At 48.0% G+C, this 57671-nt stretch carries 52 protein-coding genes and 1 pseudogene (2 of these 53 running past the window's edge); 28 read left to right on the top strand and 25 right to left on the bottom strand.

Features of this window, described 5'->3' with window-relative positions; translation table 11 throughout:
- A protein-coding gene (locus tag DYB02_RS19730; protein ID WP_029804137.1) for a M16 family metallopeptidase crosses the window boundary here: on the bottom strand, window positions 1–17 show its 5' end (the start). It extends 2731 nt beyond the left edge of the window; only the first 17 of its 2748 coding nucleotides appear in the window; it begins with the start codon at window positions 15–17; the stop codon falls past the left edge of the window.
- Window positions 18–433: 416 nt separating this feature from the next.
- Between DYB02_RS19730 and DYB02_RS19735 the strand changes: the two genes are divergently transcribed.
- The gene (locus DYB02_RS19735) at window positions 434–2320 is read left to right on the top strand and encodes a methyl-accepting chemotaxis protein (protein WP_015313668.1); all 1887 of its coding nucleotides are present in this window, start codon (window positions 434–436) and stop codon (window positions 2318–2320) included.
- 117 nt (window positions 2321–2437) lie between these two features.
- On the opposite strand, the gene fecE is transcribed toward DYB02_RS19735, so the two are convergent.
- The 6 genes from fecE to DYB02_RS19765 form a co-directional block, all read right to left on the bottom strand.
- The gene (fecE, locus tag DYB02_RS19740; protein WP_015313669.1) at window positions 2438–3202 is read right to left on the bottom strand and encodes a Fe(3+) dicitrate ABC transporter ATP-binding protein FecE; all 765 of its coding nucleotides are present in this window, start codon (window positions 3200–3202) and stop codon (window positions 2438–2440) included.
- Between the two features lie 2 nt (window positions 3203–3204).
- Entirely contained in the window at window positions 3205–4176 is a 972-nt protein-coding gene (locus DYB02_RS19745; protein WP_025535997.1) for a FecCD family ABC transporter permease, read from the bottom strand.
- The gene (locus DYB02_RS19750; protein ID WP_370446095.1) at window positions 4173–5132 is read right to left on the bottom strand and encodes a FecCD family ABC transporter permease; all 960 of its coding nucleotides are present in this window, start codon (window positions 5130–5132) and stop codon (window positions 4173–4175) included. The genes DYB02_RS19745 and DYB02_RS19750 overlap by 4 nt, the downstream gene beginning before the upstream one ends.
- 74 nt (window positions 5133–5206) lie before the next feature.
- On the bottom strand, window positions 5207–6130 hold the full coding sequence (locus DYB02_RS19755) for a Fe(3+) dicitrate ABC transporter substrate-binding protein FecB (RefSeq protein WP_029804134.1): 924 nt from the start codon (window positions 6128–6130) through the stop codon (window positions 5207–5209).
- 100 nt (window positions 6131–6230) lie between these two features.
- Window positions 6231–8369: a TonB-dependent siderophore vibrioferrin receptor PvuA gene (pvuA, locus tag DYB02_RS19760; RefSeq protein ID WP_029804132.1), complete on the bottom strand. Its 2139-nt coding sequence runs from the start codon at window positions 8367–8369 to the stop codon at window positions 6231–6233.
- Between the two features lie 121 nt (window positions 8370–8490).
- Window positions 8491–10527, bottom strand: a complete 2037-nt coding sequence (locus DYB02_RS19765) for a TonB-dependent receptor (RefSeq protein ID WP_029804130.1) — start codon at window positions 10525–10527, stop codon at window positions 8491–8493.
- A gap of 247 nt (window positions 10528–10774) precedes the next feature.
- On the opposite strand from DYB02_RS19765, the gene DYB02_RS19770 reads away from it, so the two are divergent.
- Genes DYB02_RS19770 through DYB02_RS19790 form a run of 5 tightly spaced genes read left to right on the top strand, consistent with a single transcriptional unit; the run spans window position 10775 to window position 18023 of the window.
- A complete protein-coding gene (locus DYB02_RS19770) occupies window positions 10775–11986 on the top strand; it encodes an ATP-grasp domain-containing protein (RefSeq protein WP_029852986.1) in 1212 nt (403 codons plus the stop codon).
- On the top strand, window positions 11983–13815 hold the full coding sequence (locus DYB02_RS19775) for an IucA/IucC family protein (protein ID WP_029804127.1): 1833 nt from the start codon (window positions 11983–11985) through the stop codon (window positions 13813–13815). The genes DYB02_RS19770 and DYB02_RS19775 overlap by 4 nt, the downstream gene beginning before the upstream one ends.
- A 6-nt stretch (window positions 13816–13821) precedes the next feature.
- On the top strand, window positions 13822–15027 hold the full coding sequence (locus DYB02_RS19780; protein ID WP_029804126.1) for an MFS transporter: 1206 nt from the start codon (window positions 13822–13824) through the stop codon (window positions 15025–15027).
- A complete protein-coding gene (locus tag DYB02_RS19785) occupies window positions 14999–16828 on the top strand; it encodes an IucA/IucC family protein (protein WP_024702216.1) in 1830 nt (609 codons plus the stop codon). Before DYB02_RS19780 ends, DYB02_RS19785 begins: the two co-directional genes overlap by 29 nt.
- On the top strand, window positions 16821–18023 hold the full coding sequence (locus tag DYB02_RS19790) for a type III PLP-dependent enzyme (RefSeq protein WP_029804125.1): 1203 nt from the start codon (window positions 16821–16823) through the stop codon (window positions 18021–18023). The genes DYB02_RS19785 and DYB02_RS19790 overlap by 8 nt, the downstream gene beginning before the upstream one ends.
- A gap of 73 nt (window positions 18024–18096) precedes the next feature.
- On the opposite strand, the gene DYB02_RS19795 is transcribed toward DYB02_RS19790, so the two are convergent.
- Genes DYB02_RS19795 through DYB02_RS19805 form a run of 3 tightly spaced genes read right to left on the bottom strand, consistent with a single transcriptional unit; the run spans window position 18097 to window position 21471 of the window.
- Entirely contained in the window at window positions 18097–19341 is a 1245-nt protein-coding gene (locus tag DYB02_RS19795) for an ABC transporter substrate-binding protein (RefSeq protein WP_029852988.1), read from the bottom strand.
- A 2-nt stretch (window positions 19342–19343) separates the two neighbouring features.
- On the bottom strand, window positions 19344–20774 hold the full coding sequence (locus tag DYB02_RS19800) for an ATP-binding protein (RefSeq protein WP_029804121.1): 1431 nt from the start codon (window positions 20772–20774) through the stop codon (window positions 19344–19346).
- Window positions 20764–21471, bottom strand: coding sequence for a response regulator (locus DYB02_RS19805; protein ID WP_029804119.1), 708 nt, complete (start codon window positions 21469–21471; stop codon window positions 20764–20766). The genes DYB02_RS19800 and DYB02_RS19805 overlap by 11 nt, the downstream gene beginning before the upstream one ends.
- 253 nt (window positions 21472–21724) lie before the next feature.
- Here DYB02_RS19805 and ptsG point away from each other — a divergent pair, with 253 nt between their 5' ends.
- Window positions 21725–23167 carry a glucose-specific PTS transporter subunit IIBC gene (gene ptsG / locus DYB02_RS19815; protein WP_025500127.1) on the top strand — a complete coding sequence of 481 codons (1443 nt, stop codon included), beginning with the start codon at window positions 21725–21727 and terminating at the stop codon, window positions 23165–23167.
- Between the two features lie 95 nt (window positions 23168–23262).
- On the opposite strand, the gene DYB02_RS19820 is transcribed toward ptsG, so the two are convergent.
- On the bottom strand, window positions 23263–23709 hold the full coding sequence (locus DYB02_RS19820) for a DUF302 domain-containing protein (RefSeq protein WP_005383492.1): 447 nt from the start codon (window positions 23707–23709) through the stop codon (window positions 23263–23265).
- A 231-nt stretch (window positions 23710–23940) separates the two neighbouring features.
- On the opposite strand from DYB02_RS19820, the gene DYB02_RS19825 reads away from it, so the two are divergent.
- A complete protein-coding gene (locus DYB02_RS19825) occupies window positions 23941–25932 on the top strand; it encodes a U32 family peptidase (RefSeq protein ID WP_029862579.1) in 1992 nt (663 codons plus the stop codon).
- A 93-nt stretch (window positions 25933–26025) separates the two neighbouring features.
- On the opposite strand, the gene araH is transcribed toward DYB02_RS19825, so the two are convergent.
- The 3 genes from araH to DYB02_RS19840 are packed head-to-tail and all read right to left on the bottom strand — an operon-like array spanning window position 26026 to window position 29602.
- Window positions 26026–27015, bottom strand: a complete 990-nt coding sequence (gene araH, locus DYB02_RS19830; RefSeq protein ID WP_005477508.1) for an L-arabinose ABC transporter permease AraH — start codon at window positions 27013–27015, stop codon at window positions 26026–26028.
- Between the two features lie 14 nt (window positions 27016–27029).
- On the bottom strand, window positions 27030–28544 hold the full coding sequence (araG, locus tag DYB02_RS19835; RefSeq protein ID WP_005460653.1) for an L-arabinose ABC transporter ATP-binding protein AraG: 1515 nt from the start codon (window positions 28542–28544) through the stop codon (window positions 27030–27032).
- 56 nt (window positions 28545–28600) lie between these two features.
- A complete protein-coding gene (locus DYB02_RS19840; protein WP_005460652.1) occupies window positions 28601–29602 on the bottom strand; it encodes an arabinose ABC transporter substrate-binding protein in 1002 nt (333 codons plus the stop codon).
- 371 nt (window positions 29603–29973) lie between these two features.
- Between DYB02_RS19840 and DYB02_RS19845 the strand changes: the two genes are divergently transcribed.
- From DYB02_RS19845 to DYB02_RS19875, 7 genes are all read left to right on the top strand, one after another.
- On the top strand, window positions 29974–31677 hold the full coding sequence (locus DYB02_RS19845; RefSeq protein ID WP_029806366.1) for a ribulokinase: 1704 nt from the start codon (window positions 29974–29976) through the stop codon (window positions 31675–31677).
- Complete coding sequence (locus tag DYB02_RS19850) at window positions 31670–32410, top strand: L-ribulose-5-phosphate 4-epimerase (protein ID WP_005460645.1); 741 nt, start codon at window positions 31670–31672, stop codon at window positions 32408–32410. Before DYB02_RS19845 ends, DYB02_RS19850 begins: the two co-directional genes overlap by 8 nt.
- A 9-nt stretch (window positions 32411–32419) precedes the next feature.
- Window positions 32420–33913 (top strand): L-arabinose isomerase, encoded by a 1494-nt coding sequence (araA, locus tag DYB02_RS19855; protein ID WP_029806368.1) that lies wholly within the window; start codon window positions 32420–32422, stop codon window positions 33911–33913.
- Between the two features lie 46 nt (window positions 33914–33959).
- The gene (locus DYB02_RS19860; RefSeq protein ID WP_021452881.1) at window positions 33960–34478 is read left to right on the top strand and encodes a hypothetical protein; all 519 of its coding nucleotides are present in this window, start codon (window positions 33960–33962) and stop codon (window positions 34476–34478) included.
- A 56-nt stretch (window positions 34479–34534) separates the two neighbouring features.
- Window positions 34535–35374 carry an arabinose operon transcriptional regulator AraC gene (gene araC / locus DYB02_RS19865; protein ID WP_025537384.1) on the top strand — a complete coding sequence of 280 codons (840 nt, stop codon included), beginning with the start codon at window positions 34535–34537 and terminating at the stop codon, window positions 35372–35374.
- A 70-nt stretch (window positions 35375–35444) separates the two neighbouring features.
- A complete protein-coding gene (locus tag DYB02_RS19870; RefSeq protein ID WP_029804291.1) occupies window positions 35445–35690 on the top strand; it encodes a DUF3297 family protein in 246 nt (81 codons plus the stop codon).
- A gap of 276 nt (window positions 35691–35966) precedes the next feature.
- Window positions 35967–37064: a YdcF family protein gene (locus DYB02_RS19875; RefSeq protein ID WP_029804292.1), complete on the top strand. Its 1098-nt coding sequence runs from the start codon at window positions 35967–35969 to the stop codon at window positions 37062–37064.
- Between the two features lie 77 nt (window positions 37065–37141).
- Here the strand turns inward: DYB02_RS19875 and ohr are convergent, their stop codons facing one another.
- On the bottom strand, window positions 37142–37564 hold the full coding sequence (gene ohr / locus DYB02_RS19880) for an organic hydroperoxide reductase Ohr (RefSeq protein ID WP_005460420.1): 423 nt from the start codon (window positions 37562–37564) through the stop codon (window positions 37142–37144).
- A gap of 125 nt (window positions 37565–37689) precedes the next feature.
- Here ohr and ohrR point away from each other — a divergent pair, with 125 nt between their 5' ends.
- The 4 genes from ohrR to DYB02_RS19905 all read left to right on the top strand — a co-directional run bounded on the left by ohrR (window position 37690) and on the right by DYB02_RS19905 (window position 41466).
- On the top strand, window positions 37690–38148 hold the full coding sequence (ohrR, locus tag DYB02_RS19885) for a transcriptional regulator OhrR (protein WP_029804293.1): 459 nt from the start codon (window positions 37690–37692) through the stop codon (window positions 38146–38148).
- Between the two features lie 273 nt (window positions 38149–38421).
- The gene (gene ahpC, locus DYB02_RS19890; RefSeq protein ID WP_029804294.1) at window positions 38422–38979 is read left to right on the top strand and encodes an alkyl hydroperoxide reductase subunit C; all 558 of its coding nucleotides are present in this window, start codon (window positions 38422–38424) and stop codon (window positions 38977–38979) included.
- Between the two features lie 157 nt (window positions 38980–39136).
- Window positions 39137–40705, top strand: a complete 1569-nt coding sequence (gene ahpF, locus DYB02_RS19895; RefSeq protein ID WP_015313693.1) for an alkyl hydroperoxide reductase subunit F — start codon at window positions 39137–39139, stop codon at window positions 40703–40705.
- Between the two features lie 341 nt (window positions 40706–41046).
- A complete protein-coding gene (locus DYB02_RS19905; RefSeq protein ID WP_005484664.1) occupies window positions 41047–41466 on the top strand; it encodes a VOC family protein in 420 nt (139 codons plus the stop codon).
- A gap of 77 nt (window positions 41467–41543) precedes the next feature.
- Here the strand turns inward: DYB02_RS19905 and DYB02_RS19910 are convergent, their stop codons facing one another.
- Window positions 41544–42083 (bottom strand): CAP domain-containing protein, encoded by a 540-nt coding sequence (locus DYB02_RS19910; protein ID WP_029804296.1) that lies wholly within the window; start codon window positions 42081–42083, stop codon window positions 41544–41546.
- Between the two features lie 127 nt (window positions 42084–42210).
- A complete protein-coding gene (locus tag DYB02_RS19915; protein WP_029804297.1) occupies window positions 42211–43167 on the bottom strand; it encodes a LysR family transcriptional regulator in 957 nt (318 codons plus the stop codon).
- Window positions 43168–43293: 126 nt separating this feature from the next.
- Between DYB02_RS19915 and DYB02_RS19925 the strand changes: the two genes are divergently transcribed.
- The 5 genes and pseudogenes from DYB02_RS19925 to DYB02_RS26195 all read left to right on the top strand — a co-directional run bounded on the left by DYB02_RS19925 (window position 43294) and on the right by DYB02_RS26195 (window position 46801).
- Window positions 43294–43980 carry a DJ-1/PfpI family protein gene (locus tag DYB02_RS19925; protein ID WP_025500881.1) on the top strand — a complete coding sequence of 229 codons (687 nt, stop codon included), beginning with the start codon at window positions 43294–43296 and terminating at the stop codon, window positions 43978–43980.
- An 84-nt stretch (window positions 43981–44064) separates the two neighbouring features.
- Entirely contained in the window at window positions 44065–44550 is a 486-nt protein-coding gene (locus tag DYB02_RS19930; RefSeq protein WP_025524590.1) for a sigma-70 family RNA polymerase sigma factor, read from the top strand.
- Between the two features lie 200 nt (window positions 44551–44750).
- Complete coding sequence (locus tag DYB02_RS19935; protein WP_005477491.1) at window positions 44751–45446, top strand: VC0807 family protein; 696 nt, start codon at window positions 44751–44753, stop codon at window positions 45444–45446.
- A gap of 548 nt (window positions 45447–45994) precedes the next feature.
- Window positions 45995–46372, top strand: a pseudogene (locus DYB02_RS26190) (methyl-accepting chemotaxis protein); the annotation flags it as partial.
- A gap of 54 nt (window positions 46373–46426) precedes the next feature.
- Complete coding sequence (locus DYB02_RS26195) at window positions 46427–46801, top strand: CZB domain-containing protein (RefSeq protein ID WP_373271963.1); 375 nt, start codon at window positions 46427–46429, stop codon at window positions 46799–46801.
- Window positions 46802–46822: 21 nt separating this feature from the next.
- On the opposite strand, the gene DYB02_RS19950 is transcribed toward DYB02_RS26195, so the two are convergent.
- A complete protein-coding gene (locus DYB02_RS19950) occupies window positions 46823–47755 on the bottom strand; it encodes a LysR substrate-binding domain-containing protein (protein WP_021448252.1) in 933 nt (310 codons plus the stop codon).
- Between the two features lie 115 nt (window positions 47756–47870).
- Here DYB02_RS19950 and DYB02_RS19955 point away from each other — a divergent pair, with 115 nt between their 5' ends.
- Window positions 47871–49184: a 6-phospho-beta-glucosidase gene (locus tag DYB02_RS19955; protein WP_021821156.1), complete on the top strand. Its 1314-nt coding sequence runs from the start codon at window positions 47871–47873 to the stop codon at window positions 49182–49184.
- Window positions 49185–49232: 48 nt separating this feature from the next.
- On the opposite strand, the gene DYB02_RS19960 is transcribed toward DYB02_RS19955, so the two are convergent.
- Window positions 49233–50225 carry a zinc-dependent alcohol dehydrogenase family protein gene (locus tag DYB02_RS19960; protein ID WP_021821157.1) on the bottom strand — a complete coding sequence of 331 codons (993 nt, stop codon included), beginning with the start codon at window positions 50223–50225 and terminating at the stop codon, window positions 49233–49235.
- 88 nt (window positions 50226–50313) lie between these two features.
- Entirely contained in the window at window positions 50314–51129 is an 816-nt protein-coding gene (locus tag DYB02_RS19965; RefSeq protein WP_025507538.1) for an AraC family transcriptional regulator, read from the bottom strand.
- A gap of 111 nt (window positions 51130–51240) precedes the next feature.
- Between DYB02_RS19965 and DYB02_RS19970 the strand changes: the two genes are divergently transcribed.
- Window positions 51241–51933, top strand: a complete 693-nt coding sequence (locus DYB02_RS19970) for an MOSC domain-containing protein (protein ID WP_029804302.1) — start codon at window positions 51241–51243, stop codon at window positions 51931–51933.
- 66 nt (window positions 51934–51999) lie between these two features.
- Here DYB02_RS19970 and DYB02_RS19975 read toward each other — a convergent pair whose 3' ends face one another.
- The 4 genes from DYB02_RS19975 to DYB02_RS19990 form a co-directional block, all read right to left on the bottom strand.
- The gene (locus tag DYB02_RS19975; protein ID WP_029804303.1) at window positions 52000–53238 is read right to left on the bottom strand and encodes a DEAD/DEAH box helicase; all 1239 of its coding nucleotides are present in this window, start codon (window positions 53236–53238) and stop codon (window positions 52000–52002) included.
- Window positions 53239–53493: 255 nt separating this feature from the next.
- Window positions 53494–54144 (bottom strand): carboxymuconolactone decarboxylase family protein, encoded by a 651-nt coding sequence (locus tag DYB02_RS19980; protein ID WP_021452860.1) that lies wholly within the window; start codon window positions 54142–54144, stop codon window positions 53494–53496.
- Between the two features lie 58 nt (window positions 54145–54202).
- Entirely contained in the window at window positions 54203–54337 is a 135-nt protein-coding gene (locus DYB02_RS25995) for a hypothetical protein (protein WP_005461377.1), read from the bottom strand.
- Window positions 54338–54372: 35 nt separating this feature from the next.
- The gene (locus DYB02_RS19990; RefSeq protein ID WP_029804305.1) at window positions 54373–54822 is read right to left on the bottom strand and encodes a cupin domain-containing protein; all 450 of its coding nucleotides are present in this window, start codon (window positions 54820–54822) and stop codon (window positions 54373–54375) included.
- Window positions 54823–55187: 365 nt separating this feature from the next.
- Between DYB02_RS19990 and DYB02_RS19995 the strand changes: the two genes are divergently transcribed.
- Window positions 55188–56111 (top strand): AraC family transcriptional regulator, encoded by a 924-nt coding sequence (locus DYB02_RS19995; RefSeq protein ID WP_025540660.1) that lies wholly within the window; start codon window positions 55188–55190, stop codon window positions 56109–56111.
- 112 nt (window positions 56112–56223) lie between these two features.
- Here the strand turns inward: DYB02_RS19995 and DYB02_RS20000 are convergent, their stop codons facing one another.
- A complete protein-coding gene (locus DYB02_RS20000; RefSeq protein WP_029804307.1) occupies window positions 56224–57225 on the bottom strand; it encodes an arginine deiminase-related protein in 1002 nt (333 codons plus the stop codon).
- Window positions 57226–57628: 403 nt separating this feature from the next.
- Here DYB02_RS20000 and DYB02_RS20005 point away from each other — a divergent pair, with 403 nt between their 5' ends.
- Window positions 57629–57671: the 5' end (the start) of an ABC transporter ATP-binding protein gene (locus DYB02_RS20005; RefSeq protein WP_029804309.1), read on the top strand. 1808 nt of this gene lie beyond the right edge of the window; only the first 43 of its 1851 coding nucleotides appear in the window; the start codon lies at window positions 57629–57631; its stop codon lies beyond the right edge, outside the window.

A 57671-nucleotide genomic window follows, 5' to 3' on the forward strand; every position in this document is an offset into this window, starting at 1 on the left:
AACAATATACTGCGCATAACTATTGCCCATAACTATGATTAAGCCGATCAATATAATCCTCGTTCCATGACCTTCACATTTTTAATGGATTATTTACCGCTCAAACGTGATCTACATCACTATTTAATGAAATCAATTATCATTTACAAAACACGACAAATCCTTACTTTACAAATACATAAAACAAGCCGCTCTCGTATTAGGTTCTTATTTCTTATAAAGCTCAAATTCGCGACATAGCGCCAGTATTTATTTTGAGCAGTAAAATATAATCAATCGATGATTTCGGCGTCAAAAACGCTTTTCAGCGACGACGCCGAATCATATACGAATGAAAATAACCAATAACAAACTACCCCGCGCTTTTAGGTAAATGGGTATTAAGCCCGACACTTAACGCCGCTTGGGTACAAAAAATCTATTAATCGCTGCTATGTTCAAAAATTTATCACTGAAGAATAAACTGGCTATCTCGGCCAGTGCTGCCATCATCCTTGGGGGCGTGTTAGTCGAAGGCTTGTCTTTTCGAGATTCGTTACAACGGTTGGATGCGGAAGTTGCCCAGCGTCTGGAAAGCACTAGCGCGTCATACAACCAGTACGTAAGTGACTGGCTACTCTCTAAAGAGCGAGCACTCACCTCCCTTTCTGCTGAGTCAGAAAAACGAGCCATCGTGACGCACCTGAAGCAGGTACGAGATTCTGGCGCGTTCGATAACGTCTTCCTCGCTTACCCAGACGGCTCACAAAACAACGCCAATGGGGTGATTTTACCGCCAGGCAATAATGATCCTCGCAAGTGGGGCTGGTACACCAACGCCATTGCCAATCCATCGAAAGTCTTTATGGATAACCCGACCGTTGCTGCTGCAACTGGTGCGAATGTAGTATCGCTCGGTAAGGCGTTACAACTGCACGGCCAAACAACTGTACTGGGTGCAGATGTCGAAATTGGAGATATTTTAAACAGCCTCAACCAAGTGATCCTTCCGGGTGAAGGCTACATGTTTATTGCCAACGATCAGGGCAATATTTTCACCCATAACGACAGCAAGCTCCTAAACCAACCGGTTAGCAAACTGGGCTTAAACAACAACGACATCACCAACGCTGCACGCTCAGGCACTGAACGTCGCGTATCGATCAGCGGTACCGATTATGTGATTTATGCGCGTCCAATTGAGGGCACCAAGCTCACGACGGTAACTGTGTTGGATCACAACTCGTTGGTTGCACCACTTTACGATGCCGTTTGGGATCAAATTATCGCGACGGCTATCGTGGTTATCATCTGTGTGGCGCTGTTTAACCTGCTATGTAACATCTTGTTCCGCCCACTCTACAACGTTTCGAATGCGCTTTCGCAAATCGCTAACGGTAGCGGCGACTTGACTCAACGCATCAAAGTAGAAAACCGTGACGAAGTTGGTGAGCTGGCTGAAAACTTCAACCAGTTTGTCGAAAGTTTACAGCAGCTTATAGGTCACATTCGTCACCAAGCGGAAGAACTCAGCCAGCAATCAGAACTGAGCACGACTCGCGCGAATCAGTCGGTTTCTGATCTGAACCATCAGCAACAAGAAATCACTATGGTGGCGACCGCTGTGACTGAAATGGCATCGGCAACACAAGAGATTGCAGCGCATGCAGAGCAGACGGCTAAAGCCGCTCAAGACTCTTCAGCGAGCACACAAAATGGTCATGAATTGGTGATCAACTCCAAGTCATCCATCAACAATTTGTCTTCTGAAGTCAACCAAGCGAGCGTTGTCATCGGCGAGCTCAACCAGCACGCGCAAGACATCTCAACAGTGCTATCAACGATTCGAGACATCGCAGAGCAAACCAACTTATTGGCTCTTAATGCGGCGATTGAAGCGGCGCGTGCAGGTGAACAAGGTCGCGGTTTTGCCGTTGTTGCAGACGAGGTTCGCGTGCTATCACAACGCACACACACCTCAACCGAAGAGATTCGCTCGACGATCGAGACTTTGCAGCAAACCACACAACGCGCTGTAACTATCATGGATAAAAGCTCTCAGCTGGCGCAAGGTTCGGTAGAAGATGCTGATCGCGCAGCACTGGCTCTGGATGAAATCAACGCGGCCGTTGCGCTGATCAGCGATATGGCAACGCAAATTGCGACCGCAGCCGAAGAGCAAACGCACGTAACCAATGAAATCACGCAAAACGTCACGTCCATTAAAGATGTGACCGATCACTTGGTGATTGGTGCCGAAGAATCGATGAATCAATCTGCTGAGCTGAAATCGCAAGCCGAGGATCTCAACTCGAAAGTGGCAACGTTTAAACTGGCTTAAACGCCACGTTAGGAACGCTCTTAAAAACAACAAACCCCGCTAACAACTTTGTTACTAGCGGGGTTTGTTTTATGGCTCAGCGTTTTAACTGCAGATAGCTTTCGAAAGACGTAAGACCTACACCGCCACACACATCGGCGTGCCTGAGATTGGGTCGTTAAATACTCTCGCTTGTAAATCAAACACCGATGCCAACATGCCTTCTGTCAGTACCTCTTGCGGTGTTCCCTGCGTGACTAACTGACCTTTTTCCAACACCACCAAATGATCGCAGTAACGGCACGCTTGGTTTAGATCGTGCAACACTACGACCACTGTTTTGCCTTTGTCGTTCATCTGCCTCATGAGTTTCATCAGCTCAACTTGGTGAGAGAGATCCAAGTAAGTGGTTGGCTCATCAAGCATCACTACGTCGGTATCTTGCGCCATTACCATCGCAATCCACGCCCTTTGCCTTTGACCGCCAGACAACGATTCAACTGGCTTGTCAGCAAACTCAATCACGCCAGTATCTTGCATTGCTTGCTCGACCAACGCTTTGTCTTGTTGACTTAACCGACCCCAATGAGAGAGATAAGGCGAGCGGCCATATTCGACCAGTTTTCTGACTGTAATACCTTCAGGACTGACAAGAATCTGCGGCAGCAAAGACAACGAGCGTGCCAAGCATTTATCACCGTAGCTGCTTAGTGGTTTGTCGTCATACAACACTTGGCCAGAAGCTGGTTTATTGATGCGTACCAAGGTTTTTAATAGTGTCGACTTACCGCAACCATTTGGGCCAACAAGCGCGGTAATTTTACCTTGAGGAATCGACAAAGAGAGATCCGGAATAATAGTCTGTTTGCCGTACGCGACGGATAAATTCTGCGTTCGTAACATGCTTACCAACCTCGATAACGATACAAAAGAAAAATGAAATATGGTGCGCCAATAACAGAAGTCAGCACACCCGCTGGCAACTCAATTGGTGGCTGTAAGCCTCTCGCTAGACCATCGGCGCAAATCACCAACAGCGCGCCAAGGGTTGCAGAAGCAGGAATCAATAACTTGTGATTGTGACCAAACAGCAAACGCGCAAGATGCGGCGCAAGCAGGCCAACAAAGCTGATTGTGCCTGCCACAGACACACTGATGCTCGCCAATAGCACGGCAGCAATCAACGCAAGAATTTGGATCTGTCTTGGTTTCGTGCCAAGTGTAGTGGCACTTTCTTCTCCCAGCCCCATCACATCTAACCGCCAAGCCAACCAAAACGCCAATGGCAGTAGCAGCAATAGAGCACTCCAAATAAATGGCACTTGTTGCCAGTTTCGTCCCCACAAACTGCCCGTTAGCCATACCATCGCCGTATTGATTTCGATAGGGTGCACAATCAGAAGAAAGTCGATACCGCTGGCTAAAAACGCGCTGACAGCAACGCCAATCAGCGCCAAGCGCGCAGGCGTTGGCTTCGACCAATAAGCCAACACTGCAATAAAGCCTGCGGCAAGCAAGCCTCCCGCCATAGCGACCATCGGCAACATTGCCACCGGCGCATTCGGATACAACACCAAGCAAGCGGTAGCCGCCAGCCCTGCCCCTGCGCTTATCCCCATCAAATCTGGGGAGGCAAGTGGATTACGGATGACTCCTTGCACTAAAACGCCTGATAGCCCTAATCCAGCGCCCACGCCAATAGCGAGCAACATTCTCGGCAGTCGATATTGGTGAATTACAAAGTCCGAATCAGAGAAAGAAAACAGCAATGCAAAAACCTGTTGAGCCGACAGATTCGCCGCGCCAACAAACAGCGTGAGAGACGATGCAATCAGCAAAAGCCCAAGCAGTGCCATCAATTTGGTTTGATTCATCATGATGATTTCCTCATTGCAATCGCGATAAAGCAAGGAGTGCCCAACAGTGCGGTAATCACGCCCACCGGCGTTTCGGCCGGAAAGGCAATCGCGCGTGACAAAGCATCTGACCACGTCACCAATGCCGCGCCACACAAAGCGGAAACCGGAATGAGAATGTGATAGTTGTGACCAACAATCGGGCGTACCAAGTGCGGCACTAACAACCCGACAAAGCCAATTGGCCCAGCAATCGCCACGCTAGTACCCGCCAACAGCACAACCGCTAAACCACTGATTAATCGCGTAAGACGAATGTTACCACCCAACCCGACAGCAACTTCGTCCCCCAACGCGAGTAAATTTAAGTTTCGCGCTAATCCCATGGCGAGCACCAAACCTAAAGTCGCAAAAGGCCACAGTTGCTGCCACTGCTGAGAATCTACCGCAGAGAGTGAACCCGTTAACCAATGCAACACGCTGTAAGCCATGTCATCCGCCAAAATTACCGACGCACGAGTTAACCCTATCAGCAGTGCACTGATGGCAATGCCCGCTAGCACTAAACGCAATGGGTGAGAACGCGCGGAGAAAAAACCACCCAACAACATGACCGCACCACCACTTAGTAGCGCGCCGAGTACTGCGTTGATGATTGGGTTCAATTGACTAAAGAATGGTACGCCGATGGAGGCCAAGGCCATAAAACACGCCGCACCAGCATTAATGCCGAGAATGGATGGCGACGCCAAAGGGTTGCGAGTTAACCCTTGCATCAGCACTCCGGATACCGCAAGCGAAGCACCAATCAATAACCCCGCATAGGCGCGAGGAGCGCGCAACGTCGCAAAAATTTGATGCCGCATATTGCCCTCATCAAATGCAAACCAATAGCTTGTCAGGTCATTAACACTCAAGGAAAAGTTAGACCAGCCAATCATTGAGGCGGTATAGCCTGACAGCGTACACAACGCCATAGCACAGACAAACAAGCTCGCTTTCCAATGCGATTTGCTAACCGAAGACGCGCTTTCTGAGCTTATCGCCGCACTCATGAGCGCTCCAATAATGCTTCAAGATTGCGGGCAATTTCTTCCGCCGCCAACATGCCGCGATTTAGCGACCACAGTTCCGGAGAGACTTCGACCAGTTGTTGTTTTTTCGACGCAGTTAGCAACTTAAATAATGGATTTCTACGCCATTCATCCACGATATTTGGTTGAGAGTAAAGTCCAACTAGTAACCAATCAGGGTTGGTTTTTAGTAAAAGTTCAAAGCTGGTTGGGATATACGCATTGCGCTCAGATGGAGCCAGCGGGCTTTGGATGCCTAGAGTGCTCAAAACGCCACCAGCGTAAGAAACCGGGCTATGCAGCCACATCCCTTTGTCGGAAACCACACCAAACTGAATGGTTTCTTGTGTCGCAAAATGCTGTTTGAACTCCGCCATGGTCTGTTTGTGCAGCTCGATTCGTTGCGTCATTTGCGCTTGCTTGCCAATTGCCACGCCGATTTTTTGTGCGGATTCGAGATTTTCTTGATATGTCTCACCACGGCTTTTGAGCAGCAAAGTTGGCGCAATTCGCTGCAAATCTTGATAAATCGCGCGATGACGTTCGGCATCGGCAATGATCAAATCAGGCTTGAGCACCGCAATCGCCTCTAAACTCGGTTGTGAGCGCATGCCGACCGATTGCCAAGGTTCGATCTTGGCACGAACAGCAGGGATGACTCGTGTGGCATCGTTGTCATCGGCAACGCCTACCGGTGAGACATCGACTGCCGCTAATGCATCGACAAACGAAAATTCTAAAACCACAACACGTTGAGGTATCGCTTCTAGCTCAAAAGTGCCTTGCTCATCTTGCACGCTGCGCGCCTGAGAAAATGCGCTAAATGACATCAAAGCTGAGCTCAACAGCATCAGCAAAACGGTTGAAAAGTGTTTGATCGTAAATTGTTTTTTATTTTTCATCTTGCTTTTTCCAGTGCTAAGAGTTTTCCAGTACCTAAGATCGGCAAAGTCGCCAAGGTAAATTGGCGACTTTTCTTTTCAAACTCGGTGAACGAAACGCTTAAAACTGATAGTTCAGACCCAGTGTGTAAGAGCGTCCCGGAGCTGGGTATCGACCAACTGGGCTGGTATCAATCCCACGGAAGTAATACTCCTCGTCAAACAAGTTGTTTACTGCAACATTCATGCGTAACTTGCCTTTGTCGTCTTTGTATAAATCCGTACCTAAGTTGAAGTTCCACACCATGTAAGACGGCACTTTGCCCGTTGCACCTGTTGCGTCTTCGGCACTGGTGTTGGCGTTATCGGTATACGAATCACTGAAGTAGAAGCCCGATAGCGTGGTGTCCATGCCGTAAAACGCGTAGGTCGCATCCCAACCAAGTTGATGTTTAGAGGTGTAAGGCAGCTGGTTACCTTTATTCGCACCTTCTTCTTCAAGCGTGGCATCGAGGTAGTTGTAACTTGCGCCCAAGCTCAGAGCAGGTAGAACTTCCGGCACGTAACGAGCAGAAAGTTCTAAACCTTGGTGAAGTGTTTTTCCGATGTTATCGAAGGTCTGCGTTGAGCTTTGCCATTGCAGTTGGTCTTCAAAATCGATGCGATAAAGTGCAGCGTTAAAACTGGTCGCATCTTGGGTGTAACGCGCGCCGACTTCGTAGTTCCAAGCCAGTTCGCTGCCTTCTTCACCCAAGCCTCGGATGTAGGCAATTTGTGGCGCACGAAGCGATTTTTGCGCGTTCGCATACGTTACCCACTGATCGGTCACGTTGTATGCCACCGTCAAACCCGGCAGCCATTCGGTCACCTTGTTGTCTGCCGTTTGCTTTTTACCGCGATCGGTAAACGTCATACGAACCGATTCAACACGCAGCCCTGGCGTTACCTTCAACGTATCGTTGAACAAGCCAATCTCGTTGCTGACGTAACCAGCAAACGCATCCGTATCTAAATGCCAATCACGCGGCACTTTGGTTGCGCCACCAGCGATTGGAGTCTGAGTGAGTTTGTAGTCAATGTCTTCGTTAACATAACGAGTACCCACGATCCAGTTTTGGGTAACGGATTTGCCTTCACCAAAATACATCGCCATTTTCGGCTCTATGCCGTACACGGTAAATTCACGTGGAGAGGTACGAACGTCCGTCGCAGGCAGAGCCGGATCCGCCCAATGGCCACCCGCACTGTTAAAGCCCCACTTGAAAAGACGCTCTGATTTGTGACCAAACGTTAGCACTTCTAGCTCGGCACTGTCGGCAAATGGCAAATCGTGGATGTACTTAACACTCCAGCGCGTCGACTTACCTTCATAATCATCGTAAGGGCGTTTCGATTGATGACGATCTTGCTCGTAATCTTGTGGCGAAAGTGCGCCCGGCATTTGCGTTTCAGCATCGTAACGTTGCAGGAATGCTTGAATCTCTTGAGTATCACTCAGTAGCCACTGTGCTTTAGCTTGAAAGTTCTTCACGTCCGTATCGGAATGTTCACGGAAGCTTTCGCCTTTTAGGAAGTTACCTTCCAACTGCAGCGCGAATGTGTCGCTTAACCAGCCACCTGTGCGTAGGTAAAAATCATTCAGCGGCGCATCACCACCGTCAAACACGGTAAGGCGGTTGCTGATTTCAGTTTGCCAAGTGTGTGGAATCGGTTTAGTCACTAGGTTGATCACACCACCGACGTTGTTTGGGCCGTACTGCACTGCGGCACCACCGCGTACAATGTCAATACGATCAAGCATCGATAGCGTTGCTGGGAAGATAGACTGACCAGTATGACCGTATGGCGCGAGCGTTAGCGGCACACCATCCATCAAGAACTGAGCATGACCACTGCGGCTTGCTTTCAAACCACGTACGGAAATGTTAGGCAATACGCCCGTTCCGCTTTCATCCTGAACTTTAATACCCGGAACGCGCTGTAGCGCATTATCAATCGAACCCGCTGCGGTTTTCTCAATTTGATCACGGGTAATGACGGTACGAGCACCTGGGTACTCTTTGACGTCTTCAATGTCAGAGTTGCCAATCACGCTGCCAGTGACAACCACCGTTTCCATCACGGTGGTTTCGTTTTTTGCGGCAGGAGCGGCAACTGCGCTCATGGAGGTGGCAGAAGCGATAGCAATCGCGAGCACACTGTAAGTGGTAGACAAACCAGCACGTACACGCACTTTACCATCCAAATTCTGGTAAGACATTAAGGTCTCCTTTGCGAGAAATTGAGCCTCGGGCAGAACATTTCCCGTAGGCTCTCGGGGCTAAAACATCCTCAATAAGAGGCAAAAATCGGCTAACGTGCGCCAACTACGCACAACAAGCCTAGAACTGGTATCCGTAGCTAAGCATGAACTCGGCTGGTGCGCCGTAGCCAATCTGGTTTAGGCCAGACGTGCCGTTTGTTGCGCCAAGAATGTATTTCTCATCCAAAATGTTGTAAGCGTTCGCTTGGATCTTGTGACGACCAGTGGTGTACGCCGCCATCAAATCCACCGTGGTGTAATCGCCAAGTGCGACGGCTTCGTCGTTACCTGCATAACGGTCGCCCACGTATTTCACGCCGCCACCCAAACGCCAGTTGTCATCCAATTGGTAAGTGCTCCAAAGGGAGAACAAGTGGTCTGACACATCATTCGGCTTTTTACCTGTGGCTTTGTCTTCTGCGTCCAAGTAGCTGTAACCAACAGAGATATCCCACTGTTTGGTGATTTGGCCGCGAGCTTCTAGCTCAATGCCTTGGTGACGTACTTCAATTTTGTCGATGACATCGCCGTCTACGTTAGTTTGTGGCTGCTCTTGGTCGATCTGGAACAGTGCCGCATTCAACATTAATGCGTTATCCAGCAGGTACGCTTTCGCCCCCACTTCTTTTAGGTCTGTATGGAAGAATTCCGCCAACTTTGGATTGATGTAGATGCCTGCGTACGGCAACTGCCAAGAGCGCGCTAAACTGGCGTAAACGGAGGTGTCGTAATTGATGCGGTATACCAAACCAGCGCGATAGCTGACTTTGTCATCGTCCAATTTTTCCTTACCTGAACCCGCTTTTTGTTGTTCGAGATCCATCGAGTCGTAACGCACATTACCGATCACAGAAAGGTCGCCCCACGTGTACACATCTTGCACGTACACACCCGTGGTTGTGGTGGTATTGTCACGGAATGGTTTGAAGCCCGGATCGGGTGTTGGGCCCACAACTGGGTTGTAGATATTTTGCGGAGGAAGCGTTTTATCACTTGCCAACGTCAGGTCAATATCAATTTGGTTGAAATCCGCACCCAACATCAATTGATTGTCGTTGGTTTCCCAAATCAGCTCAGATTGCAAAGTGGTCGTAGTACGAGGGTCGTAGCCAAAGTTATTCACGGTTTGAGACACTTCATTACCCGTCACTTTGCCCTGACGCGTGCCTTTTTGCTCAAGTTCGATATGGTTGAACGCCGCTCGGTTGTTCCATACCCATTGATCGTTCAAACGCCATTCGTAGTCCACTGCAACGCGAAGACTGTCCGACTCCTGATAATCGTTCGTGCCACCAAAGTAAGTACTCACTGACAAATCAACTGGCTTGCCATTTTTTGATGGCACACCACGATATGGCACTAATTCTTGATGGGCGTATTCAACGTCAATATCAATCGTGTGACCGTCCGCTGGCAACACGCGAATGGTCGGCGCGATGAAGAAATCGTTCGAATCAACATGATCGACGTAAGAATCGGCCTGACGGTATTCCAAGTTAATACGTCCGTTGACCTTGTCAGAAAATGCCATTGAGCTGTCGACTTGACCAACATACTGGCTGTTGCTGCCCACACTGCCTTTTACGTGGGTGAAGTTATCGCCGTTAGCGCGCTTCGTCACCAAGTTGATGATGCCACCTGCCGAGCCACGGCCATACAGCGCGCCTGCCGGGCCTTTCACAATTTCAACGCGCTCAACGTTCGCCAAACTGCGGTAAGACTGCAACGTACCGTCGTCCCGCATGCCGTCACGGTACATATCATTGAGTGAATCAAAACCACGGATCATGAACTGATCGCGGCTGCCTTCACCCAAGGTGTTATTGACCCCAGCCACCCCATCTAACGCATCCACTAAGCGCACCGCGCCGCGATCTTGCATTTCTGTTTTGGTCACCACCGAGACCGCTTGCGGCACATCAAGCCACTCGACGTCCGTTTTGGTGCCCGATTGAGGCATATGTTCAGCGTAACCTTCGTACTGGTGTCCGTAGACTTGAATGGTTTCGGTTGCCGATGGGGTTGAGTTTGTCTCTTCTGAAGCCACTGCGCTTGGTACCACTAGTGAAGAACCAATCGCGACCGCCAAAGGGGTCAGGGTCAATAATTTATTCATTCCATAATTCCGTTTAGTTGTTATAAAGCCAACGGATAGAAATAAGAACAAATATTATTTACATTTGCAATATTAATTTTATGCTCTATATTTATTTACCCTAAAAACACAAGCAACAACAAAAAATCAAACACAATAACAATAAAGACCAAACCTTCTGCCCCGTAGCCTCGCGAGAGGCACATTGGAAGCCGACTGTGAGCAGACAGTATCAACGTTAGGAAATGTTAGAAAATTAGGAAAGCTCATGAAATCTACGATGATTATCGTAAGTCATGTCGTTAATGATGCAGTCACTCACGGCTTCGTGCCTGCAGCTAAAGCGATGGACCTCCACGTCGTTCTTATCACCGATCACAAGCTCAGCCATTTAGAGCTGGCAAGTCGTGATAGTCACTTTAATCCGGATGCCATTCTAGAGTGCGATGTCTTCAATCCCTTGGAGATCATCGAAACCATCACTGAGAATGAGTTAAAACCCGACGCTATTTTCAGCAATAGTGATCACTTACAAACTTCCACCGCCATCTGCGCACAATTTTTTGGTCTACCGGCCAAAGATTGGTCTGTCACGTTAAAGGCCAAAAACAAACACTTAACTCGACAAGTGTTGAATGAAAAAGCCCTACCCAACACACAAAGCTGTTTGCTGCACCGCCATTCGAATGTGGCATTAGGCATGGCCTTCCCTGTCGTAGCAAAACCCAAAGAAGGCGTGGCGAGTTTGGATGTGCAGCGCTGTGACTCCCAAAGCGAGCTCGACGCATACTGCGATGCGTTTTGGCAAAAACACCCAAACGCCGCCTTTCTGGTGGAGCAATTCCTTCAAGGGCCTTTGGTTACGCTCGAAACTCTGGGAGATGGTGAGCGCCTTATCGCCGTGGGCGGTTTTGATGTGTCGCTCTCTGAACCGCCTTACTTTATCGAAACAGCCGCAGACTGGAACGGACCAAACGGCATTGCTCACCGAGAAGCTTGTTTGGCTCAACTGAAAGCGTTCGGCGTTGGCTTTGGAGTTTGCCACAGCGAATTTATCATCACGGAAAACGGCCCAGTTCTGGTGGAAATCAACTATCGCAGCATTGGAGATGGTCGCGAATTCTTACTCAACAATCTCGCTCACTTCGGTTGGTTTAGCACAATTTTGGGTCTGCATTTGGGCCGAAGATTGGACGGCGATTACCAAATTCATGGCTCAGCACACGTGCACTATGTGGTTGCGGAACACAGTGGTGTTATTGATGGAGATTCGACCTCCTTCATCCAACACGATGGCGATGTCATCACCCAGCAACAGGTACTAAAAACCGCGGGAGAACTCTTCCAACAGAGTTATTCAAACAAGGATTATCTCGCCCGAATTTCGATTGTCTCGCCATCGGGGCGAAACCTCGACCAAGCACTGCAGAACGCGCTTAACAATTTCAATCTAGCTCCGACTCGCGAGGTGGCAGCATGAATCACAACGCTTTATACCTAACCCAACGATTGATCGATACTTGCCTGCGCGAAGACATGTTTGGCATTTTATCGAACGCCAAGTTCAGTAGCGCCGCACCAAAAGGGGTTATTGTTCCTCAACGCGAGCAAGTCTGGCTAACCTTTGATAATCCGGATTTCACGCTCTATTTACCTGTTGTGCCAACGTATTACATGCAGCATTGGTGTTACGGCCAAACCAATGGCCAAGCGCCGCAAGGTTGGTGGGTGGAGAAAAATGGCCAAGTCGAGCATCAGCAGCATTATCAAGAGTGGATTGCGCTACTAACGACATTGGCGCATGAGAGCTCTCACGAATTGTTGGCGGGATATCTTCAAGAACTGGAATGCGCAGAGAAACACAAAGCACTGTGTGACCAAGCGTTTCGTCACCACGCCGACCACATTTCTCAACCAATATCCGAGCTTGGTTCTTGGCATCAAAAACTGCTGCTAGCCGACCAGATCGCTTCTTACCTTGACCACCCGTACTATCCAACTGCGCGTGCGAAGTTTGGTCTGAGCGATGAAGACCTTGCTAAGTACGCGCCCGAGTTCGCACAAAGCTTTGCTCTGCATTGGATTGCGATTGAAAAATCACTGGTGACATTAACCAGCGAACAACCTGATTGCTGGCCGACGATGGAGCAAGTGGGGCTTCCTGCTGATTTTGCACTGAGCCACGTACTGTTCCCTGCGCATCCGCTCACCCTTCGCTCTTTAGAAGCCTTACCCGAAGGCATGATAGAAGCGCCGTTTACGTACCTAGACGTGACGCCAACGCTTTCCGTTCGTACTGTGGTAGTCAACGACGCGCCGCATATTCACATCAAAGTTCCGCTGATCATGCGATCGCTAGGCACGAAAAACATTCGTTTAATCAAGCCTTCAACAGTGTATGACGGCCACTGGTTTGAACGCCTACTCAGCCACCTTGAACAAACGGACGCCGACTTAAACAGTCGCTTGTTCCATTGCAGCGAAAAGCACGGTGGACACGTCGGCGAGGATAAAACCTTCGCGTACATCGTACGTGAGTACCCACTTACTCATTGCGAAGACAAAGCGTTAGTTCCGGTTGCAGCACTGGCAAGCCCAATGCCTGACGACCGCTTGTTCTTAGAACATTTGGCGGAGCAGTACTATCAACAAGATACGCTGGCGTGGTTCCAAGATTACGTCGACCTTCTTTGCCAAGTGCACCTCACCTTGTGGCTTCGTTATGGCATCGCATTGGAGTCCAACCAGCAAAACGCCATCGTTGCATTTGATCAACAGGGCAAAATGACGCTCGCGATGAAAGACAACGACGCGGCGCGAATTTGGCCTGAGCGCTTCCACTTTGCTACAGAGCATGCTGCCCAAAAACACGTCGCAGGAACAACTCCCGTGGATTGTGATGAACTGCTCGACCAACGCATCAAAGTCGACAATGAATTGGCGCTCGGTCAGATGTTTACCACCATCACATTACAACTGGATATTGCAGCGATTGTAGAAGCCATGGCAGCGAAGGGCATTGCCTCTTCAGCATCGCTTTACGCCATCGTGGCCAAAAGCATTGCTGAGCAACTCAACCGATTGGAAGGCGAAGGGTTAGAAACAAAACTGGCACGCGAGTTACTGCAAGAGGCACCTGATTTATACGCCAAGTACTTGTTGAGTTCTGGCAGTTTGCTCTCGAAAGAAGCCTCCGGCGCGAGTGACATCAATAAGTTCTATGGTTTGTCGGCTCCGAACTTCTTGCTGCTTTCTAGCGAAGAAGCGCAACGCGCCTACTTAGAAGCCATCAAAAAAAGCGTACGTTAAACGATTATGACCAAACTCATCTACAGTGTGTTGTTGTGCCACTTTATCGCTGCGTTTGCCGCGTTAGGTATGCCGCTATTTCTACCCGTCGTGTTGCCAACGTTAGGCGCAAGCATTGATGCAGACTGGGCAGGGGTATTGTTTATCCTACCTACGTTTTGTACTGCGTTGGCTGCGCGATTTTGGGGCAACTTTGCTGATCGCTACGGTCGCCGCCGCTCACTCTTGCGTGCACAACTTGGCCTTGCAGCAGGGTTTGCACTGTGCGGCTTGGCAGACAACCTCGCCATGTTTGTGTTTGGTCTTATTGTTCAAGGAACCTTTGGCGGCACCATGGCCGCCTCAAACAGCTACTTATCTAGCCAAATTAAAGAAGCCAAAACACTCGGCAAGTCACTCAATAAAACCCAACTATCTGCTCGCTTGGCGCTGATCGTTGCGCCCATTGGGCTCGGCTGGAGCTTGTCCGAAACCAACCCGCTCAACGCGTACCTGTGGTTATGCGTTTTGCCTTTAATTGCGATGGGCATCACGCTAACACTGCCAGCGGATAAACCCGCCGAACAAAACCTCGAAAAGCCAAACTCAGAATCTCAGCAAGAACAACCTGTTGCAAAGAAAAATGCAATGCATGCCATTCGTTGGATCTTCTTTGCTCAGTTCGGGTTTGCGTTTTCTATGGTGGTGACCTTTCCTTATTTCTCGCCGTTTGTGCAGCAATATGGCATCACTAACCACGCATGGATCGGTTTTTTGTACGCACTGCCGCATGGCGTCTATCTGTTGCTGGCAGGCAAAATCCACGTGTTGTCAGATGGGCTGAATCGCCATCAACCGCTGCGCACGTTGTGGCTCGGGTTTGCATTGCTTGCCGTGAGCTCTGCCTTGCATTTGATTGCGTCCGAAATCGCACTCATTGCTGCGAGAATTATCTTCGGCATCGCGATGGTGTGTTGCTATCACGGATTGCATCAGCATCTTGCGAGCAATCTGGATCGCAAACTCAGTGGCAAAGTATTTTCTCGCTTTGATGCCATGTCCAAATGGGGTGGCGTGGCGGCGGGATTTTGCGCTTCTTTCATTTCTAGCTTGGGGCTACTTGAGGTTCCTTTCCTACTTTCTGCGATAGTCAGCGTAATCACCTTGATCGCGCTGGTTCTCCATTCAAAATTTGGAAATCAACATGTTACAAACTCAATCCTCTCAGACTAGCGAGTTGCGCGCGCATGATGTGCAGCTCAATCGTGAGAAAGCCCAACTCAACACGATAATGGGTGTTCTTAATTGTTACTTACGGGAATTTGCGCTACCGAATCAACAAGTGGAATGGCACTACCAATCGACATCGCTACCCCAAACGTTAAAACGCAACTATTCCGCCAAGCAGCGGGTAGCCGTTCATCTTTCTCAACAAAATGGCGTGCTGGTTTTGCCGATTCACTACGCGAGTAAACTGGGCAAAATCAAATTGGCAGAACTGCCTTGGGCGAAAATGCCGGGATCTGGTTGGGCGAAATTGGATGCCACGCAAACTCTTACGCTTTTGCTTAACTATCTCAAGCAGGTGTTGGCGATCCCATTTAACCATGAGCTGATCGAACAACTGGAAAATAGCGTGCTGGTTACCGAGCAGTTTCTCAACGTCGCACCCAAATCGCATCACAACGAATTTATCGCTTCGGAACAGTCTCTGATTTGGGGGCACACTTTCCATCCGACCCCGAAAAGTCGTTCGGGCGTCACCATGGATGATCTCTTGGCGTTTTCTCCAGAAGTCGGCGCGCAAGTGCCGTTGTACTGGTTTGAAGTGGATACGTCCTTACTTGATGTGCTGAGTTCCGACGGAGAAGCTAACCCTGCGCAGCACATGCTACAACAGCTCGCGCCACAACACGCCACCAGCAATGGGAAGACCCTCTACCCTTGCCATCCTTGGGAAAGCTACACCATTTTGAGCAACCCAAGCGTGAAGCGTGCCATTGAGCAAGGCAAGATCACACCACTGGGTTTAGGTGGTGAAAAGATGCAGCCGACCTCTTCAGTTCGTACCCTCTACCACCCAGACATGGATTGGTTTGCGAAATTCTCCATCAACGTACGATTAACCAATTGCGTGCGCAAAAACGCGTGGTACGAACTCGACAGCGCCGTGCAGCTCACGTCGATTCTCAAACCAATTCGAGAAAACGAACAGCTGCACAACCCCGTATTTAAAGTGATGACGGAGCCTTACGCCACCACGTTGAATCTAGAAAGTGTCGCTGAGCGCAATTGGGATGACAACACCAAAGCACGCGAATCGTTTGGGATTTTATATCGCGAAAATTTCTCGCTGAGCGAAGTCGATATCTTAAAACCAACCCTCGCTGGCGCTCTGTTTGCTTACGACAAAAACGGCAACAGTTGCATTGCTCAACGCCTTAAAAACAAAGCGCGTACTACGCAAAATCGCTATTCCGATATCGCGACACTGTGGTTTGAACGCTATTTGCATTGCCTAATTCCGGGCGTGTTTAATTACTACTTCAAACACGGGGTGGCGTTTGAGCCGCATTTGCAAAACACCTTGATTGGCTTTGAGCAAGAGATGCCGTGTTGTGTTTGGATTCGTGATTTGGAAGGCACTAAATTACTGCCAGAGTTCTGGCCAGCAGAAACATTAACTGACTTGTCTGAACGCGCGCGACAATCGGTTTACTACAGTCGCGAACAAGGCTGGAATCGCATCGGATACTGCACCTTTATCAACAACATCAGCGAAGCGATTTTCTTCATCTCAGAAGGTGATGAGCCACTAGAGCAAACGCTGTGGAATGCGGTGCAAAGTGCCATTGTGCGTTGGCAATCAGTGAATGGAAAACAGCCGGAACTAGAAGCGTTGCTGAATGGCGGTCACTTCCCAAGCAAAAATAATTTCACCACGCGTTTGATGCAAAAAGCCGATAAGGAGTCGGGCTATACCCAAGTCGCCGCGCCTTGGCAGCAACACGAAAAAGGAGCGCAACATGTCTAATTCACTCTCCCTACCGACACGCGTTAGCCAGCAAGTTCACACGCTCGCACAGCAGCAAAATCAACCCTTGTGCGCGTACGTGTATGACCTAAAAGCCTTAGGAGAACACATCAAACAACTGCGTCACGTTTTGCCGAAAAATGTCGAGCTATTTTACGCAGCCAAAGCCAATCCATCAGGCCCTATTCTCAAAACGCTCGCGCCGTATGTCGATGGTTTTGAAGCGGCATCTGGCGGGGAGTTGACACACCTCCACCAGCAACAACTCGATAAGCCATTGATCTTCGGTGGCCCAGGAAAAATGCCAAGTGAATTGCAACAAGCGATTGAGCTGGATGTTGATGCAATTCATGTCGAAAGCCTCACCGAGCTAAAGCGCATTGGAGCAATAACCGAGCGCCTCAACCGCCCTGCTTCGATCTTTTTGCGTATGAACATTGATATTGGCGACATCACGCTCAGCAAGTTGGCGATGGGCGGCAAGCCGACTCCTTTTGGTTTGGACGAGTCCGAACTGAGTAATGCTTTGATGTTGCTGCGCGATTTCCCGCAAGTGTCACTGAAAGGTTTCCATTTTCACTTGATGTCGCATCAGCTCGATGTTGAACGTCACTTAGCGTTAATGCAGCGCTATTTCCAAGTCGTGAAGGCGTGGCAGCAGGAGTTCGAACTCGGTGAGCTGATGATCAACTTGGGTGGAGGCATGGGGATTAACTACCAAAACCCTGAGCAACACTTTCCGTGGATGGAGTTTTGCGACAAGTTGGAATTCCTCATCGCCAAAGAGCAAGTGCAAGACTGGACACTGCGTTTTGAATGCGGACGTTTCATCACGGCGGCATGCGGTTATTACGTAATGGAAGTGCTGGATATTAAGCAAAATCTTGGCGAAAACTTTGTCATCGCGCGCGGAGGAACCCACCATTTTCGCACGCCAGCAGCGCAGAGCCATGATCATCCATTCGTCATCCTGAAAAGCGAGCAACACCATGAAATTTCTCATCCAATTCAGCATGCACAAGCAACTTTTGTCGGCCAGCTTTGTACGCCCAAAGATGTGCTGGCACGCAATCAACACGTCGCCCACGTCGATATTGGTGATTATGTTGTGTTTACCTTAGCGGGCGCCTATGCGTGGAACATCTCCCATCAAAACTTCTTGATGCATGAACCGCCGATCTTCCACTATTTCTAAACGGCATACTTCGCTTTACTCAAGCCCCAATCATTGGGGCTTTTTTATTCCACTCGGCACAAATTCATTGCCATTAACCGCTTTTCGAAATCGCAATAATGCGTTTTATCAGCTCGTCGGGTTCCATCTTGGGATTGCGGTAAAAACGGAAGATTTCCGAGTTTATCGCTTGCTGAGCAACCGGATTGACCGCCATCGAATCAATCATACTCGGCACAGCGAGGTTGTGTTTAACGCCGTAGTGAAAGTCTTGATATGACTGGACCTGACACGGATTAAAATCGCTGATGTCGATATCGGTACGTACCGGAATCGAGCCTTTTACCTTATTGAACTTAGCTTGAAACTCGACGTCTGCCAGTGCGCTTGCGGTTTGCTGAGCCGCCTCGGCAGAAAACGATTTGCTCGACATAAACACCAAACTGTCCATGTTGTAGAGGAATACACCATCGCTGTCCGGCGTTGGGTAACAGCCGATCTCTTGCGGAACTGAGACTTGATTGGCGAGCAGCTCACCCAAAATCCAATCTCCACCGATTTGAAACAGCGCATGACCGTCGGCTAGCGCTTGGGTCGCCGTATCCCACTTACTGTCAGGTAATTGGTTGTCGATCAACAAACTCAGGCGGCGAAATTGCTTCAACGCTTGGCGCAGTGTATCGCTGTCGATGCTGTCTCGCTCAAGTTTAACCATCGCATTGGTGTAGAACTCAACGCCGCCAGTGGAGATCACTAAGTTCTCGAAAAGTTGGGCGACTTGCCACGGCTGCTCACCGACCGCGATCGGTACAATGCCATTTTGCTTCGCAAGCTCCATGGCAGCGAACATCTCTTGCCAGTTTTTCGGCGCTGACAGATTCAGTTGTTTAAGCAGTTTGTGGTTGACCCACAACCAGTTCAAACGGTGCAGCGTAAGTGGCAGGGCGATGTAGCCGTTTTGTGTTTTGTTGATTTCGATAGACAGTGGGTAGAGCACCTCGTCCCAGCGCTGCTCATCGGCAACCGCGTTGACGTTGTGCAAAATACCGATGGCATCCCACGCTTTAATACTTGGCCCTTCGATTTGCGCGAAGCTCGGTGGATTGCCCGCCAGCGCGCGAGCTTGCAGTACCGTCATCGCGCTGTCACCACCACCGCCTAACACCGGGCTTTGCAGCAGCTCAATATCGTGCCGTTTTAGCTGAGCTTTAAGTGTTTGCAGCGCTTGCTGCTCGCCGTCAGAAGTCCACCAATGTAAAAACTCTACCCCTTGTGGCGACTCAGCGTGAGCGACGCAAGGGGCGAGCAACAGTGGGAACAAGAATGCCAGTTTGTTCATAGTCAGTCTCTCGGGAAAGTCAGTGTAGCGCAGAGGCCGCCAAACTGAGAATGGCTCAGCAACAAGTTGCCGCCATGAGCCTTTGCAATACTCTGTGAAATGGTTAACCCCAGCCCACTGCCTTCTTTATCGTTGCTAGCGCGGAAGTATGGCTGGCAGAGCTTTTCAAGTAATAAATCGTCAACGCCGTCACCGTGATCTTCAATTTCAATCTGGATGAACTCTGGGCTTTCACTCAGCGTAATGTCCGCTTGATGGCCGTATTTGAGAGCGTTATCGACCAGATTCTGAATGCAGCGCTTAATCGCTAACGGTTTGCCGGCAAAGTGGGTGCGGATTTCACCGTGGATGCGAATCGTGTCCGGCGCATCGGCGATATTGGCGGAAATGTGCTGAATCAGTTGGGTGAAATTGATCGGCTCGATTTCCTCGTGGATATCGGTCTCTTTAATGCATTGCAATGCGCCTTTGACCATCAAATCTAGGTCGTTACTCAGGCGGATAAAGCGTTCTCGGTCGGCGTCGTCATCCAGCATTTCCGCCCGTAGTTTTAGGCAAGCAATCGGCGTTTTCAGATCGTGTGAAATGGCACTGAACAGCATCTCGCGGTCTTTAATGTGGCTGTCGATGCGTCGATTCATTTTGTTAAACGCACGGACCGCCGCTTTCAGTTCGTTACTGCCGCGCTCAGAGACTTCGGGCACGTCTAATCGGCTCGACATCAGGGTTGCGGCTTTTGCCAGCTCTCGAATGGGTTGAATTTCTTTACGAACGATAAACCAGGTACACAGCAACAGCATTAGCGCGGACAGTAATAGCGTGAGCCATTGGCGCAGCTCAAAATAGTTAGTCTCTAGGTTGATGTAAGGCGCGGGTAGCACCGCCGCGAGATAAAACCATTCGTTCCGTGCGACTTCGACCTGCATCACCAGAATAGGCGGATTGAGGTCACCAAACGAAAGCGAATAATGCGCCCACAATAGCGGCAGTTCGTCGATAGGTAGCTCGTTGTTGAACACTTTGAGTTTGTCGCGCTGGGTGAACTCCACCTCGATATTAGGAATGCCGCTCAACTCACTTTCTAATACCTCGCGAACTTGGTTGATGACCAACGTTTTGCGTTCGCTCTCCGGCAGCGGGTCGACGTTAATCTGGTGATTGTTGAGTGAGACGAAAAAGCGCGTACCACCCATGTTGCGTAGTTGATTGAGCACCAAGTGGCGATATTCCGAAGGGAGGGTTTGAAAGAAGGCGATGGTAGAAGAAGCACTCAGTGCTAAGCTTTTGACTGTGGTGGTCAGGCCTTCTTTATCGCGTTCGCTGGCGTGTTGATACCAGATAATTCCGGATAATACCTGCGCCAGAATGATCACCAGCAACAGGAATACACTGGTACGAACGACCAGTGATCCCGTCCAGCGTTTAATTCTCATAATGCACGTCCGTGGTCAGCATGTAGCCTTTGTTGCGCACCGTTAAGATCAGCGAACGGTCTTTATCTTCAAGGTGATGACGCAAGCGGCTGATCTGCACGTCAATACCGCGTTCAAACGGGTCAGCATCGCGTCCCCAGATCTCGCGCGCAATGTCATCGCGAGACAATATTGATTGCGCGTGGTTGACGAACAAACCGAGCAGTGACAAATCCGCGCCACTCAGTTGTTTGACCTCGCGGCTAGCAACGTGGGTCAGTTGCCGGGTTACGGTATCTAACAACCAGTCGTCAAAACGCACTTTACGCGTCAGTTTGCTATTGGCGGTCGTTTGGCTGCGTCTCAGAATCGTTTTGATGCGCGCGAGCAGTTCACGCGGGCTGAATGATTTGGTGATGTAGTCGTCAGCGCCCATTTCTAGCCCTGCGACTCGGTCGGCTTCTTCAGTGACGGCGGTCAGCATGATGATCGGGATATCGGAGTTTTTGCGCAGTTTCTGGCACAGGGTAAAGCCGTCTTCACCGGGCATCATAATATCGAGGATGATTAAATCAGGATGGTGATCGTTGAGCAGTTGCCACATCGCGCCGCCGTTTTCCGCGCAAAGCACTTCAAACCCAGCGCGACCAAGGTAATCCGACAACGCTTCGCGAAGGTCGAGGTTGTCATCGACGACCAGTATCTGCTTGTTTTCCATCCTACCTTCCCTGTGTCCGTCCCTGAGTTTGGCGCTGGCCAATATGATGCATTCTTAAACGCACATTCACAATCGAGCCGATTACAATTTTCACTTCTCGGTGTAAGAGATTTGTAAGCGGCCACTTACAAACTGATTGCCTTTTGTAACCTTAGGCGCCGCCTTGCTCGCTATGATCATCCTGACCTTACGTGAAACAACATGACCTGAAGGAATCAGGTCCGACAACACTGGCATTCGTCAGGAGGAAACCATGTTTGCAAGTATATTTGGACAACTACAAAAAATAGGGCGGTCGTTGATGCTGCCTGTGGCGGTGTTACCGGTGGCTGGCTTGATGCTGGGTATTGGTAACGCGGGTTTTGCGTTTATTCCAGACGCGGTCAACAAAGTGATGCTCGCCGCCGGTGAGGGCGTGTTCGGCAACATGCAGTTGATGTTTGCGGTCGGTGTAGCGCTCGGGTTATCAAAAGGCAATGACGGTGCGGCTGCGCTCGCAGGCTTAGTTGGCCTAATTATTATGAACGCATCGCTCGGTATTGTGACTGGCCTGCGCGGCTTAGAAACTGACGCCACCATCATGGGCGTTGAGACGCTGCAAACCGGGGTGTTTGGCGGCATCTTTATCGGTGCGGTCGCGGCAATCATGTACAACCGCTTCTACAACATCAAACTGCCGGAATATTTGGGCTTCTTCGCGGGTAAGCGATTTGTGCCCATTGTCACCGGTTTATCGGCGATCGTCGTTGGTGCGATTCTCGCGTTTGCATGGCCACCTGTCGGACAACTTCTTGATGCATTCTCTCATTGGGCAGCGTACCAAAACCCTGTACTCGCGTGGGCGGTTTACGGCGCGGGCGAACGTTCATTACTCCCGGTTGGTTTGCACCACATCTGGAATGCGCCGTTCTTCTTTGAAGTCGGCAGCTATGTAGACCCAGAAACCGGCAAAGAGTTTACCGGTGAGCTCACTCGCTTCTTCGCGGGCGATAAAACCGCAGGTTATCTGTCTGGTGGCTTTATGTACTCCATGTGGGCACTACCAGCAGCGGCACTGGCGATTTACCACTGCGCGTCTCCTGAGCGTAAGAAAATCGTCGGCGGTTTGATGATGTCTGCGGCGTTGACCTCTTGGTTGACTGGTATCACAGAGCCAATCGAATTTACCTTCCTATTCGTCGCGCCAGTGCTGTACGTGATCCATATTTTCCTCACCGGTATTGCGTTTGCGATCACCGCGTTTTTGGAAATCAAACACAGTACGGACTTTGCGCACGGCGCGATCCAGTTCTTCCTTTACTACCCAATGTCGACCAACGCGTGGATGTTCATCATCATCGGTCCAATCTGGGCGACGCTGTACTACGGTTTGTTCCGCTTTCTAATTGTGAAGTTGGATCTAAAAACGCCGGGCCGTGAAACCGACATTGCAGAAGTGAAGATCGCCGGACAACCTGATGAAATTGCGGTGGATGTAGTCGCTGCATTGGGCGGCAAAGCCAATATCAAGTCAGTCGATGCGTGTATCACCCGTCTACGTGTCTCGGTGAAAGACATTGCCAACGTTGATGTTGCTAAGCTAAAAGCACTCGGCGCGCGAGATGTGTTAGTGATTGGCGACAGTTTACAAGCGATTTTCGGTACGCAGTCTGACTCAATTAAGTCAGAAGTGCACAGCGTACTCGCCACCTCCTGATCTTACCTCCCCCAATCTAGGTAAGATTTGCCAACCTCCCAGCGAGGTTGGCTTTTTCGTTTTCGGAGTAAAAAAAGCGAAGCCAATAACCAGCCCTACTTCGCCGCCGCGTTGGTTAAATTGCCCAGCACGCCGCTGATTTTGTTCAATACCTCGTCGCAGCCTTCAATATGATGGCGCTGTTTTAAATACATCGGATCGTTGTAAGCTAACCACGTTTTGCCTTCAGCATCTTCATACACCAACACTTTTTGGGGTAAATCGAGCGCCACTTCCTGCGCACAGATCATCAGTGGCGTGCCTACTTTAGGGTTTCCAAACACGATAACTTCGGTTGGTCGCAACGTCATATCGACTTTCGTGGCATTCTCTTGATGGTTAATGCGCGCAAAGACGTTCAACCCTTTTTCTTGCGCGATAGCGACAAATTTATCCGCCGTATCTTTTGCTGAATGCGTGCTCGCAACGGTTACCACGCCCTCACCAGCCAACGCACTCAATGACGTCAACGCCACGACCAACCCGATGATTACTTTTTTCATTTGTCGTCCCTTCCTCTCTATCTGAGTCGAAAACTGTAAATATAGAAAAACCAAGTGTAGGAAAACTATAGAAGTCAGATTCCGCTATCGCGAATTGCACTCTACCCACTCAAGAGTCGACCGTGTAACACGGATTAATTGATTCAGATTAATAAAGCATTAACTAGCCGAGCATCAAAAGCGTGAAATACGTAACATTTGCAGCCTATTTTAGTAAGAAAGAGAAAAGTAGTGACACGCGAGCAATTTGAGTTATTAGCACCCGGTGGTGATTTAGATTCCATCAAAGCCGCCATTGCCGCTGGCGCCGATGCAATTTACTGTGGACTCGACCGCTTCAATGCTCGTAACCGAGCGACCAACCTCACCTTAGATAACTTAAATGGCGTGTTAACGTTAGCCCATCAGCACAGCTGTAAGATTTTCCTAACGTTGAATGTGCTGATTTTAGAAAGTGAAATTCCGGCGATTGTTCGCTTACTCAGCCAACTGAACACCACCAGAATCGATGGCGTGATCGTGCAAGATCTCGGTCTGGCCTACATTCTCAAACATCACTTTCCCGATTTGGATGTGCACGCTTCAACACAACTGAACACGCATAACGAAGGCCAGATCCTCTTTCTCAACCAGCTCACCGCAAGCCGAGTAAATCTATCTCGCGAACTTAACATCAATGAGATCAAACATCTGGCGCAATTTGGTCGCGAGCACAACGTAATGATGGAAGTGTTTGTCCACGGCTCATACTGCATCGGATTCTCCGGAATTTGCTATATCAGTTCCGCTCGCAATGGTGCATCAGGTAACCGTGGACGCTGCAGTCAACCTTGTCGCGAACAGTACGAAACGACCAAAACGGGCAACAACTACCCACTCAATATGAAAGACAACTCCGCCTTTGGGGACTTGAAAGCGCTTGCCGATGCTGGCGTGTATTCATTAAAAGTGGAAGGACGAATCAAGAAATCGCACTACGTCTATACCGTGGTCGATAATTGGCGTCAGCAAATCGATCGCTTGTGCGAGGGTTTGGAACTCTCTGAAGACACCACCGAGTTATACACGGTGTTCAACCGCGATTTCTCCAACGCATTTTTGCAAGGTGATTTCGGCAAGGCGATGTACATCGACAACCCGCGCGACCACGCTGTAAAGCATTTTTCGAAGGTTTATCAATGCCAGTCTGCTGATGATGTGCAAGCGGTGAAAAAGAAACTCTACGACGACAAAACCGCGATCATTGAGAAAGTGACAGAGCAAACTAAGTCGTTCGATGTCACTTCGACGCAAGTATCCGGCAGCAGCTTGAAAGGGTCGATTGATGTGCCAACTCTGCCAGCGTTACCTCAACCAGACCCTCTCCAAGGTGCGCCAAAATTATCGGTTCTGATCTCGTCAGCACAAGAAGCCATGCTGTGCGAATACCGCGACATTGATGTTTACTATCAGTTGCCAATGGGATTGTCTGGTGAACTGAGCGCGATGATTGAATTGTTCCAAGCCAACCCAATGCTCAAACCTTGGTTCCCTGCCATTTTGATTGGCGAAGACTACCAAGCCGCGCGCGTATTTTTGGAAACCATCCAACCTGAATTGTTGATCACCAACAACTCAGGCGTCGGCATGATCGCAAAAGAGCTCGGCTTAGGCTGGGTGGCAGGCCCGCAAATGAACACGGTGAACTCATACGCGTTTAAATGTCTTCAAGACGAGTTCGCGGCAAGTGGCGCGTTTGTTTCTAACGAGCTGAATATGAAGCAGATGCGTCACATAAAGCGTCCGAAAAACATGCGCAGCTTCTACAGCATTTATCATCCAAATACCCTACTCACGAGCCGCCAATGTTTGTTCCAACAAACCGAAGGATGCCGTAAGGTGAAGGTCAACAAAGGTTGTTTGAAACGCTGTGATAAACGCACGTCTATCATCAACTTAAAAGACAATCCTTACGTGGTGCAAAAACAGAAAGGCAGCCACAATTCAATCTACAGCGAGCACAACGTCTTAAACCTGCAAGTGCTGCACGATCTGCCGCAATTGTTTACCGATGTGTTGATCGATCTGCGTGATATCCAGACCGAAACGAAAGTCTCAGCAAGCAAACCTGAGTTGATTGACGCGTTCTTAGCTCTACTTGAAGATCACAGTGAACAAGCCGTCCAAACGCTGAATGCCATGATTCAACCAACAGCCAACGCGCAGTATTTGAAGGGGTTGTAGGGTTTGATTCGAGAGCTAAACCCAAAACAGCCATGAAATCATGGCTGTTTTGGGCTTGTGTTCACTTGGAAGTGATACCAAGTAGAAAGAGCATTATGCGCGGCTGGTTTGTTTGTAGCGGTCAAAAATAACAGCAGCAAGTAATATTGCACCGCGTACGACGTATTGCGCGAATGGTGACATGTTGAGAAGGTTCATTGCATTTTCGACTGTACCCAAAATCAGCACGCCAGCAATCACGTAAGAGACTTTACCGATACCACCTTTTAGCGACACACCACCAAGGACACAGGCAGAGATAACCACCAATTCAAAGCCCACAGACGTCATAGGCTGACCACTGGTCATACGCGCCGCCAAAATAACCCCCGCCAATGCCGAGATAAAACCAGACACGGTAAAGATAATCATCTTAGTTTTCACGACATTCACACCCGCTAAGCGAGCCGCTTCTTCGTTGCCCCCAATCGCGAGCGTGTTACGACCATAAACGGTGCGATTCAGCAAGAAAGCAAAGACTCCAAAGGTAATGATCGTCAACCAAATAGGCGTTGGAATACCAATAAATGATGAGTTACCCAGTGCAAAGAAGCTCTCTTCCGTGATGCCCACCGCTTTACCATCTGAGATGATGTAGCCCAAGCCTCGTGCTATCTGCATGGTCGCCAAAGTGGTGATCAGTGCGTTGATTTGCAACTTAGCAATGACAAAACCGTTTAACAGACCAAAAGCAACGCCAGAAAGTAGACCTGCGCCCACACCAAGTACCACGCTGCTGGTTGCGTTAATTGCGACGGCGGTAACCACACCAGAGCAAGCAATGATGGACGCGACCGACAAATCCAGATCACCACACGCCAAGCAAAACAGCATGGCACACGCCACCATGCCACTCATAGAGATCGCCAAACCCAGACCTTTCATATTGATGAACGTCGCGAAGTAAGGGACAAAGAAAGCACACAATAAAAACAGACCAGCGAACACCATCAGCATGCCGAATCGGTCCCAAATCCCAGCAAAATTCCATGAACGCTTCGCGTCCTGTTGTTCTAGTATTTTCGTAGAGCTTGTTACAGACATAGGATATTCCTTTATTATGCAGCAGCTTGGTTGTTGCCCAACATGGCTAAACTCAAAGCAGTTTGTTCTTTAAACTCATGGCGCTGTAGTTCACCTGTTACCGCACCTTCTTTCATCACCATTACGCGATCGGATATACCAAGAACTTCTGGCAAATCACTCGACACCACCAGCACAGTGACACCGCGCTCAGCAAGATTGAAAATCAGTTCGTAGATCTCTGATTTCGCACCAACGTCAATACCTCGTGTTGGCTCGTCCAACAAAATCACACTCATATCGGTGGAGAGCCAGCGACCTAAAATCACTTTTTGTTGGTTACCACCAGACAACTGCCCTATAGCCTGTTGTAGTGAGGCGGTTTTAACGTTCAAAGCCTTACGTTGCTGCTCTGCGTTGTCTCTTTCCCATTTGAAATCGATCAAACCGCCCAATTTCAAATTCCATGGACGAGCACTGATGTTGGTGTTCTCTTCCACCGAGAGAATAGGAACGATAGCGTCCGCTTTACGGTCTTCTGGGCATAACGTAATGCCTGCGCGAATCGCATCTTGTGGACTTCTGACGCTGATGGGCTGCCCATGAATGTAAATTTGTCCGGCTTGCGCTTTTTCCGCGCCGAAAATGAGACGGGTTAGTTCTGTTCTCCCTGCCCCAACTAAACCAAACAGACCCAGAATTTCACCTTGACGAATATCGAGTGAGACTGGTTGGGTTAACCCTTTGCCTTCAAGGTTTTCAATGCGTAGGCCACTTTCGCCGAGAGAACGCGAACGGTAGTTGTAGATATCGTTGATTTCACGACCGACCATCAGCTCAACCAATTTTTCATGGGTTAAGTCGGTCATGTCGTCAAATGTTTGTACATGTGTCCCATCTTTGAAGATGGTAATGGCATCGCACAAATCGAAGATCTCTTCCATACGATGGGAAACGTACAAAATGATTTTTCCGTCATCGCGCAATTCGCGAATAACTTTGAATAAGTTTTGAATCTCGCGTTGAGACAAACTGCTGGTTGGTTCATCAAACGCGATAATCTGAGCATTGCGGCTTAGTGCTTTGGCAATTTCCACCATTTGCCACTGGCCGATAGAAAACTCTTTAAGTGGGCGAGAAGGATCAAAATCCTCCCCCAAACGTTTTAGCTGTTCTCGCGCTCGAGCGTTCAATGTTTCCACATCTACACTGCCACCTTTTGTTGGCAACTGACCTAGGTAGATGTTTTCTGCCACACTAAGCTCAGGTACCAAGTTCAGCTCTTGGTAAATAATGGCGATACCTTGCTCAAGCGCATCAGTCGCTGAGTTGAACACCAAAGCTTTACCATCGACGACCAACTCGCCTTCAGTAGGTTGGTGTAAGCCACTGAGAGTTTTAAGCAACGTTGATTTACCTGCACCGTTTTCACCCATTAGCGCATGAATACTGCCTTTGTTGGCGCGAAAACTAATGTTGCTCAATGCCTTAACTCCTGGGAAATGCTTCGATATGTTGCAAAACTCAAGGTAAGAAGGGGAATTTATCATGATCATTCTCTCCGTTTCCCGAAAGAGCGGCGGTCATTGCACCGCCGCAAATAGGCTTAAAGACCTTTTTTCTGTAGCTCTTCACGGAAGTTGTCGCGAGTGATCAGCACAACATCGGTGACTTCCACAAACTTCTCTGGCTGCACATCTTCTTTCACCCATTTGTAAAGTGATTCGATGCTCTTAAAGCCGTGCACGTCAGGGCTTGGCAATAGTGAGCCAAAGAAACCCGTAGCGTTTGACTTCGCCAACTCATTCACGGCATCGACACCATTAATACCAATACCAATCACGTTTTCAGCGGCAAAACCTTGGCCTTCAGTCGCGCGTACACCACCTAAAACCGTGTTGTCGTTCATACCAACAATCAGCCATTGCTTAACCTTTGGATATTGAACCAACAGTGAGTTAGCGGCATCTAACGCACCTGGGATGTCATTCGTTTTGGTCGGAACACGGTAGATTTGAGATTTAGGAAAGCCAGCATCTTCAAGTGCTTTTACAGAACCATCCACACGGCGACGAGCGGTATCTAGTTCGTCAGCAGTAATGGCCATAACACCTGTTGTAGCGGCATCCCATCCACGATTCGTCATCTCCTTAAACAGCTCTGAGCCCTGACGGTAACCAATTTCACTCGCTGCCATCATCACTAAAGGCACCTCTTTCATCGGTTCGCCTTTCGCGTTTAGAAACTGATCATCAACGGTAATGACTTTCAAATCATAGCTTTTCGCTTTGGCCATAATCGCAGGACCAAGCTTTGGATCTGGCGTACAAATGACAAAACCTTTCGCCCCGCTGGCAGCAAGCGTATCAATGGCATTCAGCGTTTTTTCACCATCAGGCACGGCCATCTTGACCAATTCAAAATCGTATTGCTTCGCTGCTTTTTCCGCAAAAGACCACTCGGTTTGAAACCAAGGCTCTTCCGGCTGCTTTACGAGGTAACCAAGTCTGACGTTATCGTCATTGGAGCCAAAAAAAGCGTTAGCAGAGGCACTGAGCATTGTCATGCCAGATAGGGCAGCGATTGTGAGTAGTTTTTTTAATTTCATTGTTATCCATCCACTGGTAGAGGTGAGTGTTCGCTGTACATATTTGTGCATCCTTGACCATTTGTTAGTGATAAAAATCACAGCGGAAAAATGTAGCAATTTTGTCCATTCATTTAGCTACAGAGGCTATGAAGCAGCTCTCAATTGTGCGACTAGCAACTTTCAAATATCGCTCAAACCCCAACGCAAACGTTAATCATGGTCGAAAACACTTAATTTTTGAGCAATATATAAAGGTGTTAAAAAGGACACAAAAAACACCCAGTGACGTTTTTGTCCATAAACTTAGCAACCCTATTTATGGGATAACCCACCTGCTCTGGCTATAACAACAAGTAGATTTAGTTTGCTGACCAAAAGTTGGAGTTGTCATGGACACAATAAATACACATCAGCAGCATGTAATTGGTTTGGACTTCGGATCGGACTCCGTACGTGCGCTTATTGTTAATGCCAAAACAGGACAGGAAGTTTCCTCGTCTGTGGTGTACTACTCACGATGGATGAAGGGGCTCTATTGCCAACCTGCGCAATCGCAATTCAGACATCACCCGCAAGATTATTTAGATGCAATGACCAGCGCGATCCAAGAGGTACTGGCAACAGTGCCACAGACTCTGGCCGATTCTGTTGTCGGCATAGGCGTCGACACAACAGGCTCAACCCCAGCTCCAATAGATGAAAACGGCACTGTTTTAGCGCTGCTTCCTGAGTTTGAGCACAACCCAAATGCAATGTTCGTCCTCTGGAAAGATCACACATCCGTAGCCAAAGCAGATCGAATTAATGAACTCGCCCATTCGGGAAAATTCACCGATTACACGCGTTACGTCGGCGGTGTGTACTCTTCAGAATGGTTTTGGGCAAAAGCGGCTTGGGTCAGCGAACAAGATGAACAAGTTGCAAAACGTGCTTTCAGCTGGGTCGAGCTGTGCGATTGGATCCCAGCAATTTTGGCTGATACTCAACATCCACAAAAATTGCGTCGTGGCATCTGCGCTGCTGGACACAAAGCGATGTGGCATGAAAGCTGGGGCGGACTACCTGAACAAGCGTTTTTAAGCGCAATTTCACCGACGTTAGACGGTATTCGCGACCGTATGTTCACAGAAGTCTTTACCTCCGATCAGGCGGCCGGGTACCTATCAAAAGCATGGGCAATAAAATTAGGCTTACCAGAAGGCATCGCGATTGCAATCGGCGAGTTTGATTGCCACATGGGTGCCGTTGGTGCCGGTGCTGGTGCCAACGATTTAGTTAAAGTCATTGGCACTTCTACCTGTGACATTTTGATGGTTGAATCACAAAACGTCGGTGACCGCACTATTCATGGTATTTGTGGTCAAGTCGAAGGCAGTGCCATGCCCGAGTTGCTAGCACTTGAAGCCGGACAGTCCGCTTTTGGCGACATGTATGCCTGGTTCAAAAACGTCTTAATGTGGCCACTACAGGCTTATGCCGAACACAATCCAGACTTTGCCTTAACTGCCGAAGAAATTGCTTCAGAACTTTTGCCGATGCTATCGCAAGCTGCCGAGCAGCAAGGTATCGACCAATATACTCCGGTTGCAATGGATTGGCTCAATGGCCGCCGAACCCCTTACGCAAACCAGCGTCTTAAAGGTGCCATTTGTGACTTAAACCTTGGTAGCTCATCACCTGCAATTTTCTCCGCACTCGTAGAATCCACTGCGCATGGCGCAAAAGCGATCGTCGATTGCTTTATAGAACAAGATGTCACTGTCGAACGCGTCATCGCCATTGGTGGCATTGCGCAAAAATCCCCTTACGTGATGCAAATGTGCGCCGATGTGATTGGTCGCGACATCATCGTGGTCGAATCAGATCAATGTTGCGCATTGGGGGCAGCAATTTTTGCAGCCGTCGCAGCTGGCGTTTACCCGACGACGAAATCAGCACAAGCCGTGATGGCAAGTCCTGTTCGTCAAACCTACTCACCAACACCAAAAGTGCAAACATTACGAGCACAGCGTTACGCGACGTATCGCGAGCTTGGGCAACACATGGAGCAGATTGCGGAGTTTCACCAATCGCAGGAGCGTGAAGATGTCTGAACAAACCGTCTGGAATGATGCGAACTCATTAGTCGAACGAATCAAAACGCTGCGTCACCAAGTCTGGCAAGCCAATATGGATTTACAACGTCATAACCTTGTGACGTTCACGTGGGGCAATGTGTCAGGCATCGATAGAGAATCTGGATTGGTTGTTATCAAACCCAGCGGCGTTGAGTACTGCGAACTGAATGCAGAAAACATGGTGGTGGTCGATCTGCACGGCCAAGTGGTTGAAGGGAAACTCAACCCATCTTCCGACACGGCCACGCATCTAGAGCTTTATCGCCATTTCCCGGAGATTGGCGGTATCGTTCACACCCACTCTCCTCAGGCAACGGCATGGGCACAAGCAGGCAGAGCCATTCCCGCGTTGGGCACAACTCATGCGGATTATTTCTACGGACAAATTGCGTGCACTCGCGCCTTGAGCGACGAAGAGATCGCACACAACTACGAGCTCAACACTGGCAAAGTCATCGTCGAAACCATCGGTGATTCAAACGTTATGGCGTCACCCGGCATTTTGGTCAAAGAACACGCACCTTTTACTTGGGGTAAAAGCCCTGCTCAAGCGGTTCACAACGCCGTAGTGGTTGAAGTTGTCGCTGGCATGGCCTTGCAAACACTGCAAATCAATGCCGAGGTAGACACTCTTAACCCTTCGCTTCTCGACAAACATTATTTACGTAAGCACGGCGCGAACGCCTACTACGGTCAAAGCAAAAAATAAGGAAACATGATGAAGATTTTCAACGACAAACAAGTATGGTTTGTAACAGGCTCTCAGCATCTTTACGGCCCACAAGTATTGGAAAGCGTTGCGCAAAACAGCGAAGAAATCATTGCAGGATTAAATTCGTCTGATGACATTTCAGTTTCTATTGCTAACAAAGGCACGGTAAAAACACCGGATGAAATTCTCGCAATATGCCGCGCAGCCAATAACGATCCTGACTGTATCGGCTTGATGCTGTGGATGCACACTTTCTCTCCAGCCAAGATGTGGATTGCCGGCCTAACCCAGCTAAATAAGCCATTTTTACACCTTCACACCCAGTTCAACGCGGCGCTACCATGGGATGAAATCGACATGGATTTCATGAACCTCAACCAAAGTGCGCACGGTTGCCGAGAGTTTGGCTTCATTGGCACCCGTCTGAATATTGAACGTAAAGTCGTAGTCGGACACTGGCAAGAACCGCAAGTGCATAGAGATATCGACGATTGGTGTCGCGCCGCTATTGGTGTGAATGCAGGTCAGCACCTGAAAGTCGCCCGCTTTGGCGACAACATGCGCCAAGTCGCGGTCACGGAAGGCAACAAAGTCTCTGCGCAAATCCAGTTTGGATATGAAGTGAATGCGTACGGTCTTGGTGAGCTCAGTGACGTAGTCAACTCGATATCAGATGCGGATGTAAATCACCAGCTAGATGAATACGCATCCGTGTATGAGATGTCTCCAGACTTGTTCAACGACTCTGATTTGAAAAAGCTGATGGCGCAAGAGGCACGTTTAGAGCTTGGGATGGAATCTTTCCTCAAATCTGTTGGAGCAGGCGCTTTCACCAACACGTTTGAAAACCTAACTGGCTTAACAAATTTACCAGGACTAGCAACACAGCGCTTAATGGCTAAAGGTTTTGGTTACGGCGGAGAGGGTGATTGGAAAACCGCAGCGATGACGCACATCATGAAAGCCATGGGGCAAGGCAAACCGGGCGGTACATCTTTTATGGAAGACTATACCTACAACTTCGGCGAAAAAGGGCAAGTGTTAGGCGCTCACATGCTAGAAGTTTGTCCAACTATCGCAGCAGCGAAACCAAGATTGGAAGTTCATCGTCACACCATTGGCTGTCGTTGCGATATTCCACGCTTAATTTTCAGCGGCCAATCTGGTGAAGCGTTAAACGTGTCGATTATTGATCTTGGCGATCGCTTTAGAATGATCGTCAACGTGATTGATACAGTCACACCACCACAGTCACTGCCACATTTGCCTGTAGCTCACGCGCTTTGGGAACCTCAGCCCAACTTAAATATCGCAGCAGCTGCGTGGATTCACGCTGGCGGCGCACATCACGCAGTGTACAGCCAAGCTGTCACATTGCCGATGCTTGCCGACTACGCTGAAATCCTTGGCATCGAAATGGTTGTGATTGACAACAGCACCAACTTACGCCAGTTCAAACAAGAATTGCGTAACAACGGAGTGTATTACCGTCTCGGTTAAACCACACAAATGTGCTCCCGCTTAGGGAGCACTTTGGAGTCAATTAGTGAATGATACAGATGTAGAAACCGTGCCCACTTTTCAACTGGAAAAAACTCGCTGGACGCTCAACCTTTCCACTGAGCAACCAGCGAGTTTCGAGCTACAGCGGGATGGTAAAACGCACTTTATCGGCACCATGGAAGTATTAAACAACGGACAACTCATTGCCGTTCACGATGCTGATTGGCGCTTTAGGCACAAGCCAGAAAAGCTCGAACAATGGTGTCAACTGCACCATTCAGAAACCTTATCCATCAATATGAACTACTACTTTGCTGATGATGCTCTCGTGATCGAGTATTTGGCGAGAAACACGGTTCCAACTCGCCTTGATATCCGTCATACCATCAAACAAGTTGTCGATTCACCTGTCGAAGGCAACCAGCAAGCGCGAAGTGCGAAGTGGCAGCACCAAAGAGATGGATTACCAAGTGACTTCTTATCGAAAACCGCTAAGACGGACTTTTTCCGAGAAGCCTTTTCTGCCAAACAATGGATCGTTCTAGAAAACTGTGAGGAATAACGACGACAGTTTTTCCGCTCCAGAATAGACTGATGAAAAAGTAAATTAGTTGAAATATGCAAAACAACGACCCTTTAAAACCCGGCTACAACTTTGACGCACACCTTGTGGCTGGGCTTACCCCCATTATCGAAGGCGACGAGCTCGATTTTGTGATTGATCGTCCGAACGGGATGAAAGGGTTCATCATCAACATCACGAGCCAAGGTGAAGGAACGATATTTCATGGTGATGATGCTTTTGATGTCAAAACCGGGGATTTATTGCTATTTCCACCAAGCGCAACGCACTTCTACCATCGTAAAAAAGACAACGCATCATGGTTTCACCGCTGGGTCTATTTTCGTCCTCGTGCCTTTTGGAATGACTGGTTGTGTTGGCATGAACAACGAAGTGGTGTGTATCTCACTCAAGGATTGGATAACAGCACGATTTCTCAGATTGAACGCCTATTCATCGACATTGAGTACATTTCCAAATCAGACATGCCTTATCGAGATGATCTCGCGATTAACTTACTGGAACAACTACTGATTCGTTGTAAAACCATTCAACCTGATGTGGTGAGCAAACCGTTAGATCCTCGTGTTATTGAAGCGATGAACTACATGACGCAGAACCTGAATCAAAATTTCACACTAGAAGACATCGCTGATTTCACCTGCCTGTCCGCCTCACGCTTAGGGCATCTATTTCGAGATGAAGTTGGCATGACCATTACTCAATGGCGTGACGACCAACGTATTAGCCGAGCGAAACAATTGTTGGTCACAACCAACTATTCGGTCAATCACATTGGTCGTATCGTTGGTTATACCGACCCACTCTACTTTTCTCGCGTATTCAAACGTAAAGCCGGCGCAAGCCCCAAGTTGTATCGAGAGCAGATTAGTTGAAGGTTATCTTGAACACTCACTGTGCACTGACTACAATAGCGCACTTTTTTACGGAATTTAGGTCACAAACATGACAGATACAGCAAAACCAGATCTACCAGATCGCCTAGCAGGTAACCCACGCAGCCCATTCTTCATCAAAGAATGTTTTGAGCACCAAATCGGTATCCGTTTCAACGGTAAAGAGCGCACTGACGTAGAAGAATACTGCGTGAGTGAAGGTTGGGTAAAAATTGCGTCTCCTAAAGCGAAAGACCGTTTCGGTAACCCAATGCTGATCAAACTGAAAGGCGAAGTTGAAGCGTACTACGTGTAAGCAACTCTCGTTCAGTCGAATCTAAAAAGCTCGAGTCTTACTCGGGCTTTTTTAATGCCTACGTTTTGTTGTATTCGCACTGTTTATCTTTTAAACCAAACAGTTACATGACAAATAATTAGTAAACCATTTTCGTGATCCTACTTCGTGTTTTAGCGATAAAGGTCGTTTGGCTCGGCGGGTTTGGGATTCGTTTCACAGTTTATTCATGAGTCAAACCTAGACTGAAAAAATCCACCTTTCTAATTCGAAAAATAACAAAACTAGGATTCACCCATGAAGAAGAACCTCCTTGCTATCGCCCTTGGCAGCGTAATTGCGCTGACAGCAGCCCCTTATTCACTGGCCGCCAACGATTCTACAATCCAATCTTCCGCAGACTACTCGCAACTGGTGACCAAACGTCAAGTTGTCGACCAACTTTTGAATGACGCCGTGGAAGCCTTTAAATCGCCGGCGCGTATATCTCACGCTGGTTTTACCGCGAAAATGCCGAGCAATATGGAGATAGTTACCGACCGATTGCTAGAAGCTTACCAACTTGAGCCATACCGCACCGACCTACTCATTTCTGCGGCAAATGCGCAGATTTACAACAAGAACGTCGATCGAGCAATTGAGCTGTTCGAACAAGCCTTGGCAGTGGCGCCGGACGATGTAGATTTACACGCTTATCTTGCGGTGTGGCAGCGCTTTAAAGGTAATCAAGCCGAATCAGATCAACACATGACAACGCTGGCCAAACTGAATGCCGGCAAAGCAGCAGACATCAACCGCATTTTCGACACAGTAGATCGCGTTTTGGCAACGCCGCTGAAAGAGAAAGCCGATAAAGACAAACTGGACGACAAAGGCGCGATTGTTACCTTGGGTTATGCGCTCAATCCCGATGGTTCGATGCATCAAATCTTAGTCGAACGTCTACAAACCACGTTAGCAATGGCGAAAGCGAACCCAGATGCGATAATTATTTTGACGGGCGGCGTACCAAAGAACCATAAAACTGAAGGTAAATTGATGGCGGACTGGCTGATTGAAAAAGGAGTCAGCAAAGACCGCATCATCGAAGAAAACTACGCCACCAGCACGGTGGGCAATGCCCTGTTCAGCAGCTACGCCTTGGCGCGCCACAACATCAAACACGCGACCATTATCAGCTCGGCAAGTCACGTGCGTCGTGGCCAAACCTTGTTTGAAATCGCTAGCTGGCAAACTGGCCCGCAGGGCATCACTTTCGACACCGTAAGTTACCCAGACAAACCCCTCAAAGACTTAGCGAAAGCCAGCGAGAGCGAACTACTTGGCATTTACCGCGATGCGCTGCGTACTTACGGTATGTGGAGTTATCGCTCTTACCCGTTGGAGTCGCGTTAACCCTTATCGCCCCATTCAAATCGAAAAAAGCCTGCACGTTCGCAGGCTTTCTTGCATTAGAACAGTATCTAAAGCGATTAGATCGCTTCGCCATTTACTGTAACTGCGACGTCAATGTTGCCACGAACGGCATTTGAGTATGGGCAGACTTGGTGGGCAATGCGCGTCAGCTCTAGTGCTTGTTCTTGTGGTAGGTCTAACTCTGCCGCGAGGCCAACGGTCAAAGCAAAGCCACCGTTTTCATTCGGACCAATGCCTACTTCAGCTGTCACAGGAGCGCTCTTTAGCGCTACTTTTGCTTCACGCGCAACGTGCAAAATCGCGTTAGAGAAACAAGCCGAGTAACCCGCTGCAAACAGTTGTTCTGGGTTCGTTGCTGCGCCTGTGCCACCCATCTCTTTTGGGTAAGCAAGTTCAAGATCCAGCAGACCATCGTTGGTTTTTACTTGACCATTACGGCCAGCCAGAGCGGTAGCTTGAGTTTTGTATAATGTTGTCATGCAAATATCCTCTTTGATTTAAGTTGCGCGCAATTTAATTGCTTGCAACCTTACATCGAAACAACGATAGTTTGCAACTATATTGTGCACAATTTATTTTTATCGCCTTTATCGAGATTAAGCCCATGAGCCAGTGTTACTCCCCAAGTACATTGAATGCAGAAGAAAAATTGTTACTAGAGAATCAAGTCTGCTTTCCGCTATACAGCGCTGCTAACGCTGTGATTCGCGCGTACCGACCGTTGTTGGACGCACTTGATCTCACCTACTCGCAGTACTTGGTAATGATGGTATTGTGGGAAAAAGATGGCACGAGCGTAAAACAGCTGGGATCACAGCTTCACCTCGATTCAGGAACGCTCACCCCGTTGCTAAAACGCTTAGAAGCAAAAGGCTTTGTGAGCAGAGGAAGAAGTGAAACCGACGAGCGCGTACGCGTATTGAACCTTACCGAAGCAGGCAGAGCACTTAAAGATCAGGCGAAATCCGTCCCTGATGCCATTGCCTGTAAGTTCACGTTGGATCTAGAAGAATTGATGACGCTAAAAACGCTCTGCGAGAAAGTGCTCGATAAGCTCAGCTAACCGCCAAGCCCTTTATAAACTCCTCTCAATAGCTAAAAGCCTGCCATTGCAGGCTTTATTGATCTCATTGCTTTCATACACTCTTTCTATTGCCATTCTTCAATAAAACCTATCAACTTCTCGCGTCTATAATCGGATTTCCCTATTAGCGAAAATAGGATTTGTCTATCAATAGGATAGTTACAAGCAATTTTCCTTAAACACAATCCGATGCGAATATACTTTCCGAAAGCAAGAACTGCTCACCCTAAAACATTCTGAGGAAAGTAAAAAATGATTAATACAAAGATCAAACCATTTGCAGCTACAGCATACAGAAACGGCGAATTCGTTGAAGTAACAGAACAAGATGTTCTAGGCAAATGGGCTGTATTCTTCTTCTACCCAGCAGACTTCACATTCGTATGTCCGACAGAACTAGGTGACCTAGCAGACCACTACGAAGAGCTACAAAAACGCGGCGTTGAAGTGTACTCAGTATCAACAGACACACACTTCACTCACAAAGCTTGGCACGATAGCTCAGAAACAATCGGCAAGATCCAGTACTACATGCTTGGCGACCAAACAGGCAACATCACAAACAACTTCGGTGTGATGCGTGAAGGTCAAGGTCTTGCAGACCGTGCAACGTTCCTAATCGACCCAGAAGGTACTATCCAAGCAATGGAAATCACTGCTGAAGGTATCGGTCGTGACGCAGAAGACCTACTACGCAAAGTGAAAGCAGCTCAGTACGTAGCAGCGCACCCAGGCGAAGTTTGCCCAGCAAAATGGAAAGAAGGCGAAGAGACGCTAGCTCCTTCTCTAGACCTAGTAGGCAAAATCTAAGCCACTGAATTTAAGCTCAATTTGACATGCTAATTGACGCTTAACTTAGAGAGCATTCCAGGTTAGATACCTTGACGACCTTCTGCCTGGTTTGCTCTCTCCCTACTGATTTTATCCAGAGTAACCACTCTTTTGTTTATTTAAGGTAACAACAACTATGTTAGACCAAGCGATCCAACAACAACTCAAACAATATCTGGCTAATGTAAAAGAAGACGTTCGTCTAGTGGTTAGTCTAGATGAAAGCAAAGCATCGAATGACATTCTGTCTCTAGCGAACCAAATTGCAGAGATGAGCGACTTTATCACCGTTGAACGTGACGACAACGCAAGCGCACGTAAACCAGTGATGACGGTGACGAACCCAGTAAAAGGTACAGCACTCCGCTTTGCTGGCTTACCAATGGGTCACGAATTTACCTCTCTGGTATTGGCATTGCTGCACTCTGGTGGTCACCCAATCAAACTAGAGCCGGAAGTGATTGAACAAATCGCAGCGCTAGATAAAGAGTTGGAAGTTGAAGTGTTCATTTCACTGTCGTGCCAAAACTGTCCAGACGTGGTTCAAGCGTTCAACATGATGGCGGCGATCAACCCGAAAGTGAAAGCAACCATGATCGACGGTGCACTATTCCAAGATGAAGTGAAACAACGTGACATCATGGCAGTACCAAGCGTATTCGTAAACGGAGAGCTATTCGGTCAAGGCCGTATGTCTCTAACTGAAATCCTAAACAAAGTGGATGACGGTGCGAGCGAGAAAGCAGCCAAAGCACTGAACGAAAAAGACCCATACGACGTGCTAGTTGTCGGCGGTGGCCCTGGTGGTAGTGCAGCAGCACTATACGCAGCGCGTAAAGGTATTCGCACTGGTGTTGTCGCTAAACGCTTCGGTGGTCAGGTGATGGACACCATGGCAATCGAGAACTTTATCTCGGTAAAACGTACTGAAGGTCCAAAACTGGCGACTGACCTAGCAGAGCACCTAAAAGAATACGACGTAGACGTCGTGACTGAGCAACAAGCGCAAAAACTGATGGGCGCAGCACACACAGACGATGGCTTGATTCATATCCAACTTGAAAGCGGCGCAACGCTGAAAAGTAAGAGTGTCATCCTAAGCCCTGGTGCTCGCTGGCGTGAAATGAACGTTCCGGGTGAGCAAGAGTACCGCAACAAAGGCGTTGCGTACTGCCCACACTGTGACGGCCCGCTATTCAAAGGCAAGAAAACTGCGGTTATCGGTGGTGGTAACTCAGGTATCGAAGCGGCTATCGACCTAGCAGGTATTGTTGAGCACGTAACCGTTCTTGAATTTGCAGACGTACTTCGCGCAGACCAAGTGCTTATCGACAAAGCGAACTCTCTACCAAACATCGACATCATCACGATGGCGCAAACCACAGAAGTAGTGGGTGACGGTACTCGCGTAACAAGCTTGAAGTACAAAGACCGTAACACAGATGAAATCAAAGAGATTGAACTGTCAGGTATCTTTGTCCAAATCGGTCTAGTACCAAACACAGAATGGCTAAAAGATTCAGAAGTAGCGCTTTCTGAGCGCGGCGAAATTGAAGTTGGTAGCCGTGGTGAAACCAGCCTAGAAGGTGTCTTCGCAGCCGGTGACGCAACGACGGTTCCTTACAAACAGATCATCATTGCGATGGGTGAAGGTGCAAAAGCAAGCTTAGGCGCGTTTGATTACCTAATCCGTAAACAAGGTTAATCTCCAAATTTCTTGAACACAAAGCGCACGGTGCAGTGTTTTCTTCCCCTGAAAACCAATCGGGGCATCGTGTAGAACGGAGTGGCAAGAAAGAAAAGCAAAAACCTAGAAGCCCAAAGACTTTGCCAGCAGGTACTAACTGCTGGCTTTTTTGGTTTTTGGGAGGGTTGCAAGCACATAACCCAACTCGCAGATTCAAAGCACCAACCCCACCTAACCTCCCCTTGTATCAAGCTTCGAGGAGCGCGCATAAAAAATTCCAAAATAGCTCTTTACCTCGACTTAACTTGAGGTTTTAGCATGTTCATCGTTGGCTAGGAAATGACAAAAAGGAGCACATCATGATCCAACTAGAACATATTAATTTAGTCGTGAAAAACATCCCTGAAATGCTGAAGTTTTATCAAACTGCATTTCCACATTGGTACGTGCGTGACGAGGGGGAAGGTACATGGAGCGGCAAGCATAGAAACTGGCTGCACTTTGGCGACGAGTATCAATACATTGCGATGAGTGACCACGGTGAAGGTGAGAACCGCGAGTTGGGCGGCCATCAAGTTGGACTAGCGCATTTTGCTTATGTAACCAATAACGTCGATGCCATCATCAAAAGACTGACCGATGCAGGTTATCCAATTGCCCAACCTGGGGCTGATGAGCCATACCGCAAGAATGTGTATTTTGTTGACCCTGCAGGTTTTGAGATCGAATTTGTTGAATACCTGACAGATGACCCAAAACTTCGTAACCTGACAAGCTAAAAGAGACGTAAATAATAAAACGCCAGCAGATGGTGACTACTGGCGTTTTGGTTTATCTATCAGGTTTCTTTATCGCATTAGCGCTGTTTGGCAAAAACCTGAGTCCAGTAATACCCGTAGCTTGCCGAGTGATTTTCGATAAGCGACGCGCCCATCTGATCGAAATCCGCACTCATGATATTGAGGCAGTGACCTTCGCTCGATAGCCAAGCATTGACGACGGCGTTAATGGAGCTTTGCCCTACGGCGACATTCTCACCAATAGCGCTCCAAGCATAGCCCGTTGCGTTGACTCGATCTGACAGCGTGCTGCCGTCAGAGCCTGTATGACTCATGAAATCGCTGTTCGCCATATCGCTCGAATGTCGATAAGCAGCGCTTTCCAAATCGTAGCTCCAAGTCAGTGCTCCAACAGGTGGCATGGTGGTTGCGCCACACTGTTGTTTGGTAGAGCGAGCACTGTTGACCGCTGCGAGCATCTGCTCGGCAAATGTGCCTTGTGACGATGTGGAACCTGTGTTTTGAGAGCCGTTTTCTACAGGTGCTGACGACTCCCCGTCGCCGCCACATGCGCTGAGAAGTAGGGCCAAAGCAGGCACTAAGATCTTAGTTGGCATTGTCTTTCCTTTATGAGTAACGAAGAGCAAACTGCGCTTTTCGATAATAACGCCCAATAACCTAACAAAAACCAATAAAAGCACCATATGGCTTGGGGGGTTTTAACCAAAGACTCACATGAAGTTTTCAATCACCTTGGTTCGGTTGGTAAATCGGCAACGTTTCAGCCCACGTATGGAATGGCGTTTCATCCATATCCTGTATTGCTTGAGTGATAAAATCGATGAACACCCTCACTCGGGCAGGCACATATTCCCGGTTAGCATAGAGAAGATACACGCCATTTCCTGCTTGACGCATGCTCGGAAATATCGGCACTAAACGCCCGGCTTTGAGCCAATCTCTCGCGATAAAGTGAGGAATCTGAGTTAACCCTAAGCCTTCTGCGCAAAGCTCTGCCATCGATTCGCCGTCGTTTACAATAAAATTTCTCTCGGGGTTGTACTCACTTGTGCCGTCTGGTTCTGGCATCCGAATCGGCAACAGTTTCCCCGTTTGTTTAAAACGAAAACGAACCCAAGAATGGTCATTGAATGCGTTTGGGCCACTCGGAACACCATGCCGTGTTAAATAATCCTGACTACCACAAATAATAAAATCGATAGGACTCAGCTGGCGCACAATCAACTGGCTGTCCTGAACGACACCAGAACGAATCGACACATCAATCCCTTGTTCAATAATATCAACGTAGGCGTCATCGTAATGAATATCGATAGTGATGCTGGGGTAGCGGCGGCAAAACTCTTTTAATAAAGGGCGAATGTAAAGGCGACCGTAGGAGACCGGCACATTAATCTTAAGCAGTCCTGAAAGCGCATCATTGTGGCTTTTTAATGAATCCTCACACGCCGTCAGTTCGTCCAGTACAAACCTAGCGGTATTTGCGTATCGACGACCAGCTTCTGTCAGACGGATCTGTCGCGTAGAACGCTGGAACAGCTGTATTCCCAAGTCGCTTTCAAGACGATGGATTGCCTTACTCACTGTAGAAGGGTCTGTGCCATGCGCTTTGGCGGCTGCAGCAAAACTGCCACCTTCTAAAGTGGCAATAAAAAATCGTAGGGACCGTATCTTATCCATAAAACTCGAGCATTCCATTCGTGAACTTTCTTCACTTTAGTAAAGACAAACTAGCTCTTCAATCACCAATCAGCCCAAATATAATGAATCTCAATAACTTGATGCTCTGTTAACGAGGAAAAAACAATGGGTAAAAATGGATTAAAGAATGCACTAAAACTACTAATAGCGACCTTAGTCCTATTCTTTGGGATGCTTCAAACGGCACATGCGGCGGATAAACGCATTGGCATTCTGGTTTACGACGGCGTACTGACCTCTGATGTCACTGCGCCTTTAGAGGTCTTTGGCGTCGCAAGTCGTCTGACTTGGTTTAGTGATTATGAAGTGCTCACCATTTCCGTCTCTGATCAGAAAACCATCACCACTGAAGAGGGATTAAAAATTGGTGTGGATGCTTGGATTGGCGATCAGCCGGAACTCGACGTGCTGGTTTTAACATCCAGCTACGACATGGATGCGCTAATCGAAAACAAGGATCTCATTCACTTTATTCAAACCACATCAAAGGCGGCAGATTGGATGGCAAGTAATTGCTCTGGTGCGTATCTATTGGCCGAGGCTGGCCTTTTAAACGGTAAGAAAGCAACGACGTGGGCAGGAGGTGAAAACGGACTACAAAAAGACTATCCAGCAGTTGATGTACAGTTCAACCAGAATTTTGTGGTTGATGATGGAGTCATCACCTCAAACGGCAGCCTAGTCAGCTATCAGGCCGCCCTTAAATTACTGCATCTCATGACTTCGGAATCTAAAGCTCAAGAAGTCGCAGACGCCCTTCAATACTCACGTTTTTCTACCCAGCCATTTTAAGCGGGCAAGGACGAAACCGCAGGTAACCTTCGGTGTTTCAGAGGTTACCTTGCAGCCCACTTCTACACTTCAGGTCTTAATGTTATGGAAAAACAAAAACGTTACGAAACACTAACGAAAGAGCGATACCAAGATATCTATCGTCTCGCATATTGGCTATGCAAAGATCAACACATTGCTGAAGATTTGGCGCAAGAGACCTTCCTGAAAGCGTGGCGATTCTTTGATAACTTAAATGATCCCAACGCCGAGAAGTCTTGGCTCATCACTATTTTGCGTCGTGAGAATGCTCGGCGCTTTGATAGAAAGCAGTTCGATTTTGTTGACATTGATGAGTGTGCAATACAGACAAAAACCTACCCCGGCAGTGACCACGACATGGCCCAAGATTGGCTTCAAAAACAAATGATGATTCTCGACCCCAAATACCGAGAGCCATTGCTCTTGAGCCTAGTGGCAGGGCTGAATCATGATGAGATTGCCCAAGCCTTAAGGCTCAATCACAACACGGTGGCGACTCGATTATTCAGAGCGCGCAACCAGCTCATCGCGCAGCAAGGAAACCATTAAGACAGAAGTTCCTACTGGTATGAAGCTCACCTAGCCACCAAGAAAACTTGGTCAATCATGCCAACTAACTGGCTATGCTCGGGTCTATTTCATAAGTCGTTACATAACTTGGTGCGTTAACGCTTTACATCTGGCGTTACTGGATGAACACTTCCACCCAAAGTACAATGGCAGCGACATAATAGAGTCAGTAGGAAATTATGAGTAACACGACGGCGAAAAAGTCGAATCCCCTATTCGAGATCCTTTTTAACGTATTCATCCCTTCGTTCATCTTGATGAAATACAGTGGTGAAGAGCACCTAGGAACCGCAATGGCACTGGTTGTCGCTTTGCTCTTTCCTGTGGTTTACGGCGGTATGGATCTCATCCGCAACAAGAAGTTTAACTTTATCTCAGCACTTGGTTTTATCAGCGTATTATTAACTGGCGGCATTGGCTTGTTGGAGCTTGATACTCGCTGGTTAGCCTTGAAAGAAGCCTTGATTCCCGGCCTGATCGGCATCGCGGTATTGGGCTCCACTTTTACCCGCTACCCATTGATGCAAAAAATGGTATTGAACGACACGGTTTTGAACCTCGCGTTGATTAACGAGCGTTTGAGAGAAAATGGTAAAACCGATGCGTTCGAACGTTGCCTAATGTCTTCGAACTACTTGTTCGCAAGCACCTTTGCATTCTCATCTGCAATGAACTACTTCCTTGCTACGTGGATCGTCACCAGTCCATCAGGCACCGCGGCCTTCAATGAAGAGCTCGGTAAGTTGACACTTTACAGCTACCCGATGATCGCCATTCCTAGCATGTTGATGATGTTTGGTATTTTTTACTACATTTGGCGTCAAATTCGCGCGATGACGTCTCTTGAAACTGAACAAATTTTCCACATAAAGTAAAACCTCAGCACTCGAAATACTAAGGGGAAGAGCCCTCTTCCCCTATCTTCCACCCGCCCTTTTCTATTCCATAGCTTTCCATTTAGATTCACTCATCCGTCACTCAGTGTTGACCACGTTCACATTGATAGGGGCGACTTTCGCTCTTTTTATGAAAACCCACATAAAAAATGCGACAAAAATGAACAAGTATATGAAAGTCATGGTGCATTGCTTATCCAACTGATTTAACATGAATTTTTTAAAACCTTGCTGCATTTATAAAAAATATGTTCGGATCAAAAAAATTAAAAATGGAAAATGAGGCGCTTAAGCAGGAATTAGCGAGCCTTAAAGACAAGTACCAAACCGACGTTGAGACGTTGGAACGTCAGTTAAAAGAAGCCAAACAACTACTGAACACCGCGCAACAGCGTTACGAAAGTAGCGACGAGTTGATGTCGAGCAGCTTGAAAGGCGGAGATATGCTCCAAACCATTCGCACAGCGATGGTCGAAAGCGCTCAATCTATGGCGCATGAAAACGAGGAGCTAAAGCTGCTTGATGATATGTTCAAGCAAACACATCAAGCACTCGCACGTCTGGATGACCGAGCCGTAAAAATCAGCTCACAAGCCACTCAAAGCATTGAATCTGTGCAGATATTAGATAACACCGCGACTTCTATTTCCCACCTTGTATCTACTATCCAAGAGATTTCTGACCAAACGAACTTATTGGCTCTCAACGCAGCGATTGAGGCTGCACGCGCTGGTGAAGCAGGCCGCGGATTTGCAGTGGTGGCGGACGAGGTAAGAAATTTGGCAGGCAAAGCCAGTGAAGCGAGCGAACAAATTGATTCGCTGGTTAATCAGGTGCTAACCCAAGTCAGCTCAATCAAAAGCGCGATTGATGAAAACCAAATCTGCGCAGAAGAAGTATCCGCCTCTTCGGCGCAAATTGGCTCAATCGTCAACGAGGTGGTTGTCAAATCAGAGCACATGAAACGGGTGATCCACTTTGCGTCTACCCGCTCTTTCCTCGATACGGTCAAGCTTGATCATGCCATTTGGAAAAACAACATCTATCGCTTACTGCAAAGTGGCTCTTTTGGTGAAACCGTCAATAGCCATTCAGAATGTCGATTGGGCCAGTGGTACTACCGAGGTGACGGCAAAGCATATAGCCAACTAAGAAGCTATGCGCAGCTCGAAGCGCCACACAAAGGTGTGCACGATAGCGGCCGTGATGCAATGAACCACGCGAAGTCAGGAAATATGGCCGGCATGGTGACCTCCATCAACTCGATGGAAGACGCGAGTGAGCAAGTGGTGATTCACATTGACCGCTTGATGGATGAAATCATCGCAAACTAAGACTTATGCCTCCCTTTGTTTTTATTGCGATGCAAGGGGAGGTAGCTGCGTTTCTAGCCATTCGATAAACGCCGCATTTTTCGGTCTGTGCTGCTGGCCGTTTAAACAAATCAAATCGTACCCTCTCCCTGCGTTGACGCGTTCAAAAGGCGCGACCAGTTCTCCCTTTTCCAAACTGGTTTGCACTAAAGACGCCCGCGCCATTGCGATGCCCATGCTGTTTTTGGCGGCAATCATCGCCATATCGGCATGGTTAAAAAGGTAGGTTTTCTCCATCACATTGAGCGATTTCAGCTCAGGGTTGCTTTGGCTTGCTAACCAGCTCTGCCATTCATGATTTGGCTCGTTCGCTTCTAACGATTCAGTGCAATGGATAAAGGTCACGGCCTCAAATTGGTTGGCACTACTCACACCATCGGAGAAATGTATTTGGCTGTATTCAGGGCTACAAACCGGCATCAACTCTTCATCAAATAGCCTTTGATGATGGAACCCCGGATGCTCGCTGTCACTGTAGTAAATCGCAATATCAACGGGCTCATGTAAGAAATCTAATCGGCTTGCCTTTACTCGAAGCTTGATATTGAGAGAAGGATACAAACGCTGAAATTCCACCATACGCGGCAGTAGCCAACTCTGTGCAAACGTGGGGGCCACGCCGATGTAAAGCTCGCCACGCAGCTCGTTGAATTTGATGTCTTCAAGCTCAGAGAAAATCACCTCAAACGATTGGTTAAGCGCGTGCAGTAACCGCTCTCCTTCTTTGGTCAGCTCTAATCGCCGAGTCATACGCACAAATAAGCTGAAACCCAGTTGTTCTTCCAGTGACTTAATGCGCTGGCTCACTGCCCCTTGGGTAATAAACAACTCTTCAGCGGCTTTGGTAAAACTGAGACACTTACCAGCAACGGCGAAAGTGTACATATTGGAGAGCATCTGCTGTTTTCTGTCCATCTTGGCACTCAACATAAATTAGAAGGGCTAATGCATAGCAAGTTTAAATTGGTTTGTATAGCGAATCACGATGCTTTTTAATCAAACTGTCTTATCCATAACGAGAAACAGCACGATGAAAAAGAATCTAAAAATTACCATTATTGGCGCAGGATCCAGTTACACGCCTGAGCTTATCGAAGGTCTCATCAAGCGCAATCATGAACTGCCTATCGGCGAGTTGTGGTTGGTCGATATTGAAGATGGCAAAGAGAAAGTCAGCATCATTGGCGACTTAACACGCCGTATGTTGGCGAAAAACAACCTGTCTCATATTGATGTTCACGTCACGCTGGATCGCAAACCCGCATTAAAAAACGCCGATTTTGTCTGTTCTCAATTTCGCGCGGGTTGTTTGGAAGGTCGTATCCGCGATGAACGCATCTCGCTTAAATACGGCATGATCGGTCAGGAAACCAACGGTTTAGGCGGTTTTGCTAATGCCTGTCGCACCATTCCTATTGCGTTGGAAATCTGTAAAGAGATGGAAGAATTGTGTCCTGACGCTTGGCTGTTGAACTTCACTAATCCATCGGGCATGGTGACCGAAGCGATTCTCAAACACACCAAAGTAAAAGCGGTCGGTTTGTGCAATGTACCAGTGATCATGCAAAAAGGCATCGCGCAAATGCTGGGCGCTGACGAGCAAGACTTTGTATTGCAAGTCGCGGGTTTGAACCACTTTATCTGGGCGCGCCAGATCCTGCATGAAGGTCGCGATAAGCTGCAAGAGGTAGTCGAAGCGATCTTATCGGGCAACGATCCTCTCGTTCCGCAAAACATTCCTCCATTCGAATGGCCAACAGAACTGCTGCGTAATATGGGGATGATTCCATGCGCATACCTTCGCTACTATTACACCAGCGAAGACATCATGAAGCAGGAAATTGAAGAAGCGAATGGCGAAGGCACACGCGGCGAAGTGGTCAAAGCGATGGAGAAACGTCTGTTCGATATCTACCGCAACCCAGAGCTTAACGAGAAACCAAAAGAACTCGAAAAGCGCGGTGGCCAATATTACTCAGAAGCGGCCTGTGAGCTGATGAGCTCTATCTACAACGACAAGCGCACCATCATGCACGTGAACACTCGCAACAACGGCGCGATTTCGGGCTTGCCGGACGACTGCACTGTGGAAGTCAGCTGTATGATCACTAAATCAGGGCCAGTTGCTTTGAATGTTGCACCGTTCCCAACAGATACACTGCGTCTAATTCAATTGATGAAGGATTTTGAATCGCTCACTGTCGAAGCAGCGGTCACAGGCAACCGCAACGCGGCGCACCGAGCGTTGATTCTGAACCCACTGGTCACAACAGGAACGATTCTAGAGCAGGCATTGGAAGAGACAATTCAAGCGAACCTCGATTACATGCCGCAGTTTCGTTAATCCTAACTAAAATGCAAAAGGGAGGGTGAGTGCCATCCCTTTTTGTGTTCACATGGTTAGAATAATCTTGCCACTCCGCGCTAGTGATTTTTCTTCAATTTGTTCAATCGCAGTTTGAAACGCTTCTAACGGCAAGTAGTGTGCAACTGCGAGCTTTATATCATTGGCAATAAAGTGTTTTAACATTTCAGCGAATACCGTCTTTCTCCCGCCTTTGCCTACCGATTCTTCCCAATACCGCAAAAAGAAGGTGCTAAAGTCGATGTTGTTGGCCTTCACGGACTCAAAAAACACTGGCGTATAAGGCGCTAACGACAATGTTCCGTAGTTGATGTATTGGCCATTTTCTTTCAAGGTACGAATGAGATCCGTGCCAGCCTCACCGCCTATCGCATCCAAAGCGACCGTTGGTTGTGGCAGTTTGCGCGTTTGCAGTTGCGCGTGTAAGTCTTGTTTTGCGTCCAACACTGGAATCGTATCGTACGGATACTCTTCTGGCTTTGAAGTCACAGCAATCAGTGTAAAACCCAGTGAATGAGCAAGCTGGGCAAATATCTTACCGATCGCTGACCCTGCCGCATTGATGATCACCACATCACCTTTGTTCAACTTAGCCACTTTCGTGGTGATAACCCACGCGGTTAGCGCGTTGATGTACAACTGGCAGGCATAGCCGTTATCCAAACTTTCAGGTAGCGGAAAAAGATTCTCGGGCGAAGCATCGATGTAGTATTGCCAAGTCCCACTCATCGCCACCAACACTTTTTGCCCAACTTGAAAGCCAGTGTGACCGACAGCACTGACTTCCACCACACGCCCAACCGCTTCAAATCCCGGCACACGAGGTGGTACGTGAACGCGGCGGTATTGCCCAACCCCATGAATGGAAAGCAAGTCACTTGGGTTAATATTGGTGGCTTCCAGTCGCACCCGAACCTTACCCAGAGCAAGCGGTTTGAGGGGCTCTTTTTCCAACGACAGCGACGTTTTGGGTTGACCAAAACAGAATTGATTCACTCGTGTATTTATCGTTGGTGCCATTATTATTCATACCATGTAATTGAAATTCAAAAAGGAAGTTTCGTAACTTCTACTCAAAAACATTAAGTGAAGTCGAAGCTCTGTATTTCTACCTGCGCGATGCGCCGTTCACTCTAAACTGTTGTGGCGTCATATCAAAATAGGCTTTAAATGCTTTGATGTAGGATGAGTCGTTTTGATAACCCACTAGGTCTGCAATGGCTTGGATTGACAACGATTCATCTAACAAAGAAAGCGAGTAAATTAGCCGAATTTGTTGCCGCCAAAGCAGAAATGAAGTGTTGAATTCCTTGGCGAACAACCGTGATAAAGTGCGCTCAGACGCGCCAATTTTCTCTCCCCACTCTTTTAGCGAACAGCTCAACGCGGGCTCGTCGGTCAACTGCTCGAAAATCAGTTTTAGTCTTCTGTCTTGTGGCAGCAATAACTGAAATGTCTGCACGTTGCTTTTCAAAATTTGATCATGCAACACCGCCAGCAAATGCAGCACTTCTTCGTGGCTTGTCTCACCTTCACACTGTCTGCGGATCTCTTGTAAAAGCTCATTTAAAAACGGCGTTAAAGCAATGGTTCTCACTTGTGGCTCGTACGTTGCGCCAAACTCAGGGTTGAGGTAAATGCCAACAAATATCGTGTTGCTTAGAGCAATCGACTCGTGTTGAACGCCCGCAGGAACAAATAACGCAGAAGTGTGCGGAACCAAATGCTGATAATGCTCCGTTTGTGTTTGCAATAACCCTTTAATAGGAAAGATGATTTGATGCCAAGTGTGTTGATGCAACGCATCAATGTAACCTTTTGGCATGTCGATGGTTTTCACCAAAACAGGAGAATGGGGATTCGCGGCCATCATCTCATTGGAGGTGATGACGCCTGACTTCGAATCAATTTGGCGAGTTAGCATTGTTGATTGTCTTTTCATCCCTATTCCGACACAAGTTCTCTAGGCTATCATGCTCCGCATCGTGAATGAAGGTAAACACTTTATCTCTCATTCAAATAATAAGGAGGTTACATGAAGAAAATCGGCGTCGTAAAAGCTGTGCTAGCAGGGAAAACCGTCCCTTATGCTCATGGAGCGAAAAGCGCAATCAATAAACAAGTGCTGCCTGAGCGCCAGCACGCAACAGAGCTTGGTTTTACCAGTGATGAGCAAGGCGATCCGCGCTTTCATGGTGGCATTCAAAAAGCGCTTCATATTTACCCAAGCGAGCACTACCCAATCTGGCAACAAGAATTAGGCGAAAGAACCATTTTCCAATCCGCCGGCGGCTTTGGCGAAAACATCAGCTCCGAAGGCGTAACCGAATCCACGATTTGCTTGAACGATAAAATTCGCATCGGCTCAACACTACTGGAAGTGTCGCAAGGTCGCATGCCTTGTTGGAAACTTAACGTACGCTTTGACCAACACGACATGGCGAGAAGACTGCAAGATACGCTTCGAACAGGCTGGTATTTCCGAGTGCTGGAAGAAGGCGATATCGGTGCAGGTGACGAGATTATTCTGTGTGAAAGACTTTATCCAGAATGGCCACTGGCTCGCATCATGGGCGCGGTTTTCACTGGCTGCCTGGATAAAACAGAGCTAAGCCAACTGACAGAACTGCCATTGGTTGAATCTTGGGGCAAGTTGGTCGAGCGCCGCCTAGAAACTGGCGAAGTTGAAGATTGGGAAATGCGCTTGGTTGGCCCAACGGCGGGTTAACACCCCAAAGTAAAATTTTAAGCCACGCTCTGAACCGACTATGCCGTCAAGAGCGTGTTTTTTGGTTTACTTCGCACTCGGGGCTGGGCGTTTCGACTTACCTTGGAACTGCTTAATGCTCTTCTTAGCATGAGTTCGGCGGTTGGCTTTTTTATCGCGTGGCGCGCGTTTGCTCTCGCCAGTTGATGGCTTATCCGTTACTGGAAAACCAACCAGATCTTGCACTGGCAATGCACGTTGAGTCAGGTGACGAATCGCGTTTAGTGCGTCCATTTCACCATGACATACCAATGATATAGCCACACCTTGTTCGCCTGCGCGAGCGGTACGTCCTACTCGGTGAACATAAGTTTCTGCATGCATTGGCAGTTCAAAGTTGATCACTACAGGTAATTGCTCAATGTGAATGCCGCGCGCTAGTAGATCGGTGGCAATCAACACCTGAATTTGCCCAGATTTAAACTGCGCCAGTGCTTCTTCTCGCTCATCTTGACTCTTATTGCCATGCAGCGCATTGGTTGAGATGCCCGCTTTATTCAGCTTCTTCGCTAAGCCATCGGCGTTCTCTTTCGCACCAATAAAGACTAACGCCTGAGTCCACGCGTTTTTTTGAATCAGTTCAATCAATGCCTTGGTTTTACTGCCTTTGTTGACGAGGTACAGTGTTTCAGCAATATCTTGGTTGGTGCTATTTTCTTGATGCGCTGCAACTTGCTTTGGTGCCTGCATAAGCAGCTTCGCTTTATCCTTCAACTCATCTGAAAACGTAGCCGAGAACATTGCGGTTTGACGCTGGTTTGAAATCTGCCCTGCAATATTTTGTACGTCAGGCCAAAAGCCCATGTCCAACAAACGGTCGGCTTCATCCAATACTAGATAATGAACATTGCTCAAATCCAAGCCATTGTTTGCTAGGTCAACCAAACGACCTGTCGTCGCGACAAGGATATGAGGATTTGTCGCTAGCGCCTGCTGTTGTTGCTCTTTATCAACGCCGCCACACAAACACACTGCGTTGAATTCAAGAACTTGACCAACTTGGTTGATTGCTTCACTCACTTGCATTGCCAGCTCACGAGTTGGCACCAAAATCAGCGCTTTTTGCTCTGGATTGACACTCAGCTTTTCCAACAAAGGCAAACCATAAGCAAGGGTTTTGCCGCTGCCTGTATTTGCCAAAGCCAATAGATCTTGACCAGCCAACAGCTCAGGAATGGCCAACGCTTGAATATCGGTCGGTTTCTTGAAGTCTTTTGGCAGTGCGTGAATCAGCTCAGAACTCAATGAGAGAGTAGAAAATGGCATTAGCGAAACCTTGTACTTTTGGTTGAAGAAGCAATAAAAACAATGAAGATGCGGTAAAACGCAGGCGCGGACTTTATCACAATCTGTTAGGTGAACCATCCTATTTTAGGCGCTTAAACCAAGCGGCGCCGATGCAAATATTCAGAAAACAAAAAAGCGCCGAGCCGAAACCCTGCGCTTTTAAAAACGGTTTTACATTGTAAATCGTTACTTGGTGTAGAAAGCGATTGAACACATCTCCCAAACCCAAAACAATCAGTTTTTGGCGTCTAACACCGAATCCAATACTGATTGAGCATTACTCGCAATACTTTCATCACAGCACTGCTTTAAAACCAGAATGAAATCATTCAGTTCTTCGGCAGACACGCCATTATTCATGCTGATGTTGTAGTGAGCCGCAAGCTGGCTGTTCACTCCTTTGATATTTGCCAGCGCTGCAATCGTGGCAATTTCTCGTTGTTTCCACGTCAGGAGGTCACGCGCGAAAATGTCACCAAACAAATGGGCTTTTAAGTACTGATCTATTTGAGGTGAAAAGTCGAACAGCGGGCCTTTGACTTGCATACCGACCAGCGTTGTTTGGTTCTGACTGCCTAGCTCTAAGCTGCTTTTATCTGCCGTCAACGGCGTCGATTCACGCCCTAATATGTCGGTAATACCACGATTTTTGCGCACTTCAACTACTTCCATAAAAGCAGCCAATCCATTCAAACTGCGGGGAAAACCTGCGTAAGCGTATAGTTGAGCGAGAACTTCTTTAATCTCATTGATCGTTAAGCCGCTTTCTAAACCATCATTCAGGCTAATCTTGAGTTTTTCTACGTCACCGCTTGCGGTGAAAGCCGCGATTGGAACGATGGCTCGTTCTTTATTACTCAATTTATCTGTTGCAAAAGCAGGCATAACGGCGGATATCGTTGTCATAGTCAGTACCCAAATTAATATGGACTTGATTGAAGTTTTAATCGCGATCATTGTCAGAACCTTCCGTTGGTTGACCACACGCCGAAGCGACTTGAGGAGCCATAAAAGCGACACCAATGAGCGCAATCTGTACGCTCATGTAAGTTTGATATTTACTTGGCTTGCCTGTCATTGCCAGATGTCCGACGTCCTTAAGTTAGCGTTCAATTAGCCAAGCTCGGCGTACTCTTCGTCCGTCACGGGTTGACACCACTCATTGCTTGCTCCTTCGGCGGGTATTTCTATTGCTACATGTGAAAACCAGCTGTCTTTAGCTGCGCCATGCCAATGCTTAGTGCCAGGCGCAATATGCACGACGTCGCCCACGTTGAGCGCTTGCGCTGGCTGACCAAATTCTTGATACCACCCACGGCCTCCCGTCACGAGCAAGATTTGTCCGCCTTCGTGATGAATGTGCCAAAAATTACGGCAGCCCGGTTCAAACGTCACATTTGCTACGAGCAGCCCCGGTTGGTTGAGCAACGCCAAGTAGCTTGTCCCCGTGAAGTAATCGGCATACGCTTCGTTCTTAGCCCCGAAATCAAAAATGCCATGGCCGTTAAATACTCCGGCTTTTAGTGATTGTGGAATCTGTGTTTTTGCTGTGTGATTAACCATTGCTCTACGTCTCTTTATGGAATGCAGGATGCGTATCGAGCATTCGCCAAACTGTGTAGATAACGTTAACGCCGCAGGCCATTTATCGTTAGCCTATTCATGGCTAATACTTGCCTAATTTTCCAAACAATTGGACTTACATTTTGGTACTAGAGACGACCAACCGTCTCTTCTTCTGCCAAGAACAATAAATAAACCATTAATTTAAAAGCAAAATAAGTAAGAATAGAGATTGAAAACGTTTAAATTGGAACGGTTCAAAATCGCACAAAAGGAAAACAGCGCCTTGCCTGATAATCTTTACTTCGCAAAATGTCGTGATATACATTGAATAACAACCTCAATAATCCGAGAGCCTTTTCGCGATGTCAGATTTATCACCTACCAGCTTACCAAGTAGAGCATTCGCCACTCAGAAATTAGCCAAACTGATTGATCGATGGACGGGAGACGCAAACCAATACGACACGCCAATTTCGGGGTTGAGGTTCAGTCGTTGGACAACCCCGACACCGCCTACGAGCTATACCCACAATCCAAGTATTTGTCTTATCGCGCAAGGCAGGAAGCGAGTCTTATTGGGAGAGGAAAGCTTTATTTACGATGCCAACCACTTCCTGATTTCTTCTGTCGATCTCCCTATCATTGCCAACATTATCGAAGCCAGTGAGGAGCAACCTTATTTAGGGCTGATCATGGAGCTGGATTTGACCGAGATTTCCCAACTGATTGTCGATAGCGAACTTGCCTTTACTCAATCCAAAGAAGCGCAAAAAGGCATTGCTGTCGGTGAGTTGTCGGAATCTCTATTGGATGCGTTTGTACGTTTAGCAGAATTATTAGACGAAGGCCAAAACATCAAAATTTTAGCGCCCATCATTAAACGGGAGATTTTTTATCGCCTTTTGATGAGTGAGCAGGGCACGCGTCTCCATCAAATCGTGACTGCGGGCAGCCATAGCCATCAAATAGCCAAAGCCATCGACTGGCTCAAAAACAACTTTGTCAAACCATTAAGTGTTGGAGATTTGGCTTCGTACACAGGTATGAGTAAATCGTCGTTTTACACGCACTTTCGCTCCATGACGTCCATGACACCATTACAGTTTCAAAAGAAGTTACGCTTAAGTGAAGCACGCCGATTGATGCTGACAGAAAACTTAGACGCCATGGCTGCGACATTCAAAGTCGGCTATGAAAGTCCGTCTCAATTCAGTCGGGAATACAGCCGCTTGTTTGGCGCACCGCCGTCTAAAGACATCAAATCGCTAAGAGAAAATTTGGGCTAAATTGGCACAAAAAAGCCGTTAGTCTGTACTGCCACAGAGCTAACGGCTAAAAACCCATGAAGAGATCGCTTCATCAGCACTTCACTGCGGCTGACAAAAAATGTGTAGTTTATTAAAGCACAGCCTTGCGACTCGGTAAGAACACTTCACCCAACATGCAACGTACAGAACCACCACCAATAGATTCTATGGTGGAAACGTCGAATGGCAGCAATTTACCGTGTGTCGCCAATTGGTTTCTTTGTGCTGGTGAGAATGCATCGTACGCCGATTGAGACATCGCAATCACCTTGTCGCCGTTGATGGTTTCCAGTTGCAGAATGTTGCCACAGAACTGGTTCATCTGATCAAGCGAAATTGAGATAACTTGTTTATCTTTTGCCAGAGACTTCAAAACAAAACGACGCTCAAATTCTGGGATCACTTCATCACAAATCACACAAAACTGCTCACCCACAGCCATCATCACGTTGGTATGGTAGATCGGCGAACCCGATGGCAAACGGGTTTGGAATGAAATCACGCGCTCAGAACCAATACGATTCGCGTAATCTTCCAACACTAGGCGGTCACAACGCTGTGACAACGCGGCATAAACGGTTTTGTTTAGATGGTCAAAAACCATCACACCAGTGCTTTCTAGGTACGCGTGATCGCCTAGGTAATCCGTTAGACTGCTTTGCTGATGAACTTCACGTCCTGCAGCGGCTAGCGCGGCAATTAACGCTTCTGGGCGCACCTCATGCTGACGGTTTTCACACGCCATTGGGAAGGTATAAAGCGTGCCGTCTGGTGTCGTGCTAAACCAATTGTTTGGAAATACCGCATCTGGCGTCGCAACATCAGAAACTGGATAGTCAAATTCCACCACTTGCACTCCTTCTTGGCGCAACGTGGCAACCATTGCCGAAAATTCAGCCATGGTTTTTCGTGATACTTCTTTCTGGCTCAATGACACCTGATGCTGAAACTCATTGTCTTGCGCCGTTTCTTCATTAAAACGAAATTCTTTAGGTGGCACCATCACTACGCAGTTTGCGGTTTGGCGCAGAGCACTTTGTGTGCTTTCTTCTTTCCCATCAGCAAATTGGGGTACTGATTCGTGTAATAGCATCCAATATATTCCTTATCTCTAGAATGGAGAGATTGTAAATTTATTGTTAACTTCAGTTTTGCTGTTTTCGCGATTATTTCCATTCTCTAAAAGTAATTTTTCCTGCAATTAGACAGCGAAACACGATTTTTTATTGTCACTTTGCTGGTTTACGCTTTTGTGGCTCGGACATGACAAATACAATAAATGGGATATTTCAATTCAGTTCATAACCAACTAGTTACATTTAAAAGGCGATCGGTTAGACTATTTTTTCGCCCCTCTCACAAACTCGTCTGCTTTTCTGGCTAGCGGACAACGATATTTCTTACCACCTATCTCGGTGCGCACTGCAATGTCCAAGCAGTGTAAATCGATGGATTCAGTAGACCGAGATGGCATTGTTTTAACTTTAGGATGAGTTATGTTTAAACGATTTGAAGGCTTCACAGAGCCGTTTCCCAAAT

It is taken from the genome of Vibrio parahaemolyticus (assembly GCF_900460535.1).
Lineage (GTDB): Bacteria > Pseudomonadota > Gammaproteobacteria > Enterobacterales > Vibrionaceae > Vibrio > Vibrio parahaemolyticus.

Coding starts and splice junctions, on each gene's coding strand:
- DYB02_RS19735 (WP_015313668.1), top strand. CDS start 434: ATGTTCAAAAATTTATCACTGAAGAATAAACTGGCTATCTCGGCCAGT.
- fecE (WP_015313669.1), bottom strand. CDS start 3,202: ATGTTACGAACGCAGAATTTATCCGTCGCGTACGGCAAACAGACTATT.
- DYB02_RS19745 (WP_025535997.1), bottom strand. CDS start 4,176: ATGATGAATCAAACCAAATTGATGGCACTGCTTGGGCTTTTGCTGATT.
- DYB02_RS19750 (WP_370446095.1), bottom strand. CDS start 5,132: ATGGCGTTGTGTACGCTGTCAGGCTATACCGCCTCAATGATTGGCTGG.
- DYB02_RS19755 (WP_029804134.1), bottom strand. CDS start 6,130: ATGAAAAATAAAAAACAATTTACGATCAAACACTTTTCAACCGTTTTG.
- pvuA (WP_029804132.1), bottom strand. CDS start 8,369: ATGTCTTACCAGAATTTGGATGGTAAAGTGCGTGTACGTGCTGGTTTG.
- DYB02_RS19765 (WP_029804130.1), bottom strand. CDS start 10,527: ATGAATAAATTATTGACCCTGACCCCTTTGGCGGTCGCGATTGGTTCT.
- DYB02_RS19770 (WP_029852986.1), top strand. CDS start 10,775: ATGAAATCTACGATGATTATCGTAAGTCATGTCGTTAATGATGCAGTC.
- DYB02_RS19775 (WP_029804127.1), top strand. CDS start 11,983: ATGAATCACAACGCTTTATACCTAACCCAACGATTGATCGATACTTGC.
- DYB02_RS19780 (WP_029804126.1), top strand. CDS start 13,822: ATGACCAAACTCATCTACAGTGTGTTGTTGTGCCACTTTATCGCTGCG.
- DYB02_RS19785 (WP_024702216.1), top strand. CDS start 14,999: ATGTTACAAACTCAATCCTCTCAGACTAGCGAGTTGCGCGCGCATGAT.
- DYB02_RS19790 (WP_029804125.1), top strand. CDS start 16,821: ATGTCTAATTCACTCTCCCTACCGACACGCGTTAGCCAGCAAGTTCAC.
- DYB02_RS19795 (WP_029852988.1), bottom strand. CDS start 19,341: ATGAACAAACTGGCATTCTTGTTCCCACTGTTGCTCGCCCCTTGCGTC.
- DYB02_RS19800 (WP_029804121.1), bottom strand. CDS start 20,774: ATGAGAATTAAACGCTGGACGGGATCACTGGTCGTTCGTACCAGTGTA.
- DYB02_RS19805 (WP_029804119.1), bottom strand. CDS start 21,471: ATGGAAAACAAGCAGATACTGGTCGTCGATGACAACCTCGACCTTCGC.
- ptsG (WP_025500127.1), top strand. CDS start 21,725: ATGTTTGCAAGTATATTTGGACAACTACAAAAAATAGGGCGGTCGTTG.
- DYB02_RS19820 (WP_005383492.1), bottom strand. CDS start 23,709: ATGAAAAAAGTAATCATCGGGTTGGTCGTGGCGTTGACGTCATTGAGT.
- araH (WP_005477508.1), bottom strand. CDS start 27,015: ATGTCTGTAACAAGCTCTACGAAAATACTAGAACAACAGGACGCGAAG.
- araG (WP_005460653.1), bottom strand. CDS start 28,544: ATGATAAATTCCCCTTCTTACCTTGAGTTTTGCAACATATCGAAGCAT.
- DYB02_RS19840 (WP_005460652.1), bottom strand. CDS start 29,602: ATGAAATTAAAAAAACTACTCACAATCGCTGCCCTATCTGGCATGACA.
- DYB02_RS19845 (WP_029806366.1), top strand. CDS start 29,974: ATGGACACAATAAATACACATCAGCAGCATGTAATTGGTTTGGACTTC.
- DYB02_RS19850 (WP_005460645.1), top strand. CDS start 31,670: ATGTCTGAACAAACCGTCTGGAATGATGCGAACTCATTAGTCGAACGA.
- araA (WP_029806368.1), top strand. CDS start 32,420: ATGAAGATTTTCAACGACAAACAAGTATGGTTTGTAACAGGCTCTCAG.
- araC (WP_025537384.1), top strand. CDS start 34,535: ATGCAAAACAACGACCCTTTAAAACCCGGCTACAACTTTGACGCACAC.
- DYB02_RS19870 (WP_029804291.1), top strand. CDS start 35,445: ATGACAGATACAGCAAAACCAGATCTACCAGATCGCCTAGCAGGTAAC.
- DYB02_RS19875 (WP_029804292.1), top strand. CDS start 35,967: ATGAAGAAGAACCTCCTTGCTATCGCCCTTGGCAGCGTAATTGCGCTG.
- ohr (WP_005460420.1), bottom strand. CDS start 37,564: ATGACAACATTATACAAAACTCAAGCTACCGCTCTGGCTGGCCGTAAT.
- ohrR (WP_029804293.1), top strand. CDS start 37,690: ATGAGCCAGTGTTACTCCCCAAGTACATTGAATGCAGAAGAAAAATTG.
- ahpC (WP_029804294.1), top strand. CDS start 38,422: ATGATTAATACAAAGATCAAACCATTTGCAGCTACAGCATACAGAAAC.
- ahpF (WP_015313693.1), top strand. CDS start 39,137: ATGTTAGACCAAGCGATCCAACAACAACTCAAACAATATCTGGCTAAT.
- DYB02_RS19905 (WP_005484664.1), top strand. CDS start 41,047: ATGATCCAACTAGAACATATTAATTTAGTCGTGAAAAACATCCCTGAA.
- DYB02_RS19910 (WP_029804296.1), bottom strand. CDS start 42,083: ATGCCAACTAAGATCTTAGTGCCTGCTTTGGCCCTACTTCTCAGCGCA.
- DYB02_RS19915 (WP_029804297.1), bottom strand. CDS start 43,167: ATGGATAAGATACGGTCCCTACGATTTTTTATTGCCACTTTAGAAGGT.
- DYB02_RS19925 (WP_025500881.1), top strand. CDS start 43,294: ATGGGTAAAAATGGATTAAAGAATGCACTAAAACTACTAATAGCGACC.
- DYB02_RS19930 (WP_025524590.1), top strand. CDS start 44,065: ATGGAAAAACAAAAACGTTACGAAACACTAACGAAAGAGCGATACCAA.
- DYB02_RS19935 (WP_005477491.1), top strand. CDS start 44,751: ATGAGTAACACGACGGCGAAAAAGTCGAATCCCCTATTCGAGATCCTT.
- DYB02_RS26195 (WP_373271963.1), top strand. CDS start 46,427: ATGAAACGGGTGATCCACTTTGCGTCTACCCGCTCTTTCCTCGATACG.
- DYB02_RS19950 (WP_021448252.1), bottom strand. CDS start 47,755: ATGGACAGAAAACAGCAGATGCTCTCCAATATGTACACTTTCGCCGTT.
- DYB02_RS19955 (WP_021821156.1), top strand. CDS start 47,871: ATGAAAAAGAATCTAAAAATTACCATTATTGGCGCAGGATCCAGTTAC.
- DYB02_RS19960 (WP_021821157.1), bottom strand. CDS start 50,225: ATGGCACCAACGATAAATACACGAGTGAATCAATTCTGTTTTGGTCAA.
- DYB02_RS19965 (WP_025507538.1), bottom strand. CDS start 51,129: ATGCTAACTCGCCAAATTGATTCGAAGTCAGGCGTCATCACCTCCAAT.
- DYB02_RS19970 (WP_029804302.1), top strand. CDS start 51,241: ATGAAGAAAATCGGCGTCGTAAAAGCTGTGCTAGCAGGGAAAACCGTC.
- DYB02_RS19975 (WP_029804303.1), bottom strand. CDS start 53,238: ATGCCATTTTCTACTCTCTCATTGAGTTCTGAGCTGATTCACGCACTG.
- DYB02_RS19980 (WP_021452860.1), bottom strand. CDS start 54,144: ATGCCTGCTTTTGCAACAGATAAATTGAGTAATAAAGAACGAGCCATC.
- DYB02_RS25995 (WP_005461377.1), bottom strand. CDS start 54,337: ATGACAGGCAAGCCAAGTAAATATCAAACTTACATGAGCGTACAGATT.
- DYB02_RS19990 (WP_029804305.1), bottom strand. CDS start 54,822: ATGGTTAATCACACAGCAAAAACACAGATTCCACAATCACTAAAAGCC.
- DYB02_RS19995 (WP_025540660.1), top strand. CDS start 55,188: ATGTCAGATTTATCACCTACCAGCTTACCAAGTAGAGCATTCGCCACT.
- DYB02_RS20000 (WP_029804307.1), bottom strand. CDS start 57,225: ATGCTATTACACGAATCAGTACCCCAATTTGCTGATGGGAAAGAAGAA.